The following is a 57,671-nucleotide window of genomic DNA, read 5'->3' on the forward strand; positions in this document are numbered from 1 at the left end:
GCTTCCGTCTATTAACTCCCATTGTAGTACGTGTGTAGCCCAGGTCATAAGGGGCATGATGATTTGACGTCATCCCCGCCTTCCTCCGCATTGTCTGCGGCAGTCTCTCATGAGTTCCCACCCGAAGTGCTGGCAACATAAGATAGGGGTTGCGCTCGTTGCGGGACTTAACCCAACATCTCACGACACGAGCTGACGACAACCGTGCACCACCTGTTTTCTGGCTTCCGAAGAAGAGGAACTATCTCTAGTTCTGTCCATCAATGTCAAGACCTGGTAAGGTTCTTCGCGTTGCGTCGAATTAAACCACATACTCCACCGCTTGTGCGGGCCCCCGTCAATTCCTTTGAGTTTCAACCTTGCGGTCGTACTCCCCAGGCGGGGTACTTATTGCGTTAACTCCGGCACAGAAGGGGTCGATACCTCCTACACCTAGTACCCATCGTTTACGGCCAGGACTACCGGGGTATCTAATCCCGTTCGCTCCCCTGGCTTTCGCGCCTCAGCGTCAGTTTTCGTCCAGAAAGTCGCCTTCGCCACTGGTGTTCTTCCTAATATCTACGCATTTCACCGCTACACTAGGAATTCCACTTTCCTCTCCGATACTCTAGATTGGCAGTTTCCATCCCATCACGGGGTTAAGCCCCGAACTTTTAAGACAGACTGACCTATCCGCCTGCGCGCGCTTTACGCCCAATAATTCCGGACAACGCTTGCCACCTACGTATTACCGCGGCTGCTGGCACGTAGTTAGCCGTGGCTTTCTATTCCGGTACCGTCAATCCTTCTCACTATTCGCAAGAAGGCCTTTCGTCCCGATTAACAGAGCTTTACAACCCGAAGGCCGTCATCACTCACGCGGCGTTGCTCCGTCAGACTTTCGTCCATTGCGGAAGATTCCCCACTGCTGCCTCCCGTAGGAGTCTGGGCCGTGTCTCAGTCCCAATGTGGCCGTTCATCCTCTCAGACCGGCTACTGATCATCGCCTTGGTGGGCCGTTACCCCTCCAACTAGCTAATCAGACGCAATCCCCTCCTTCAGTGATAGCTTAGATTACGCGTTACTCACCCGTTCGCCACTAAGATTGATAGAAGCAAGCTTCCATCAATCTTCGTTCGACTTGCATGTGTTAAGCACGCCGCCAGCGTTCGTCCTGAGCCAGGATCAAACTCTCCAAGATATCTTGAAGCTATTTGAATAGCTCATTTGTTTTGTTGTCGCTACCATTAAGTAGCTTTGAATTATGGTTGGTTTTGACTTTGTCAAAACCCGCACTCTGGCATATGTTCAATCATTTCGATTGATTACCTATCATTGTTCAGTTTTCAAAGATCTGTTATCAATTCGGATCACTTCATCTAAAGTTCAGCCTCAATTGACGACTTGATTATAATAACATTTGACTACTTTCATGTCAACACATTTTATAATCTTTTTTGAAGTTAATTCTAAACTTCTAAGTGTATTGCTACACTCATTAAGAAACAGTCGCTCAAACGACTGTATGCATATTATAGTACAATGAAAATATAAGCGCAACCCCCAATTCTCAACTTTACAAATCTTCATCTTATTTTCATTTTGATGCATAAAGTCAGTATTTGATTTTACACAACCAATCATGTAAAATATAGCTGTAACAAAGAACTTTTAACACAAATCAGTTCTAAAATATTTATATTCATGAATATAAATATTACATTAGTCTAAGGAGATTGAGTATGAAATTATCAAAATCTTTATTATTGAAAACTATAGCTATAACTACTATATGTACTTCTATGGCAACTGCTGTATTTGCTGTACCACAAGGTACATTTGACACTTCAGAAATTAATATTACCGGTCAAGCATCTCGTTCTGTAGCGCCTAACTATGCGATTTTAACACTTGGTATTACAAGCCAAAACACCAATATTAACGCTGCAAAATCTAATAATGATCGTATTATGAGTGATTTAATTAGTCGATTAGCTAACTTAGGTGTAGCAAAAAAAGATATCTATACATCTAGCATTTCTATCAATCCAACGAGCGACTATCAAGACGGCAAACGCATCAACACAGGTTACAATGTATCAAATCATGTAACAGTTAAGATCAATAACCTTGATAACGTAGGAAAGGTTGTTGATGCCGCTGTTAGCGCTGGTGCTAACGACATCAACAACCTTTCATTCCAAAATGATGTGTCTCAACAATTATCTGATTCTTTAACTACAGAAGCGATTCAAAACGGTCGCCACAAAGCAGAAGTTATAGCAGCTGCCTTCGGTCGTACATTGGGACCAGTAAAAACTGTTTCCATTAGCACAACTGAAACCAGCACAATGGACTCTGGTTACTATCGTAACCCAGTGATGCTAAAAGCAGCTCTCGAAACTGCTACGCCTGTAGAAAAAGGATCTCTAATAGTTTCCCAAGACGCCAACATCACTTATTATCTACAATAGAATTTTCTGGTACCACACCTTCGTGTACAGCTACAATGCCGCCTGTCAATTCATGATAGGTGGCATTTTCATATCCAAGAGATTTCCAGATTTCTAAAATCTCACTTTGATGAGGATATCTACGTAAAGATTCTGGAAGCCACGCATAGGAGGAGTTATCCTTACTCAATTTCCCTATAATAGGTAATATATAGGAGAAATAGAAGTTATATAATTGTTTAAAACCAAACATGCTTGGTTTTGCTAGTTCTAGTACGACAACCTTCCCTCCCGGCTTTACAACACGTTGCATTTCAGATAATACTTGTTTAATATCCGGCACATTACGCATTGCAAAACCACTCATGGCTGCATTAAATGTATTATCCGCATATGGTAAGGCCATAGCATCACCTTGCACTAAATTGACTTGATCAATTAAACCGGCATTTTCTATACGAATACGACCTTGATCAAGCATTTCACTATTAAAGTCCAAGGCCTCCACCTTTAAAGTTGGCTCTTGACGTAATGCTTCCTTTGTAAAAACACAAGTACCACACGCTACATCAAGTACGCATTGATGAGGACCGATATTCATTGCTTTTACAGAAAATTTGCGCCAAAAATAATCTTGCCCAAAACTTAAGACTGTATTCATTAAGTCATAATTTTTTGCAATATTAGAAAAAACGCCTTGTACAAATTCTTCTTTATCAGCATATGTTTTAAATTCTTTACTATTCATTATGGTCCTTTCACTAATCAAGAACTATATTCAAGTACTATATATGGCATAGTATACCATACTATAGGAACGCTAAAAAGAATCCTATTATATATACTATATATAGTAACTATGTACTATACACATATAAGACCAAAACATACAAATATTTAATATATTTTATTGTAAAATATATAGCTTAATAAACATGTTTATCATTTACTTTATATATAACATAAATGCTTATAGCCATCTATGATATTATCTATTGCCACTATCTCGTGTTCGTTGTATAATGACATATGTCCATGATGAAAGGATATTTTGTTGTGGATTTTATTTGTTTTTATTTAAGTATTGGAGTGTACTATGAATCGATTTGTAAAATCAATCAACAGAGTCAGTCTAATCCAACAAATTATCATAGGTTTGATTATTGGTATTTTGACTGCTCTTTATGTGCCAGATGTGGCCAATGAACTTGCTTTATTAGGTGTTCTTTTTGTTGGTGCTCTTAAAGGCATTGCCCCTATCCTTGTATTTTTCTTGGTAATTGCAGCGATCAGTAAACATCGTTCTGGCCAAAAAACTGGTATGGGTTCTGTTATCACCTTATACTTATTAGGTACATTCCTATCTGCAGCATTAGCAGTAATCGTAAGTTTCTTCTTCCCTACTTCATTACATCTAGCAGCAGGTGCCGCTGATGCAGCTCCTCCGCAAGGTATCGCAGAGGTTATGACAACATTGCTTAAAAATATAGTTGATAACCCTGTAAAAGCGTTAATGACTGCTAACTACATCGGTATTTTAGGTTGGGCCCTTATTATTGGTGGTGCATTACGCCATGCACCAATGAATACGAAGGAAGTTATGGAGTCCATTGCACAAGCTATTACTACTGTAGTAGGTTGGATCATCCGCTTCGCTCCTCTTGGTATTATGGGCCTTGTAGCAGAATCCATTGCTACTAACGGCATCGAAGCCTTGATTGGTTACTTCCAATTACTCGTATTATTACTTGGTTCTATGATTTTTGTAGCATTAGTGATTAACCCAATTTTATCCTTTATATACCTTCGCCGTAATCCATACCCATTGGTATTCAAATGCTTACGTGAATCTGCAATCTATGCGTTCTTCACACGTAGCTCTGCTGCAAACATTCCCGTAAACCTTGATTTGGCAAAACGTTTAAAACTCAATCCAGATATGTATTCCGTATCTATTCCATTAGGTGCCACAATCAATATGGGTGGTGCAGCAATCACGATTACAATCATGACATTAGCTGCAGCCCACACTTTGGGTATCGTTGTAGATATTCCTACTGCAATTCTCTTATCCATCATTGCCACTATTGGTGCATGTGGAGCTTCCGGTGTTGCAGGCGGTTCCTTACTACTCATTCCATTGGCTTGTTCTCTATTTGGTATCTCCAATGATGTAGCGATGCAAGTTGTAGGTGTAGGTTTTATTATTGGCGTATTACAAGACTCCACAGAAACTGCGCTTAACTCTAGCACAGATATCCTCTTCACGGCTACTGCTGATTATGCAAAACGCGGCTATCATCAAGATTGGAATTAAAACTTTCTTAGACGGTCCTATGAGACCGTCTTTTTTGTACACTAATTTTATATTCTTTCACTAGGACTTTGTGAAAGTTATATATATCCTCGTCACCTAATCGTGTAAAAATGATATTATATATTTGGATTAACTAAATATAAACTTTCACCAATCACTAACAAACTATATTGATTTTCTTCAATATAGTGGTATAATATAGTTAATGATAATAACTATTAGTAGATATATAGAAAGGAATCAACATGAAACAATACGATATTATTGTAGTTGGTACAGGCGGCGCAACCATCGTAGCTGACGCTGCTATAAAAGTAGGTAAAAAAGTAGCTATCATAGAAAAAGGTAAATTCGGTGGCACATGCCTAACTCGCGGTTGTATTCCTACGAAGGTTATGGTTACAGCAGCTAATGCCATTCAAGAGGTAGAAGAGTTCAAAAAAATAGGCGTCAATGTTGACGATGCAACTATGGATTGGGACACTGTAGCTAAACGTACATGGCATATGATTGACAAGTCTGCAGGCATCTATGATTACTATAACGCTTATGACAACGTAGATGTATATCGCGGTGCTGCAAGTTTTGTATCCGATAAAGTGATGAACATCCATCTTAACGATGGTTCTGGCATTGAAGAAATTACAGCGCCTACAATTATCCTTGGTACAGGTGGCTATAGTAATGTACCGAATGTACCTGGTCTAAAAGAGGCAGGCTTCCTTTCTAGTGAAAGTTTATTTGGCGATAAGTTCCCTAAACAACCATACAAATCTCTTGCCGTTCTTGGTGCCGGACCAATCGGTGTTGAGTTTGCTCACGTATTTGATTCTGCTGGTACAGCGGTAACAATTCTTCAACACAATGTACGTTTAGTACCTAAAGAAGATGCAGATATATCGGAACACTTACTTAACAACTACAGAGAACGTGGTATCAACGTACTTCTAAACCAAGACACTGTTGAAATCCGCCAAGAAGACGGCCTTAAAGTAGTAGTTACTAAAGATCGTACTACTGGCGAAATTACAGAAACTAAAGTTGAAGAAATCCTTGTAGCTGCAGGTATCCGTCCAGCTGTAGAAGAACTTCACCTAGAAAACACTGGTATTGAAACTTGGCCTAAAGGCTGGATTAAAACAAACGAGTTCCTTGAAACATCCGTTGATGGTATCTACGCTTTAGGTGATGTAAATGGTGAACCTGCCTTTCGTCATCGTGCGAACTACGAAGCTGATATTATCGCCCACAACCTATACTTTGCTAAAAACGAAGAAGATTTCCGTTGGGCACGCTATGATACATTGCCAAAGGTTACCTTCTCCTTCCCTGAAATCGGTAGCGTAGGTCTTACTGAAGCAGAAGCTATTAAAGCAGGCTATAATGTAGGTGTTGGTAAAAATTACTACTCCTCTACTGTTAAAGGCTATGCTATGGGTATTAATCCTGGCGATGTAAATGACGGTTTCGTTAAAATCGTAGTGGACAAAGACACTAACCACATTCTTGGTATGCACGTAACAGGTCCTCAAGCGTCTATCCTCTTCCAACCATATGTAAATCTTATGAATAGTGGTGTAACTCCGTTGACAGCAATTAATGAAGAAATCGCTTCTGAACGCACTAAACGTTTACGTGAAAAAAGTATTACTCGTGAAATGGACCCTAGATCCGTTATCACTGTAGGCGAAACTATGAGTCCCCATCCATCCCTCGTCGAAGTTATCATGTGGACACAAGTGTACTACGAAAATCGTTGGTAATACAACTATAGTTATAAATAATAAAAGGACTAAACCTAGGGTGCAGTCCTTTTGTTGTAAACATATCTACTGTAAAAAATAATATTCTAACACAAGAGCACTATCAATCGATATTTTATAGTATCGGAATCGCAAAAAAGAGCCAAAGGCATTGCCTTCGGCTCTTTTATTATTAATCATCAATAGATAGGTTAGCGCCCCATATCTATATCAGAACCCCAAACGAGATTTGTTTTACGACCATCGAAGCCTTGATCTGGCTCAGGTGGTAATTTATAGGATTTAGATTGTTCTACATAAGCACCTGTCTCAGCATCTACTGTAACAACTACTTTTTTACCATCCTGATGCATAGTCACATAGTATAAAACCTTACCATTATGAGCTTCAATCTTCCAGCCCTTCATAACAGCATCAGTTCCAAGTTGTTGTTTTGCAACACGTTCTGCTTGAGTTGATTCAATAACTTTATCTTTATTGAAAATCTCCCCAATAACTTTCTTAAGTTTGCCCCCCTCTTCCATATCAGAAGCATTACCAGTGATTACGTCAATTTTCATCTTGTACTGATGATACTTACTATAACCAACTACTTTATAACCATAGTTCAAGTCATTAGAGTTGAGCTCTACAGAATGAAGCGCCGCATTTGGATAGCGATTTTGGAAAATAGTACCAATTTGGCTCATAGTCATAACCATGGACTCGCCAGGTGCACGTTTTACAGAGATATCCGTACTTGTTTCAGGCTTTGTTTTGCGTGCATCTGCCACACTTGGTGTAGCAACGGATAACATACCTACCGCTAATACACCCGTCAATGCCATAGAAATTAACTTTTTATTCATTATAATCCTCCTACTAGATACTATGCTTCTATTAATCAAACTATTAGTACACTAGAATTTCTATAAGTTCATGCTATATTCAACAGCACTAAAATATGTAAATAGTCATATCATTTAGACAATATACTATAAACCTTCATTAGATGCAAGTCGCCCATCTACATCAGTCATAATCAATTTATAGCATGTAGCCACTAAAGGCACACCGATCAACATACCAGTAACCCCCATCAAACTACCGCCTACGATAACGGCAGCAAATACCCACAAACCTGGTAATCCAACAGAATTACCTACAATTTTCGGATAAATAAAGTTACTTTCAATTTGATGAAGTACCTCTAAAATAATTACATAGATGAGAGCATCCATAGGGCTAACAGTAAGTAGCATAACGGCTCCAATGATACCACCAACATAAATACCTAATAGTGGAATTAAACCAGTTAGGCCAATTACACAAGCAATCGTTGTAGCATATTCAATATTAAATAGCCATAAAGTAATACCTACCATCACACCTAGAACCAAGGCATCTATAAACTGACCTACAAAAAAATTACTAAATGTTTGAACTGCTACGCGAGTTACATAACTAACTCGATTTACCCACTCATCTGATGCATAAGCCTTTAATATACGTTTACCTTGTAACATAAGGCGTTCCTTATCAAGCAACATATAAACAGCAAAAATTAAGCCAAGACCAATGTTCAAAGTCCACGACAATACGGTGCCCATTGCATTTACAATATATGTGCCACCTTTTGTCCCCCATTCACGAGTATATTTAGCAAGATTCTCTCCACTTAGGGCATCTATAATCGTTTGATTCGACGCCATTGGAATTGTTTCTGTAATATGTTGCATCCATGTTTGGAAGTCCGTATACAATTGCGGTGATGCAGCTACAATAATCGACATAGAATGAATCAATTGAGGTAAAGCCAACCGAGCAATAAAATACACAATAACGCTAATTGTTACAAAGGATAGCAAAAGACTTAGTGGGCGACGTATTTTATACTTCCATCCAGAGTCACACTTAGGCCATAGCCATCGCTCATAACGAACGACTAGAATATCCAATACGAAAGCAATACAAGCACCCACAATGAGCGGAACAAAGGCCGTAAAGATAGCGTCAAGACCACTAGCAATATCACTTATACGTAGTGCCATCATAATCATAATGCCCGCTAGTATAATAGCCCCTATGAGCTGTTTGTAATATTTAAATTCTTTCATAATAACCTACTTCACATAACACTATTAATAAGCTACACCTATATAACTATACGATTCTCACATCGCATACATTACCAAAGCATAATGAACATTGTATGACCTAGTATTGTATGCAAGCTTAGTATAACACAAAAGTCCACCTTGTCGCATGCTCGAATTCCCGATGAACAAGAGAGCATGATTGAAGGTGGACTTATTGTAGGGCTAATCTAGATAAGTCTAGAAATTAGCGATGAATATAAACGTCTACACGACGGTTTTCAGCTTTACCTGCTGCTGTAGAGTTAGTTGCAACTGGTTTAACATCACCATTAGCAATACCGATAAGACGATCGGCAGATACACCGTGGTTAACTAAATATTGAGCCACATGTTGTACGCGGCGTTCAGACAAAGCAATGTTGTATTGAGGATTTGCATCAGTATCAGCGTTACCCATCAATTTAACTTGGTCTTGAGAATATTGGTTAGCAGCATTTACAGCAGCCGTTAAGTTTGGATATTGGTCTGCACGAGCAACATCTTGATCAGAGTCAAAGTAGATAGATTGTACATAGTAGTCCAATTTAGGAGTTTTATATGCAGGCGCTTCTACAGTAGGAGCTGGAGCCGGAGTGTATACAGGAGCTGGTGCTGGAGTGTATACAGGAGCTACGGATTTGTGACCACCGAAACGGTAAGATAATCCTACTACAGGACCTTGGAAGGAAATATTAGACTTATCATCACGTTTAGTATTGATATAACGATACCCTGCATTAATATCCCAGTCTTGGTTAACTTTATAACCAAAACCTGCTTCCCAAGTGGTAGTTCTCTTAGTCCCTACACCCGCTTTACCATAAACGTCTACTTTGGAGCCAAGATTAGCTTTACCAATTACACCCAATTGAGCAATATTATTTGCTTTAGGGAATGTATCACCAGAAATATGAGCATAACCGCCATATACTGCGAAATTTTTATTCAAAGATTGAACCAAGTTAACTTCTTGCATTCTGTCACTATAGCTAGTGCCGAACATTTTATCATTCAAACCATGGTATTGGTATTGTAACGCGGTTTTATCTGTGAAAGCGTATGTTACACCACCATCAAAGTTCCATTTTGCATCAGAAGTCCAAGCTTTAGTTTTTGCTTTAGAATCAGACGCGCCAAGATCAACTTGAAACTCACCTTTATTGAATTGAGTTTGAGGAGTTGCACCTGCTACGGACACGCCTACAGCAGCAACTGCCAATAAAGCTAATAATTTTTTATTCATTATAATTCCCTCCAAAAACAGCCCTTATAATACTTAGGCTTTGGTAATAATATGCTTATATTTTACACAATTTTTCAATATAATTCAATATCCTTCATGAATATCAGATGAATTTTTAGTTATATCTATCTATTAATGTTATAAATATAAATATTTAAATCCTCTTAATTACCTAATCACTGCGATTTTCTGCACATATTACAGTCCCGTAATTATAATACTATTTATCTTTTTTAAGATTCTCTAACAATAATAAGATCACTGGTCCTGTAAGTTCATCAAAATCATTATTATATACACTGATAGATCTAACTATAATTGAACAAATAAAAGCCCCCTTATACACTAAGGAGGCTTTTATCATTTCATATGTATATCCCTTACATATATACGTGAAATCAGAAGTTTCTGGTCAGATAACACATTCCCCAATGTGTCATTTTTTTCACATTAAGTATTGTACATCAAAAATTTTTAATAGACAAGAGTTTATTCACTATTTTTTCATGAATTCTTCTAAAAATTTCAATGTGAAAAAGAATAATCAACAAAATATATAATTATTATTTACCGTTTAAAATTATATCGAGTATTAGTATTTTAAATTTTAACATTTACATGAAGCCTATTTTTAATATAAAGCGAAAGTTAAATTAAAACTATATTTACATCTCATTAAACAACCTTATGTTGCCATGCTCCTCGAATAAATCTAAAATAAGAACAACATAATCTTAGAGACTGATCAAAGCACAAAGATAACCATGCCCCAAAAAGTCCTAAACCTAATGTAATGCACAATAGATACGTAATAATAGGACGAATGATTGCTACGCTTACAAGAGAATATTTCATAATGTAATATGTATCTCCTGCCCCTTTCAACACACCGGAGTATACTTGTTGTAATGCTTGAGGGAATGCAGCGATAGCCATAATACCCATCAAAGTGGCTGAAAGTGTAACAACATCACTTTCACGAGTATATAAGTGTACTAAAAAATCACCAGGGCCAATAAAGATTAATGCACTCACAAGACCCACGACTAAACCGATACGAGCACCAATTTTACCATAAGTACGTGCAATATCCGGCCTTTTATGCCCAAGATTTTGACCCGTATGTGACGCGCCTGCAAAGCCAAGTCCCATCGCAAAATAATAAAATATATCCATTAGATTCATACATACGTAATGCGCGGCCAAAGGTACTGCACCTAAGGAAGCCACAATCATAGTGTATGTATACATACCGAACCTTTCAAAGAACTGTTCCCCCAAAGAACTGCCACCTACATGAAACATCGTATGAAGTACAGGTCTTTCAAAAATCCACTTCGACGGATGGCGCAATGTTAATCCAGTAGCAGTATGTTGTGAAATCGTACGCAACAACAATAATGCAATAATCGCACTACTGATCATAGTGGAAACACCTGCCCCCATAACACCAAGTTCAGGGAAGAAACCGATACCATAAATCAAGAAGAAATTCATTATCGTATTCAAAATATTCCCTACTACATTAGATTTAAAAATAACCTTGGTGTTACCATATCCAATGAGTGCAGCCCCTACGATTTGACTAAAAGACTGAAAGATTAAACTAATAACTATGAAACGACCATACCAAACAGCTGTTTCAATATAGCTCTCTTCAGCACCTGTAAAACGTAGAATATGCTCTAAATTTAAGAAACATATCAATAATAACGGTACATAAATCAAAAAATTCAATAAAATAGACTGCTTGAGCACGGCATTCATACCATCTACATCACCTTCACCATGACGACGAGCTATGATTGCTGTCACAGCAATGGATAAGGCGCGGCAGAAGATGAGCATTACCATCTCAGGTTGTCCCATAATACCTACCGAAGCAAGAGCTGATGCACCTAAGGCACCAACCATCGCCAAATCGATGGCCGTCATAAATTGTAACATCAAGCCTTGTAATGTAGCTGGCCAAGCTATTTTTAGATAATTACCATATAGCTGCTTTGTCGTGCCTACAGGTCCTAATCGTTCTGCAACAGGCAACATGGTATCTATTGAAAGCCATCGTTGTATACGGTCTAACATTCTATCTCCTATTCATGCAAGATCATACATAGTAGAGGCATCACTTCGCCTCTTAGTTCCACTGTATTATATCACATAACATATGAGAAGTCATTCATATGTTATGCATTTTAAATAAGAATATATATCAAAATAGCAAAAGAACCTCTTATACAAAATGTATGTACCCTATCAGGTATAACAGTGTATAAGAGGTTCTTTAGGTCTACAGGAAAATAATTATCTTAAACTATTATCAAAACTAGCTCTCAACTTTTAACCTTTAGATGCTAATAGTTGATTTACTACTGCACGCAAGTCATCTAAGCCTTGTTTAGTCTCAGCCAATTCTTGACGTTGACGTTCATTTTCAGCTTCTAATGTATTTAGACGTGCTGCTTGATTAGCAATAACAGTTTTTTGATTACTATTCTCTTTTTTGAGGCTAGATACTTCGTCTTGCATTACATAAACAGAGCTAATTGGACCTGCTTTATAACGTTCTGGAATAGCATCTTTTCTTTCACGACTACCACCAAATTTATGCGTAACACCTGCATTTACCATGTTGTGGCTAGTACCAAGTGAAACACCTACGTTGAACATAGTATCCTCAGTTCGGTAGTGAGCAATACCGATAGCCCCCGCAGTTTCACCACGGTAGTTGCCAATACCAGCCATAATTTGAGTTGGTTCCAATGGATCGTATTGAATTGGTTTCAACGCTGCCATAGCTGCCGCATGAGCACCAACACGTTGTGTTTCAGTGCCTACACGATTAACAGCTTCTTGTAAACCAGCATTAGATGCTTTCAATTGGCTAACATTTACTGCATCAGTATCATCTGCGCCAGGAGCCACACCATGAATTTGATTACCACCATTATTTAAACCGTCTACAGTAAGGGATACAGGGCTAGTTGTTGCATTTGCCGGAGTAATAGTCATACCACCACCCTTAATTACAGTAGAATTGCCAGCTGCATCTTTTACAGTTGTACCTGCAGGAGTAATCTTAGTGGATACACCGTTTTCATCACCTACGATAACACTGTTTAGACCTTTCAAGTCTTTAGCCAAGCCATATGTGAAAGTAGTTCTATCTTGGTTAACTACAAGATTATCACCAGCTTGGAATTTTACGGTATCCCCACCTTGTACTTTTTCAACAGTACCTCCTGCAGCTGTTACCTTCCATGCAGATATATCTTTAACTTGTTGTTTACCAGCATCTGTTAAGTTGCTCAAGTCTTGATTTGCTGCATTATCGATTTTACCTTTAGTTGCATCATCGAGTTTAACAGTGACATCGTCGCCATTAGCAACCGTAGTAAGACCATTTTCACCTTTCACATTGAATTTCACATCACCTGTGCTCAACGATTTTTCATCGGTAAAACCAGAGTTACCACCTAAAGAAATCTTACGGGCAATAGCTGTCGTGTTTTTGTCGATATTAGCTTTATTGGTTGCGATGTTATCCTTATTAGTTGCAATATCAGCAGCATTTCTATCAATTGCAGCTTTATTATTAGCTATTTTTTGCTTGTTATCCGCAATGGCATCAGCATTTTTACCAATCTTATCTGTATTATCAGCAATGTTGGCTTTGTTTTCTGCTACTTGATCATCAACATGTTTCAATTGATCTTCTGTGGCGGCACGTCCAGAGACAGGCTGTGTTTGACCCGGAGTCCATGCAGTGTTAGTCAAACCCGTTACTTGAGGTGTTTCTACCCCTTCTGTAGCTTTCACTTTTGGTGCTGTAATTGTTTGATTTGCTTTTACAGTATTGAAAGTTACGTCTTGTTTAGTAGCAATTGTGAAATCTTTACCATTTTGAGTAATGGAAATGTTATCACCATCGATAAACTTAACTGTGTTTCCACCTTCAACTTTTTCAGCAGTATTACCATTAGCTACTACATTCCATGCCGATAAATCTTTAACTTGTTGTTTACCAGCATCTGTTAAGTTGCTCAAATCCGTATTTGCTGCATTGTTGATTTTATTAGCCGTAGCATCATCTAATTTGACAGTTACATCTTCTCCATTAGCTTCAGTAACAATACCATTTTGCCCTTTAATATTGAATTTCACATCGCCTGTACTTAAGGATTTCTCATCGGTTGAACCAGTATTACCACCTAAGGAAATCTTACGACCGATAGCTTCTGTATTTTTATCAATATTAGCTTTATTGGCTGCGATATCGCCAGCATTTTTAGTGATGGCCGCTTTGTTATCTGCAATATTTTGTTTATTCGTCGCAATATTATTTTTATTAGTTGCTATATCGGCTTTATTAGTTGCGATATTATCTTTGTTAGTAGCAATATCTACTGCATTTTTACCAATTGCAGCTTTATTGTCAGCTATTTTTTGCTTATTATCTGCAATGGCATCAGCATTTTTGACAATCTTATCTGTATTATCAGCAATATTGGCTTTGTTTTCTGCTACTTGATCATCAACATGTTTCAATTGGTCTTCTGTCGCTGCACGACCAGATACAGGTTGTGTCTGACCCGGAACCCAAGCAGTATTAGTCAAACCTGTTACTTGAGGTGTTTCAACCCCAGTTGTCGCTTTCACTTTTGGCGCTGTAATGGTTTGAGTAGCCGTTACCGTATCAAAAGTAGCATCTTTCTTAGTTGCGATTGTAAAGTCTTTACCATTTTGAGTAATGGAAATGTTATCGCCATCGATGAACTTAACAGTGTTACCACCTTCAACCTTTTCAGCCGTTTCATTATTAGCGACTACATTCCAAGCTGCTAAATCCTTAACTTGTTGCTTACCATCAGGGGTCAAATTGCTCAAGTCTTGGTCCGCTGCATTCTCGATTTTACCTTTAGTTACATCATCGAGTTTAACAGTCACATCGTCGCCATTTGCAACCGTAGTAAGACCATTTTCACCTTTCACATTGAATTTTACATCACCTGTACTCAAGGATTTTTCATTAGTAGAACCAGAGTTACCACCTAAAGAAATCTTACGACCGATGGCTGTTGTGTTTTTGTCGATGTTATCCTTATTAGTTGCAATATCACTAGCATTTTTAGTGATAGCAGCTTTGTTATCAGCAATATTTTGTTTATTCGCAGCAATATTGTCCTTATTAGTAACAATATCACCTGCATTCTTATCAATTGCAGCTTTATTATCAGCTATTTTTTGCTTATTATCTGCAATATTATCTTTATTAGTAGCAATGTCGCCAGTATTTTTATTAATTGTAGCTTTATTATCAGCTATTTTTTGCTTGTTATCCGCAATGGTATCAGTATTTTTGCCAATCTTAGCTGTATTATCAGCGATATTGGCTTTGTTTTCTGCTACTTGATCATCAACGTGTTTCAATTGGTCTTCTGTAGCTGCACGACCAGATACAGGTTGTGTTTGTCCCGGAGTCCATGCAGTGTTGGTCAAACCTGTTACTTGAGGAGTTTCAACCCCAGTTGTCGCTTTAACCTTTGGCGCTGTAATCGTTTGAGTAGCTGTTACCGTATCAAAGGTTACATCTTTCTTAGTAGAAATGGTGAAGTCCTTACCATTTTGAGTAATAGAAATGTTATCACCATCGATAAACTTAACTGTATTGCCACCTTCAACTTTTTCGGCAGTATTACCATTAGCTACTACGTTCCATGCGGATAAATCCTTAACTTGTTGCTTACCATCAGGAGTCAAATTGCTCAAGTCTCGATCAGCTGCATTGTCGACCTTACCTTTAGTTGCATCATCAAGTTTAACGGTTACATCGTCACCATTAGCAACCGTAGTAAGACCATTTTCACCCTTAACATTGAACTTCACATCACCTGTGCTCAAAGATTTTTCATCGGTAGAACCAGAGTTACCACCTAAAGAAATCTTACGAGCGATAGCCGCAGTATTTTGAGCAATATTAGCTTTATTAGAAGCAATATCCCCTTTGTTTGTAGCAATGTCACTTGTATTTCTATCAATTGCAGTTTTATTGTCGGCTATTTTTTGTTTATTATCTGCAATAGCATCAGCATTTTTACCAATTTTATCTGTATTGGCTCCGATATCAGCTTTATTCGCAGCAATATTGTCTTTGTTAGTAGCAATATCTACTGCATTTTTATCAATTGCCGTTTTATTATCAGCTATTTTTTGCTTGTTATCAGCAATAGCATCAGCGTTTTTGCCAATCTTATCTTTATTATCAGCAATATTAGCTTTATTCTCTGCTACTTGATCATCAACGTATTTCAATTGATCTTCTGTGGCAGCACGACCAGATACAGGTTGTGTTTGACCTGGAACCCATGTAGTGTTAGTCAATCCTGTTACTTGAGGTGTTTCGACCCCAGTTGTCGCTTTCACTTTTGGCGCTGTAATCGTTTGAGTAACGGTTACCGTATCAAAAGTTACATCTTTCTTAGTAGAAATGGTGAAGTCTTTACCATTTTGAGTAATGGAAATATTATCACCATCGATAAACTTAACAGTGTTGCCACCTTCAACCTTTTCAGCCGTTTCATTATTAGCTACAACATTCCAAGCTGCCAAATCCTTAACCTGTTGCTTACCGTCAGATGTCAAATTACTCAAATCTCGATCAGCTGCATTATCAATTTTACCTTTAGTCGTATCATCAAGTTTAACAGTCACATCGTCGCCATTAGCAACAGTAGTAAGACCGTTCTCGCCTTTAACATTGAATTTCACATCACCTGTACTCAAGGATTTTTCATCGGTAGAACCAGAGTTACCACCTAAGGAAATTTTACGTCCGATAGCTGTCGTGTTTTTATCGATATTAGCTTTATTGGTTGCGATATCAGCTTTGTTTGTAGCAATATTGTCCTTATTAGTAGCAATATCTGTTTTGTTTGTCACAATATCGCCTGCATTCTTATCAATTGCAGTTTTATTGTCAGCAATTTTTTGTTTATTCGTCGCAATATTGTCTTTATTGGTTGCAATATCAGACTTATTTGTTACAATATCGCCTGCATTTTTAGTGATTGCAGTTTTATTTGTATCAATAGCAGTTTTGTTAGCTTCAGCTTTATCGTCAACTTTTTTCAATTGGGATACATTGACAGCATCTTTATCAGCAACACCATCTGCTACATTGGCAACTTTCAAATTGCCAGCATTAATACCTTTATCACCATCAATTTTTACAGTTTCATTACCGCTAGCATTATTGAAAGAAGCACTGTTTAATTTAGAAAGATCTTTTTTCAAAGCTACAGAGATTTTCTTATCATTTCTAGCAACCGCAACATTATCGTCACCAGAAAAATCTACTGTATTACCTTTTTCAACTGCTACTGGTGTAGCTTCACCATTAGCAGAAAGATTCCAACCATATTTATTTTGATCAATTGCTTGATTAATCGCATTAGCTACGTTAGCAGAATCCGCCATACCTGCCGAGGCTGTAGCGCTACCATTTGCTACAGTAATGTCTTGCTTTTTACCAGAAACTGTAATTTTCTTACCATTAGCTGTAGTGCTAATGTATGTATTATCACCATTTACAGCCAATTTACTATTAGCAAGGTTCACATCGCCTGTACCAGTATCACCTGTAAAAGCTAGATTAACACTCTTTAACTGTGCCACGTTTACTGCATCTGTATCAGCAGTACCTGCAGCAACATAGTTAATTTGACGTGTTTGGTTTGTCGTACCAACAGCAACACCACCTAATTTAGACGTTAGGGCAGCACCACTTAAACCAGCATATATATCTGTACGACTAGTATTAACATTATAGCCCGCTACACCTGAAGCAATATCAGCTATAGATTTTGAGCCAACAGCTACACCATCTACTACTTTACCTCTGGCGCCATCACCAACAGCCACAGAACGACTTGCAGATGCGTCTGTTGCGGCATTTGGGCCAATAGCAATAGAATTATCGGCCGTAGCACCAGTATTATCTTTATTAGCAACATCAGAAGATTTTATAGATATATATTTATAAGCGATTTGGTCTACAATAGCGCTAAGTTGAGAGCCATTAATTGCATCTGTGGAAGTAGCACTTACTTCACCAGGAGCCACATGTTTCAACTGACGTTCATACCCTTTAGAACCAAAAGATACAACGTCACCTGGCAATGTTTTATCACCACCAGCCCAGGAAGCAACAACGTTATTTGGCAAAGTATAGCTAGATTGTTTTGTACCGCCTACATCAGTGTTAGAACCACCACCGATGGCAATAGCATTATCACGATTTGCCCTAGCCCCTGTGCCAATAGCAATAGCATTTGTTACATCATTATTGGCTTGACCAGAAGCCCCACTAGAAGTTCCTGATAAACGATCCTTCGCATTTGCACCTGTACCAATGGCAATGCCCACATTGCCTGACTGACCTTTCATGCCTAATGTGATACCAGATTCACCAGCCGTTGCCGATGTATATAGTGGGTTTCTCATATCAAATCCTGTTAAGCTTTGAACCGCACTACGCAAATCCCCAGTTTTATTCTCACCATTATTCGTAGTGTAAATAACTTTTACACCATCGGCTTTAACTACATCATCGCCACCAATAACAATAGAAGAGTTACCTTGAGCTATTGTATTTCCCCCAATGGCAATTGCTTGCTCCCCAATTACTCTTGCACCTTCATTAGCAGTATTACCACCACCAATAGCGATTCCTTGTGGACTGTTAACACTGGTACTAGAATTAGCCCCTATTGCAATAGAATATCCACCTGCAGCTGCTACATTTTGACCGAAACCTACAGCTTTATCACCAGTAACAGAAGCACCAGCCCCCAAGCCTACTGCTGTTGCATGCATATTTGTAGGCAAAGTATTTGCCGCCATAGAGATGCTAGCATTAGTCATTGCTAATGCAGCCAAAATTGCTGCTACAACAATTTTCTTTTTGCCACTATTATTCTTAGCGAACTCAGATACTACTACGTAACAGTTTTTTGATTTGCTCCAAACCACTTTAAAAATCTTATTCATACTTTCTCCTATAAACTATAGTAATATTAATGCTCCCTCGATGTTTTATCATATGTAAGTCATACGAGAATTCCAAAATTTTCAATATTATAAGTATATCAAAACCTTTAATACACTATCAAGCTTTTTCATTTTTTATTCATAATTCTACATAGCGCACAAATGCAGCATTAATGCATTTTATAGTGATTCATATCACAAATTTATATAAAATACGGGCTTATTTTATACCATAAAGAAGAGATAAAATGAATATAAATTCATAATCATTATTTTAAACTTGTTTTATAAGATTATATTTTCCCTCCACCTCATCAATTCATCTTACATTACATAACAAAAAGCTATCTCATAGAAATAACAATCTACAAGATAGCTTTATTGCTAGTTTATATAATTAAATAGGGAAAACCAATTAAGTTACATTAAAGGCATATACACTTTGTTCGTGTGCTAATTGTATGCGCTTATGTAAGCGTTTCATATATGTACGATATATCGCTTGTGCTTCTTCGACAGATATGATATCAAAATGAATTCCATCCCCCACTGGTAATTGGCTTAACCTAGGTAAATCTGCCGTAATCACAGTACCAATCTTTGTATAGCCACCTGTTGTTTGCCGATCTGCCATGAGTACTATAGGGTTTCCATCAGAAGGAACTTGGATAGAACCAAATACAGCGCCATCGGAGATAATATCCGCACCATCTATATGCTCTATAACAGGGCCATCCAAGCGAAAGCCCATACGATCACATTGTACAGTCAATGTATATATTTTACTACCAAAGGTCTTGATTCCTTTCTCTGTAAAATACTTTGCTTGCTCCCCTAGTACTACACGCAAAGGTTCGTGACACTCACGGCCGCCGCGGTTATATAAGGCGATATTGAATAAGTTATGACCATCATAGAAGTCGCACACATTCACTTCGTCTCTAGTAAATGCATTAATGCCAAACTGATCACCTGTTTGTAACGGTCTCCCCTCAAGGCCACCTATCTTAGCCTTTGTATGAGTGGATACGCTACCATTAATAGCAGGAACATCAATACCGCCTGAGAAAGCAATATACATACGCACGCCACATTGGCTAAAGCTACCAGAAATAATATCTCCTTCGTGACATATAAAAGGTATGTATCGAGGCACGACTATATTATTAATAGTGGGATGCATATCAGCCCCTGTAAAAGCAACAATACATGTACCTTGAACCGTTAGTGTAGGCGGTAGCACGGTGCATTCTAAAGCACCTAAAGGCTCCTTGTTTCCTACTAAAGCCTGCCCCAATAGATAGCTTTCACTATCCATAGGCCCCGCTACAGGCATACCATATTGTTGAAAGCCAATACGCCCTATATCTTGAATCGTTGTATACATACCCGGAGCATCTACGCGGATTAAAGCGCGTTGAAACTCATTTATATCCACGTAAATCACCACTTTCTATTTCATATATAGATGGAATATATTCCATACCCAAGGATTTAACCCTATGGAATTCGTTTTCATCGATAGACACATAACGAACGTAGTCTCCGGCTTGCAATAGTGCAGCTTGCTCCTTAGACATGTCATACATAGTCACAGGTGTGCGTCCAATAATCTGCCAGCCTCCAGGAGAATCTGATGGATATGTGCCAGTCTGTTCTCCTGCAATACCTACAGAGCCGGCAGGAATCAAAGTCCTTGGAGAGGATAGTCGAGGCGTCGCAATGCGTGGATCCATGCCACCTAAATAGGTAAATCCAGGAATAAAGCCTAACATATAAACTAAATAATCTGTACCACTATGAATGGATACAACCTCAGCTTCACTTAAATGATTATAAGAGGCTACAAAGCCTAAATCTGGGCCAAACTCGCCACCATATACGGTGGGTATTTCAACAATCGTAACGAGTTCATTTGCGCTATCCGTTACCGATTCTTGCAATGTGGGTTCAAGAATTCTACAAATATCTGAATAAGAATATACCATTGCATCATATTGAACAAGCAATGCGCAGTATGTAGGAACTAGTTCAATAATTCCATCTAGCTGTAAATCTTTAATCTGCTCTATAATTTGTCGGATGTGTCGATTAATCTTTGGATCGATTACTTGACCAAAATCAATAGAGATAGCGCAATCCCCTACAGGTGAAATTGTAGGTTTCATATGTACCTCCTGCTATAACTAGAAAGGACCATCACATTCAAGCCGAACGTAATGGTGCTTTCACAGATAATTAATTAACCTAGTAACTTAGCAATGCCTTTTAAAGATGTAACACCAATATAAGATGTTACAAGCACTACAATCCAACCGGTATAATATAAAAGTTTATTGTGTTTGTATGTTCCTACGATTTCAGATTTATGAGTTGCGACAAGCATAACTGCCAATGTAACAGGTAATATTAACCCATTTACAGAACCAGCTAAAATCAATAGAGATACTGGTTTACCAATAAAGATTAAGATACATGTAGAAATAAAAATAAACGCCATAATAGTCAATTTTTCATTTCGTTCTACAATCTTAAACAATGTTTTTAAGAAGGATACTGATGTGTAGGCAGCCCCTACTACAGAGGTCAATGCAGCACAGAAGAACACTATACCGAATAATTTATGTCCAATTTCACCAGCGCCGAGAAGAAACGCAGAGCCTGCTGGGTCTTTAGAATCTAGTACAAAGTCCATGGATACTACACCTAAAACGGCTAAGAACAATAACACTCGAACTAATGCATCTACAGACATTCCCATAATTGCTGCACGACGTACATCTTTTAAATGCTCTTGACCTGTAATACCTGCATCAATGAGGCGGTGACCACCAGAAAATGTAATGTAACCACCTACAGTGCCTCCAATAAGTGTAATCGTTGCTAACCACGGCACATGCTCTGGAATCACAGAATGAGACAAGGCTTCTCCTACTGGTGGATTCGTAGAGAATGCTACGTAGGCGATAAGAACAAGCATAACAGTACCGAGTACTTTAGCCGTATTATCTAAAACACCACCCATCTTCTTAGATGTAAATAATAAGATACCCAAGATACCGCTAATAGCGGCCGCTGTTGTTGTGTCGATACCAAATATAATATTGAGGCCCATAGAAGCACCACCAATATTACCGATATTAAAGGCCAATCCACCAAGGGAAATTAAAAATGCCACTATATAACCAAGGCCTGGCAATACCTTATTCGCAATATCTTGACCACGCATTTGGGATACACCAATAATCGTCCACACATTAAGCTGTGCAATAATTGAGAAAATAACGGATACAACGATAGCAAATGCAAAGTCTGCTTTCAACTCATTTGTAAATGCTGCCGTTTGTAACATAAAGCCAGGTCCAATGGAAGACGTGGCCATTAAGAAAGCTGCCCCTAATAGGACAGAGAAACTCGCTTTACCTGTAATTGGTTTCATAGGAACCTCCACATATAATAATTAATCTATGCCATACTTATTTCTTAAAGCTCATACTTACATGTAATACTTACTTTTAATACTTATATTTGCATTTTTGTTGGTATTAATTAAGCATTTATTTTAATGTATTTAATAGTGTTATCGGTGTTGAAAATTCGCCACCGTTACACCAGCTTTTATGAGCCCTTCCCGAATATATCTTGTGAAAGCTATCGCTTCTGGGTTATCACCATGAACACATACGGAATCGGCCACAATATCAATGGTCTTCCCCGTATTAGTAACAACCTTACCCTTTGTAACCATCATAAGAACTCGGTCTAAAGCCTCTTGCGGGTCTTTAATGAAAGCACCTACTTCTGTACGAGGGACCAATGTTCCCTCCTCTGTATAGCCACGATCGGCAAACACTTCCTGTATAACAGGAATACCTCTTCGCTGTGCCTCTTGAGCAATATAACTACCACTTAAAACCATGGCCGCGATATTAGGATTTACCGCTTGCAAACCATCTAAAATTGCATCAGCTAGTACAGGTGTAACACAGGCTGTATTGTAAAAAGCACCATGTAATTTCATATGCTGTAAAGTAATGTCATAACTATCACAAAAAGCTTGAAGTGCACCTAGTTGGTACATCATATATGCTTTTGCCTCAGCAGGATTTACTGCCATCGCACGACGACCAAATCCCATCAAATCTGGATAACCAGGATGTGCCCCTATGGCAACTCCTTTTTCTTTACATATGCGGACAGTCGCATCCATGATAAGAGGATCTCCAGCGTGCCAACCACAAGCAATATTAGCACTTGTTACGTGATTTAATACTTCACTATCCATGCCTAATGTATAGTTACCAAAACTTTCGCCTAAATCACTATTTAAATCTACATAATGAGACATATACTATTACCTCTCCATCTTCATCTATTTTATAAATTCTATAGAATATCGAGTTTAATGATACGATTATACTAAATAAATCGATGTGTTAGCAATGATTTTTATCATGTATACAAAATTCTTTTATAACCAAAAAACCACAAGATTTTAATCTTGTGGTTTGTATGTAAACTCAATTTTTTATCTGACTCTACTATATCCAGTCATAAGCTCATAAACCGTATTTTGTATATTGTCCGACTCTGTTATTTCAGAAACGGCACAAATAAAATCGGGATGCGCTTGCCAAACGATATCAGCATTTGTCGTTTTAATTCCTCCAATGGCGACAATGGGAACCTTACTAAATTGCTTTGCCCAATATACATAAGAAATTCCTACAGGATTAGCATTGGGTTTTGTCTGTGTAGAAAAAATAGGCCCTACTCCAATGTAATCTATAACACTCGTATATCTGTTTGCCGCTTTTAAATCGGATATACTATGGGTTGACCACCCAATCAACATATTAGGCCCTACAATCCGTCTTACCGTATTAGGCGGCAAATCATCTTGTCCAATATGAACACCATCAGCATGTATAGCTAACGCAAGATCAACATAATCATCAATAATTAATAGAGCATGATAATCATAGGTCAACCGCCTCAAAATCATAGCCTCTTGATATCGCAGAATCGGCGTTTTTCCCTTTTCACGATATTGAATAATTCGTATCCCTGCACTTAGCATATCTTTCACAAGCGTAACCACATCTCGAGTACCGCCCGTAATTCCATATATAGGACAAGCATTTATTACCTCTGTTAGTTTATCTTTTCTGTTCACCTATTACACCTCATTAGACATGGTCTTTTCTAGTAAAAGTGATAACGCTAGATCCGCCTGTTTTGCAGCAGCAATAGCCACACGTGGTGCATAAGGATAGGCATTGTCTACACCAGAATGCTCGTCACCAACAATATATAAATTTTGACCTAGCTTTTTAGTTCGTAATGCATCGGAATTACCTATTCCAGCCAATCCGGATACCATGATTTTAGGTACATCTACTGAGGTTGCAGCCTCTAAAAACATAGACTTAGCTTCTACCGCATCAAAAGCTTCTATCAAAATATCGGCTTTTTTATAGATTTCAGGTATATTCTCGGTTGTCAATTTATCCTTATAAATCTTAACAATAACATTTGAATTAAGGGCAGTTAATACATCTTGTAAAGCCTCTACCTTATACTGCCCCACATGACACGAAAAATAGTGTTGTCGATTTAGATTACTTAGCTCTACAATGTCATAATCTGCAACAATTAGATTTCGAATACCACTACGTACAAGATTAACAGCACAATTGGATCCCAATCCGCCAGCACCTATAATACCTACTACTGAATTCTGCAATTTACGAAACTCCTCAGGACTATAGAAGTGAGATATAGCCGTTTCAAATTCGTTATTCATATGAGCCATACACATATCTCCTCATAGCGTCTGCCAATCTTTATAAATGGGTTGATACCCATTATTTTCGAGCATTACAGCCATTTCACTTACACTGCGATTATCCACTGATTGTAAATTGGCTAGAATCATCTTGTTTTGTATGTCCCCCTACAGAGGTCGTTACGCCAGCTGAAAGTTTTGTAATCCCCAGTCTCACCAGATTATCACGCATGTACTTGCTTTCACGAGAGGAAAGCGTAATTCCCACACGGGGGAACAAAAGACGCAAAGCCAAAATATATTGAACTAATGCCGTATCATCTACAGGATATTTTGGTGAATAACCTACTGCACAAGGTCGAATTCTTGGAACGGAAACAGATAATTCTACATCTGGATAATGTTGCACAAGATAATTAAGATGTAACATCGTCTTGTATGCCTCTCTACGCCATTCATCAAGCCCCATTAAAGCACCAATATTGACCACTCTAAATCCAGCCTGACAAGCCAACTCAGGCGTATCAATGCGCTTTGCAAAACCACTCTTAGGCCCAAATGGATGTAATTGCGCATACAAAGTCGGATTATATGTCTCTTGGAACATCGTCATTCCATCCGCACCAACTGCGACTAATCCTTTATATTCCTCCAGCGTAAGCGAATACACTTCTATACTAACGCTGCTAAAAATAGGAACCAATGTTTCTACGGCGGCCTGTATATATGCTGGTGGACTGCAAGATTTAGACTCGCCAGTTAATACCAAGACTTGCTCTAATCCCGTTTCAGCGATTGCTTTCGCTTCAAGTTCAATATCGTTTAAGCTTAGTTTTTCACGGGCAATTCCACTATGATGACTATATCCACAATAAACACAACCATTGTCGCAATAGTTTGAAATGTACATAGGCGTAAACAGCTGTATGGTATAACCAAATTGCTGTACCGTCTGCTCATGAGCTAACTGCGCCATATCTTCTAAATATGGTAGGGCTTGAGGTGATAACAGAATAAGTGCATCATCAATAGCTAACGCAGGTTTAGAGAGTGTTGAAAGTATTTCATCACCAGTTATCGCCTCTAATGTTTCAGCTATATCTTCGTCAGAAACTCTTGAAAGCACATCTAAAAATGACATATTCTCACCTTACTTTCGCAAGAAACCAGTTAACGGTGAAGATGCACTGCCTACAGACTTCTTAGGTGCACATTTTGCAAGATATGCCTTGCGGCCAGCCTCTACAGCATAATAAAAAGCCTCTGCCATACCTACTGGATTTGAGCTCGTAGCAATAGCCGTGTTAACAAGAACAGCGCTAGCCCCCATTTCCATAGCTATTGTTGCATCGGAAGGTCTCCCTATTCCCGCATCAACAATAATTGGCACATCAATAGAGTTGATTAAAATTTCTATCAATCCTTTTGCTTCAAGTCCACGATTGCTACCAATAGGCGAAGCGAGGGGCATAATACAACTAGCACCAGCATCTACTAGTCGCTTTGCATCCATCAAATTAGGACTCATATAAGGAAAGACGATAAACCCTTCCTTTGCCAACACTTCAGCAGCCCTAATAGTCTCTAGATTATCGGGCATCAAATACATCTGATCTTGAATGACTTCAATCTTAATCAAATCACCACAGCCTAATTCTCTTGCCATGCGTGCAATACGTATTGCTTCGTCTGCATTTCGAGCGCCCGATGTATTCGGTAATAAATGCATTCTATCAGGGATATAATTTAATATATCCTCTTCACTTTGTGTTGTACCTGCTCGTCTAAGAGCAACCGTCACAATGTCTGATTTCGATGCTACCAGTGCATCTCGCATCAAATTATAGGATGCATATTTCCCTGTTCCTACTAATAAGCGACTAGAAAATGTTGTATTACCTACAGTAAATGAATCCAACATATCAACCACCTCCTACAAAGCTAACAATTTCTAATCTGTCAGCAGCCGTTAATTTAGTGGTTGTATATGCTTCCTTACTAAGAATCTCTCCATTAAGCTCAACTACAAAGTGTTTACCAGAATAGCCTAATTCATCAAGAATCAAATGAAGTTGCTCACCTACAACATACTTTGGCTCTCCATTAACAATCAAATCCATAATGACCTCCCATATGAAAAAGCTTATAAAATATCAATATATTCTTCTTGTAAAGCTTTATTCATACTGCGCACAGCACAGAACTTGCCGCACATCGAACAGGTTTCACCATGATCTTCCTCCGGTGCTCTACTTTCACGAATAGAACGAGCCCGTTCAGGATCAAGGGCACAAGCATATTGTGCCTCCCAATCGAGAACTTGACGTGCCTTAGCCATAGTGTCATCTATATCTCTTGCATTAGGAATACCACGAGCAATATCTGCAGCATGCGCCGCTATTTTGAAAGCCATAATTCCGTCTTTTACATCATCTGCATTTGGTAAGGCTAAATGTTCCGCTGGTGTAACGTAGCATAAGAAGGATGCACCATACATACCCGCTACAGCGCCACCAATAGCAGCCGTAATATGGTCATAGCCTGGAGCAATATCTGTGACGAGCGGTCCCAACACATAGAATGGCGCTCCATCACACAAGGACTCTTGTATCTCCATATTCATTTGTATTTGATGTAAAGGTACATGCCCAGGTCCTTCAATCATAGCTTGTACACCATATTGTTTCGCTCGTTTTGCCAATTCACCAAGCCTTACAAGCTCTTCAATTTGGCACACATCAGTGGCATCCGCCAAGCAACCTGGACGACAAGCATCACCTAAAGACAACGTAACATCATATTCTTTGCAAATCTTTAAGATTTCATCAAAGTATTCGTAGAATGGATTTTCATGGCCTGTCATGCTCATCCATGCAAATACCAAACTCCCTCCGCGGCTAACAATATTAAGCAACCGTTTATGATTCTTGATTTGATCTATTGTTTTTCTCGTAATACCACTGTGGATAGTAATAAAATCTACACCATCTTGAGCGTGTAATCGAATAGTGTCCAAGAAATCTTGAGCTGTTAATTCACCTAAATCTTTTTGATGATGAATGACACTATCATAAATAGGCACCGTACCAATCATTACTGGCGATGTCTCAATTAATTTACGTCTAAAAATACGAGTGTCACCATGAGTGGAAAGATCCATGATCGACTCTGCGCCAAGTCTAATAGCTCGATTAACTTTTTCAATTTCACTATCATAATCAGTGACGTCTTTCGATGTACCTAAATTAACATTGACTTTCGTTCTAAGGCGTTTGCCAATCCCCTCAGGCGAAATACTAGTATGTTGCTTGTTACAAGGAATAACAACCTTTCCTGCTGCCACTAGTGAACGTAATACCTCTTCATCCATACGTTCTTTTTCCGCAACTACTTTCATTTCCTTCGTAACTACACCAGCCACAGCAGATTCCAATTGAGTCATAAACATTTTACATCCTCCTATATAAAAGACATATATAGTTAGGTATGCAAAAATGGGTATCGAACAAAATGATCGATACCCATATTAAGTATTAGCGTGCTTCCTACGCGGGCATGATCCCGATCAGGTATAAAGGTCAGGTGCTCGCAGCCCTTTCTCAGCCTATATAATAGGCTCCCTTGCATACTCACTATATAATTATGCTATTAATATTACTACTTTATTCAGATTTGTCAAATGAATATTCCGACACTTTTACGTCTATTATTTATTTCTCAGCCTTATCTTGGTCTTTGCTATCATCGGAATCTGCTTTTTCAGAGATTACAATATGACCATCCTTAACATCGGCAAGCAAGTGTTTAGCATCGATGTGATCCAAATAGAAATCAGTTACATTATCGCGGATTTCAGATTCGATAACACGACGTAATGGACGAGCGCCCATAGTTTTGTCATACCCTTGTTCCATCAACAATTCTTTAGCTGCATCTGTTACATCAAGAGTGATATCTTTTTTAGCTAAAGTTTTATTCACTTGATCAAGCATCAAATCTACAATTTTTTTCAAATCTTCTTTGCTCAATTGATTGAACTCGATAACTGCGTTGAAACGGTTCAAGAACTCTGGACGGAAGAATGGCGCGATGCGTTCCATTACATCTACTTTATTTTCATCATCATTGTCATTACCATAACCGAAACCTGCATTGGATGTAGCGATGATAACAGTATTTTTAAAGTTTACTGTGTTACCTTGACCATCTGTTAAGCGACCATCGTCCAATACTTGCAAAAGTAATGTAATAACTTGAGGGTCTGCTTTTTCGATTTCATCGAATAATACAATAGAATAAGGATTGCGACGTACGCGTTCAGTCAATGTGTTAGAGTTATCTTCATAACCAACATAACCAGCTGTAGCGCCGATTAATTTAGATACGGCTGTGCGATCACTATATTCGGACATATCCAAGCGAATGATTGCATCTTTGTTACCAAACATATCTAGAGCTAATTGTTTAGCTAATTCTGTTTTACCAACACCTGTAGGACCTACGAATAAGAAGCTACCGATTGGACGGTTACCTTCGTCAAAGCCTGCACGGTTACGACGAATTGCTTTAGATACAGCTTCTACTGCTTTATCTTGACCAATTACATGAGCTTCTAAACGAGATTTCATGTCTTTCAAGCGCTCGATATCGGATGCACCCATTTGAGATACAGGGATACCTGTCATTCTTTCAACGGCTTCTGCTACATCGTTAACCTTAGCCACTACCTTTTGATTTTCTGTATGGTTATCAAGCTCTGCTTGTAACTTTTGAATACGCATTTTTTCATTAATCGCAGATTCATAGTCTTCTTTTTGAGCATATTCCTCTTGTTTTGCTTTAGCATCAGCAATATCTGCTTCCAATGTTTTAATATCTGTTACAGGATGTTGAGACGCCAAGTGAGCTGCTGTTACATCGATTAAATCAATAGCTTTATCAGGCAAGCTACGTTGTGGAATATACTGTACGGAATAATCTACAGCTGCTTTCAACACCGCGTCTGGCAATTCAATATTATGATGCGCTTCGTACAATGGACGAATGCCTTGTAAGATTTTGAAAGTATCCTCTGCAGATGGCGCATTTACCTTTACCTCATTAAAACGACGAGCGAGAGCCGCGTTTTTCATGATTGTATTACGGTATTCATCTTGTGTTGTAGCCCCAATAACAGTCATTTCACCACGAGACAAAGCTGGTTTCAAGATATCTGCCAAGCCTTTGGAGCCTTGACCATCACCGGTAGAACCAGCGCCCAAAATTTGGTGAATTTCATCGAAGAACAAAATAATATTGCCAGCGGCTTTTACCTCTTTAATAAGGTTTTGAATATTTTCTTCGAAAGAACCACGGTATTGAGTACCAGCTTCCAATCCGGAAATATCGATGGAAATGATTTCTTTATTTTTAATAGCTGCTGGAACATCACCATTTACAATAGCTTGTGCCAAGCCTTCTACTACTGCAGTTTTACCAACACCAGCATCACCTACAAGTACAGGATTATTTTTAGTACGACGTGCTAAGATTTCTGCTGTTTCTTGGATTTCTTTGTTACGGCCAATTACAGGATCAAGTTTACCATCACGAGCTTGTTGAGTTAAGTTTGTCCCCAAACGAGCAAGGATGCCATCTTGTTTAATTTTACCTTGTTGCGCAGCTTGAGCAGCTTGCATTTCTTCATTAGATGGTAAGCGACCAGTTTGACGATAAAACGCAAATTCTTCTGGAGTTACTTCGCGACCATTAATCTTATAACTACGTCGTTCCGTGGAATAACCACCCATATTACCCATCAATTGATTAAACAAATCATTCATACTAGAAAATTCATTACCAAAGTTGTTAAAGTTGTTGTTCATATAAATTACCTCACTTTTTTACTACAAGTATATCTATTTGACTTTTTAAGTCTGTTTAATTTCTTGCTTTATTTCTAGGTTTTTTTAACCTTATGTCATTATAATAAACATATTAAGTCAAAAAGTCAATAGGTCAAATTAATAATTTTTGACTTTTTTTGACTTTTTTTTTATTTGACCAATTCGATTTATAGGTCAAAAGACAGATAAACACTGGGTTTATTCACCTAAAAGTCTCCTTAGTTATTACAAATTATAGTAATAACTTACTAGATGCTTAATAAAAGTAGTTACACAAAAAAATCCATCAATAAATAGATAACTCTAAGTCATAAACGATCTATATAAAACTCCTTCTTTTCATTTTTAAAGTTATATGCAATAATAAACATGAGCATAATATGAATTTTTTTTGCTTGTATGGGGGATATTATGAAGAAATTTTATGCAATTGCACTATTAACGCTATCACTTTTTGGGTTCAATGTACAATTAAATACAGTGGATGCACAAATGATTTTTATTTCACAGTATATGGATGGTAAATACTATGCTGATACTAGTAGTGCTACATTCGTAAAAGACGATAATTTTGCAACCGTATGGGCAATAAATGTAATCGGAAATCTTAATAGTGGCAAACAAACTATAACTACTTACTATTTTCAGTACAATAAGTATAAACAACGGTATTATTGGACTTCGGGTTCTCAATACGATACACCTAAGGCGATAGACTTTAATAACAAAACACATTCAAACGCAATGATTCTAGGTGCTTATTGGGCCTCTCATGATGTACTTTTTTAAAAAATATTAAGAAAAAATCCGTAAGGTGATATGAACTGCACCCCGAAAATTGGACACAATTTTTGGAGGTGCAGTTTTTTATGTCTTGAATTACAATACAAAACGCATTAAGCTCAAATCATAACCACCCGTAGAACGGGTGTTTATGATTTGACCCTATAAGGGTCTTTCTCTAGTGGTGGCCCTCTAAAGAGGGCATTGAATGATCTGACAACCACTCTATTACCACTGGCCGCCCCCTACTCGGAGGCTTTTATTTTGTCTATTTTACCAGCTCACCTGTAAACGAGTCGGTATATTCTTTAAAGTTTAGTGTATCTTGTGCTATATCTTCTTGTAGTTGATTGCGAATATACTCTTTTATCGCTCCTTCATATCATCCCACCGTATCCATATAATATCCTCTACACCAGAAATGTCTATTTCCATACTTATATTTTAAATTTGCGTGTTTATCGAATATCATGAGGCTACTTTTGCTTTTTAAATATCCAATAAAACTCGATATGCTTAAATGTAGTAAAATCGTTACTAGCATATGTATATGATCTGGACAGCATTCTGCCTCGATAATTTCTACATTTTTTCTCTTACATAAATCTCTTAGGATTTTACCTACATCAGCTTTTATCCGACCATAAATTATTTGCCTTCTATACTTTAGAGCAAAAACAATATGATATTTACATCTCCATTTACTATGTGATAAGCTTTTTACGTCATTCATTGACATTGAACCTCCTATGTTGAAATGTTGTGGTTGCCAGACCATCTCCATTTTAGCACTAGGAGGTTCTTTCCTTTTCTCTAAGAAATTTTACTGACCCCCAGTTTAACTGGGGGATTAGTCATACCTATTCGGCGTACAAATTAAAAGGAATGAGTCCGGTAGAATACCGAACTCATTCCCCAAGAGTAGCTTAATTATATCTATCCAAGAAAATGGGTGCAGATCAATATCTATTTCCACATTCTTATATTTTAAATTGGCATGTTTATGGAATATCTTGAGGCTATTCTTTAAACCTCCCATAAAACTCAATATACTTAAATTAAGTGGAATTTTTACTAGCTTGTGAATATGATCTGGACAACATTCTACCTCCTATGATGAAATATTGTGATTTCTAGTCCAGCTTCATTTTATCATTAGGCGGCTCTTTACCTTTCTTCGCGAATAATTACTATCTTCTATTTTAAACGAGAATAGTAATTCCTATTCGGCATCCAATAAAAGGGATGCTCCCCCTATAAAATACAAGGAAACATCCATGTATTTTGTCTAGTAAATAATATATCTAGAAAAATGAGTCCATATCAATATAATTTTGATATAATAAAAATATCTTTATAGAAAGGAGGAATATTATGGCTAAAAACTCTCAAAATCCTATCAACGAAGGATACGAACGCAGAGACGGAGCACAAAAAACTACTAGTGGCAAGCCTGTTCGTCCTGCTCCGCCACCCCCATCACCTACTCCGAAGAAGTAATTTTATCTGCTGAGAATCCCTCTTCAAAGAAACCATTTGGATAGTCATATTCTCTAACTTCGATATCATTTTTAATATCAAATATAGAATGTAGGTATCCAAAAGACTCACTATATCTTTCATCAGATAGCCAGCTAGCATACACTGGATGGCTATCTATTTTTATTTCAGTAGTATCTTCATTCGAAAATGTTGCTCCTAGAAATTTCCCTGTTGCTATCACATTCCCTGACTTAATTATTTGAATTAAATGATCTTTGCCATCTAACATACAATTATTGAGCATGCTATCTTCTTGAAAATACATATAACCATTATTCGCACTTGTATACTTATCGATTATACGCTTAACATTTTTTTTTACTATTGACTGCCAAGCATATCCGACACTAACCCCACTTAATATGGCCAAGAATACAAGTTGAAAATATTGCAGGCTATCAATACCAAGCAACTTATTGATAATTGTATATATAAGTAGCGTTGTAAAAAAACAAAAAATACTATATACAAAATAATTTAATATTTGGTCTATCGAACTACTTCTTGATTTCACATTTCCTAATGCTCTAGCAACTTCCTTAGCAATAAATCCAGGTGCTAGCATAACAATAATTTCAATGTAATGTTCCATTATTCTCACCTCTTTAAATTTACTATAACATGAATTCTCTCTTAATGCACTTAAGACTCTATACTATTAGATACTAGCACTGTAGCTGTAAATTTTTGTTTCATCAAATAACTCAATTTACTTATCGAAGAAAACTATATTCCAACATTCTCGGACAAATACGCTCCGATCGTAGAAAGGAGATTATATGTTTCCACTTCCTATAAGTAAAGGAAGTATTTCTAATATCCTACAAAAGAGTGGGATTCGCTATTACTGCCTCCGTAATCTACCTTTATATATAGATGAAAACGGAAAAATTATAATTCTAAAAGTTTTACCAGTAAAAAAGCTACGAAAACATCGACAAAAGATAATTATGAAGCGTGATGAAGTTGTTTATAAACTAAATTATATCAATGAATTAGCAGCAAGAAAGTTAAAACTAAAATCATCAAATACTGCAGCGGATAAAAACTATTACTCTTTTTGTCTCCATTGCTTTACAAAACGAGATAAAGCCACTGCTACAAAAAAGTTCTAACTTCATCTTATTGAATCACGATTTAAACCTTACTTTAGTAAAATTGCCATAAAAAAACTTAATAAAGGATTAATACAAAGGTTTATTGATCAGCATACAACGGCTATCAAAAAAACTTTGTTATATTACGGCAGACGTTGCGAAAACTATATAGTTTAGACTTAATCCCTCAGTACTTTTATGATGGGATAATCAAACCAAATACTACTGCCCCACTCCATCCTAAACAAGCGTTAACACATGAAGAGGTCAATTTATTCTTAGACTACTTTAAAGGGCACAATCTGGAATATACAATATTATTATTGTTTCAAACAGGTATTCGAATTGGAGGATTACAGGCGCTATACTGGAATAAAGTAGAGATATTAGACGATAAACATGGAGAACTTCATATCAACGCTTCATGGGGTAAAACAGAATTAGGACTAGCACGTAAAGCAACTAAGACAAAAAGCAGTAACCGAGTAGTTCCTTTCACTAGCTCTAAGTTAGTTAAATTACTACTAGAAGCAAAAGAGAACTCTAAGAGTAAATGGGTTTTAGCTAATCAAGTTGGAACAGGCCCTATTGAAAAAAAAGAACTTTACTAATCGCTATTTTAAAGCAGTTGGAACACAACTCAATATTAATAAACCTCTTATTTCTCATGCAGCCCGTCATACCTATATTAGTAATCTTATAAATGCAAACGCACCATATACCACTATTGCAAAATTAGTAGGCCATGATACAACAGAAATGATTATAAAGGTCTATGCTCATCCAATCAATGATAAAAAAGAAGAATTCCAATTAGTAGAAAATATCTATCTATAATTTGATTCTTAACTCAAAATCGATAGCATAGTTAATTGCGCAAACGATTGCGTAAATTTATATTATCGCACTGTTTCAGGATAATAAAAAAGTCACTGCAAAGGCTGTAAACCCTTGCAGTGACTGCATTCTTAGTGGTGATCCAGGAGGGATTCGAACCCCCGACCCACGGCTTAGAAGGCCGTTGCTCTATCCAACTGAGCTACTGAACCATGTGGATTCCCTATATAATTATCTATTATAGTATAAATTATGTACTATGTATCGTCAACTACACCCTATCTTAGTATACCCTAAAAAAGGCAAAAAAAAATGGAGCGGGTGAAGGGAATCGAACCCTCGCGACCAGCTTGGAAGGCTGGGGCTCTACCATTGAGCTACACCCGCAAATAAAAAATGGTCGGAGCAGCAGGATTCGAACCTGCGACCCCCTGGTCCCAAGCCAGGTGCGCTACCAAACTGCGCTATGCCCCGTCATTAATTACTTTGCTATTATAGCAAACCCGGTAGTTGATGTCAACCACTACTCTTGCTGAGTTCTTACTCTCTCGAGTATCGCTCTGCAACGAAAATTATTATATCATTGATAGAAACTAGTGACAAGTACTTTTTTACAACTTCATTAATTTTTTTACTTATACATTAATACATTCTTTAATATATATCTATCCTTACTTCTATTATCCTATACGCCTACGCCTCTATATCATTTTAATCTATAGATTATTCGCCCTAATAGTATAAAGCCAATCATATACTTAATCGAGCATATAAAAACATGCACCCCTTTCGAGGTGCATGTTGTATTGTTCTATAGTTATATAAGATTTTAAAATGCTAGTAAAGCAAATAAACTAACCTTCGTAGCTACCATCTTCTACTGCTTGAGGATTTTTTGCGATACCTTGTTTTACAGCAACTTCAGCAACTGCTTTAGCAACAGCTGGAGCAACACGAGGATCGAATACGGATGGCATTACGTTTTCTTCGTTCAATTCGCTATCAGGAATCAAATGAGCCAAAGCGTCAGCAGCAGCTAATTTCATTTCGTCAGTGATTTGAGCCGCACGAACATCGATAGCACCGCGGAATACGCCCGGGAATACTGCTACGTTGTTGATTTGGTTAGGAGCGTCGGAACGACCTGTACCAGCAACACGGATACCAGCAGCTTTCATATCAGCATATGTTGCTTCTGGGTTAGGGTTAGCCATTGCAAATACGATTGCATCGTCAGCCAAGTTTTCCAAAATTTCTTTTGTGAAAGCACCTGCTGCAGATACACCAAGAAGAATATCAGCACCTTTAGCATTTTCAGCCAAATCGCCATGTTTTTCTTCAAGTTTAAGTAAATCGATTAATTCAGCTTGTAAAGAGTCAAGACGTTTGTAGTCTTTATGCAATACGCCAGAGGATACCAACAATGTGATATCACGAGCACCTGCAAGGTACAATAAGCGAGCAATATTAGCACCCGCCGCACCAGCACCGTTTACAACAATTTTAGCAGTAGCTAAATCTTTTTTAACTAAACGAAGAGCGCCTTTTACACCAGCTAAACATGCAATTGCAGTACCGTGTTGGTCATCATGGAATACAGGAATTTCCAATTCTTCTTTCAAACGGTTTTCAACTTCATAGCATTTAGGAGAGGAAATATCTTCTAAATTAATACCAGCAAAGTTTTTTTGCAATAATTTTACTGTATTGATCAATGTATCAGCATCTTTTGTATCTACAACCAATGGAATGCAGTCTACATCACCGAATTTTTTGAACAATAAGGATTTACCTTCCATTACTGGCAATGCTGCTGCAGCGCCAATATCACCAAGACCAAGTACACGAGTACCGTCAGATACAACGGCAACCATGTTGGAACGGCAAGTTAATTCGAAGGATTCTGCTTCATTATCTTTAATACGCAAACATGGTTCTGCTACACCTGGTGTGTAAGCTACAGATAAATCATGAGCGTCTTTTAATTCATATTTTGTTCCTACAGTAAGGAAACCTTTTAATTCACGTTTTTTTTGTACAGCTAATTCACGTACGTCCATAACAATTCTCCTTTGTGGATACACTCGGACTCTTTAGAGTCGGTAATTTATACCTTTAACTAATTGTATTATACAAAATGCTAAATCATAATTCAAGTTTTTTCGATATAGTTTTTCGATTTTTTTAAAAACAACTATCATTAAGCTCCCGTAGTAATAAAGATTAAGCTCCAGTAGTAATAAAGTAAATTATAAAAAAGTAGATAAACCATATAAGGCTTATCTACTTCAAGTCTATATTTGTATTATACGATTAAAGCTATAACAACAATGTCATAAAAGCTGTCTTTAAGCTTTTACAGATGGCAAATTGCGTCCATAGAAGATTTCCATCATTTCTTGTTTTAATTGATGTTTAATTTGCTTGATTTCACGATCGCTCAACTCTGACTCAGTAATGCCAAAAAGATAATTATCTAAATCAAATTCTTTTAACATCATCTTAGTATGGAAAATATTTTCTTGATATACATTTACATCAATCATGTTGTACATATTGCGAGTTTTTGCACTGATGTAATTTTGAATAGAATTGATACGATGATCAATATAAATTTTCTTACCAGACACGTCCCGAGTAAAGCCACGTACATGATAATCCAAGGTAAGAATATCAGAGTCAAAACTTTGAATTAAGTAATTAAGTGCATTTAACGGAGAGATTTGTCCACATGTAGACACTTCAATGTCGGCACGGAATGTACTAATCCCTTTGTGCGGATGGCTTTCAGGATACGTATGTACAGTAAGATGCGATTTATCTAAATGCATAACTACATCTTCTTTTTCAATTTCCTCTTCAGAAATTAAAATTGTAACAGAAGCACCTTGTGGATCATAATCTTGTTTCGCTACATTAAGGATATTGGCGCCGATGATATGGCTAACTTCCGTCAAAATAGCCGTTAAACGATCCGCATTGTATACTTCATCAATGTACTGAATGTATTGTTTTTTCTCTTCTTCCGTACGAGTATAACAAATATCATAAATATTAAAACTCAATGTTTTCGTGAGATTGTTAAAACCATATAACTTCATTTTAGGCTTTGCTTTAACTGGTGTATCCATGATATGTCATAACCCTTTCCATGCATAGACTTACTATTCCTTTTGAAAGTTTCAAAACCGAAGCTTTCACCATATAACTAAACAATATCTTGTTTATACACAAACTCTACATCAAACTGTCCATTATCGTAGGTAACGATGGCAAAGGTACCACCGGAGCGATCACGAGCCAAAGAAATACTACCAGGATTTACAAATACCGCATCACGGGCACGAACCTCCCCATGATGATGGCTATGACCGGACACGATGAGTCGCGCACCCATGTCAGTTCCTAACTCAATCAGTTTTTGTATTCGATTATAATATGATACCTCATGACCATGTGTCATGTAAATATAGGTGTCTTCAAGAGGAATTAATTGCTCTCGTGGTTCAAGCGGTTGCACACGGTCGTTGTTCCCACGCACAGCATATACAGGAATATCCGTATGTTCCTGCATATAACGTGCGTCATCTCCAAAATCGCCAGCGTGAAGCCACATATCAATGTCTTGATCAGCGGTAGCAGCCAAGACGAGGTCGATATCCTCTAGATACCCATGAGTATCACTTAAAATGCCAATTCGTTTCATTGTATTTAATCTCTAATGCCACTATATTATATATTTATATGAACTATACCATATAGTTCAGAAATATCAAAGCTTACTAATTAATTCGCGTAATGCTCGACCACGATGGCTAATCGTTTCTTTTACGTCGATACTAAGCTCTGCCATCGTCTTTTCAAATTCAGGTACATAGAAGTATGGATCATATCCAAAACCATTCTCCCCTTTTGGCTCATCTTGAACGAGTCCATCACAATAGCCTTCCGCAGTAACTTCTCGACCATCAGGATATACAAGCGCTAAAGCGCATACATAATGGCCTGTACGGTCACGTTTACCCTGTAGTTCACGAATTAATTTCTCATTATTTGCATTATCATCACCATGATGACCTGCATAACGCGCAGAATATACACCTGGAGCCCCATCAAGAATATCTACAGTAAGACCAGAATCATCAGCTAAACAAGGTCGATTCGTAGCCTTAGCGTAGTATCGAGCTTTTAACAGAGCGTTTTCCATGAAAGTGGTGCCAGTTTCCTCTGGTTCCTCAACGGAAATCACATCTTTCACAGGTACGCAATCGATAGACAAATGAGAGAATGCCTCTGAAAACTCACGAATTTTTCCTTTATTGCCTGTAGCAAGCACAATTTGTTCCATTTTATACCTCCGGAGCTGTAGGATACTCTTTACCTACTTTATCTGCTGTCGCACCAAGTACTTCACGTTGTTTAGCCATGAGCTCATCTGTAGCAGCCTCTGCTAAATCAAGTAAAGCGTTGAGCTCATCACGATTAAATGTACCGTGTTCACCTGTACCTTGTACTTCAACCATATTACCAGAACCGGTACGGACTACATTCATATCTACAATGGCGGCACTATCCTCTTCGTAACAAAGGTCCGTAATAGGACCATCTGGACCAATACCTACGGAGATGGCTGCACAGAAGTTAGTAATTGGAAATTTTCCAGCTCCTCCAAAAGTGAAGTCCACCGCATCAACGAGAGCTACAAAGGCACCTGTAATCGAGGCTGTTCGTGTACCGCCATCCGCTTGAATCACATCGCAGTCGATAGTGATAGAACGCTCTCCTAATGCTTCAAGGTCCACAACAGCACGCAATGCACGACCGATAAGGCGTTGAATTTCTACAGTCCGTCCTGTTTGTTTTCCCTTTGCAGCCTCACGGCTCACGCGAGTTTGCGTAGAACGTGGCAATAATGAGTATTCCGCAGTTACCCATCCTTGCCCAGAACCTTTTAGCCAGCGTGGCACAGAATCTTCAACAGTAGCTGTACAGATAACCTTGGTCTTACCACACTCAATAAGTACAGAACCTTCTGCATACTCTGTAAAATTCCGTGTTATTTTAATAGGTCGCAATTGACCCGCTGTTCTATTATCACTGCGCATAGGAACCTCACCATTCTAAAACTAAATATTAGAACGCCCCTTACACAAAGGGGCGTTATTTCTTATATTATATCATAATTTTTCTATTTTTCAGCATTACGAATCATATTATAATTTACGATTCTAACATGATAACTGGCGTTATCATTTACGGAGATTAACATTATAGTTCATATTGGCCGTTGCCGAGTGGATCTACCACAACGTAACGGCTTGCTCCCCCTTCTGTTTTGGCTCGTTTTGCTTCTACAATAGCATCTTGACGCGTCCCTTCATCTGCTTGCCAAGGGATGAACATAGCATATACACTTTGCGACCCATACGGTCCGTATTGTCCTCGAGAGAGCACGCTATGCCAGCCTACCTTGTTTTTATACATGCGCACCTTTTCAAGGCGCTCCTCTTGTACGCCTGTTTCATCGTAGTACACGTTATAATGATTAGACCAAACATCCCCTGCACGTACGCGCTCGTCTTCGGCCATCTTATGACGGTTAGCCCATTGTATTTTCCACTTAACGATTAAATCATCTATGTAACTAGTTACATTTTGACTCTGTTTGTATTTAACAGGATCAAAGGCAGGTTCTACGACTTTGCTGTAATCAAGGCCTGCCATGGATAAAATGATACCCGTATTTACATATGGCAACGCTTCTTGTACGGAATAGCCTCCTTCAAGTACAGCTATATCTGCTTGTAGCAAATCGACTAATTCTGCATAACCCTTCGCAGTTACCTGCATATTAGCCAACGGATCACTAAAGTGATTATCTTGTCCTGCCGAGTTAATGACGATATCTGGATTAAACTCTTCAAGAATAGGCAATACAAGCTCACGCATGACCTTCATCAAACCTTCGTCACCGGTACCAGGAGGTAGTGGAATATCTATATTACTACCGATAGCCTGAGGTCCACCAAATTCATCCATAAAGCCTGTTCCTGGATAGAGGGTTCGTCCATCTTGGTGAAAGCTAATATACAATGTATCTGGATCGTGGTAAAACACATCTTGAGTGCCATCACCGTGATGTACATCAGTATCTACTACGGCAATGCGTTTGATTCCATAGGTTTGGCGCATGTGTTGAATCATAACGGCTTCAATATTAATCGTACAGAAGCCACGAATACCATGAACCATAGCCATTGCGTGGTGACCTGGTGGTCTTACTAACGCAAAAGCACGGTCTACTTCACCGCGCATGACTGCATCAGCTGCCGCAATAGCACCTCCAGCAGATACCCGATGAGCTTCAGTCACCCAAGACTCTAAATCTGGAGCACCAACGTGAACCCGCTCTATTGTATCCCAATCCGCTACTATTGGATTATATTCTCTAATATTCGGTATATCTAACAGACCTTCCTCTACGATTTGATCACGCGTATAAAGTAAACGCTCTTGTCGTTCAGGATGTGTTTCAGAAATTTTCCAGTCAAACGCAGGGAAGAATACTAGACCTAAACTGTTATTATATTCAGCTTTATCAATAGTAGAATTCACGTCGTCATTCAGTTTCGTATTCATATTCTTTTCTATAAGGCCATGACGCTCACGATAGGATAGTCCTTTATTCCACATAGTGTTTCACCCCCGCCGCCAGTTGTACTTTTACCGTAATTAAACGCTCCATAGATTGCCATCCCTCTACCACAGGGAAATCCTCAATGTTAATGACCTCGATTTCTTGCGCTGTATCTAAACCTAAACGTAAAGCCTCTTCACTAAGAACCTCTTTAGCTCGTTCTACAACTTGTTCCGCTCGTTTTAAAGTACAATTTTGCTGTTTAATCCCTAATTCAGGAATGACTAACAACCGACGTTTTGTATCTACATGAATAGTAAGTTCGATGGTAGATAAAGCTAGTGCAGCGCCTATAGCATTTGCTACGGCAGCATTCTCAGGAATCGTAACAGGTAACTCTAGATACTCACCGATACTTGGACCTAAATTTGGCGCTGTTCCCCCTACCACAACGATATGTTCTGGTACAAATACATCAGGATTTACGATATCTGCTACCACATAAATAGGTCGTTTATTTTCTACTTTTACGACCTCGTTAATACCATGTTGAATCGTTTGCAACGCTTTTTCTACGATTAGTCGTGCTACATCAGAGGCAGTCTTAATAAGAGTTAATTGATTATTTGAGGTATTTACATTTTTAGATTGTAATGTAGCCTGTATAGCATCCGCTAAATCTTGTAAAGCTCGTGATGCCAGATTAAAGTCACCATAGTTTGCGTGACCGAGCACGATAAGTGCATCCCCTAATGTAGGTTCTACACCACCAAGAGCCACCGATGGCCCCACTCGTTCAGGCCCTACGGTAAGATTACCATTTTTAAGGCGAATTACAGATTCCCCACCAATACCGACGGAAGTAACGGCAAAGGATCGCACTGCACTTGGATACTCACGGATAGATACACCATTTTTTGTCATCAATGGTTTACCATGCTTCCAAAGGGATATATCCGTTGTAGTACCCCCAATATCTAGAGCCACTGTATGCTTATTACCTATAACGCCGTGAGCCGATAGTCCAAGAACTGTTGCAGCAGGTCCCGTAAAGGCCGTTTCTACAGGTCGGCTCACCATATGCTCCATAGGTAGAGAACCACCATCGGCCTTTAAAATGTGAAGTGGAGCCAATATATTCCGTGCACTGAGAGCATCTTCAACATTTTTCTTAAACACCGTAAATACGGGTGTCACAGCGCTATTAAAATAAGCACTAATAGTACGACGAGGGAAATTTAAAGAACCACTTAATAAACTGCCATTAGAAATTGTATGATACGTATTTTTCAATTCCTCTGTAATAGATAGTTCTTCTTGAGGATTCCGCACCCCAAATTTAGCGGACACAGCAGCCAAATCGGTACCACTACGTGCTTGAACCATGTTGGCTATACCACGTACAGCATCAGCAGGGGTACACTCTACAACGATACCTCTATGATCTGTATAACCTTGAAGATATATAGGTTCCACGGGGAATATATCATCTACATTACGGCCTGGACCTGTAATCACATAGAGATCTACTACTTGCTCCTTCGCTTCTACGATGGTATTTGTCACCACGGTAGTAGATAAGGTTACTTGTTCAATATTTGATGTATCATAGCCCTCCAAAACCGCATCTAAGGCCTCACCTATACCATTCATTAGATTATCCTTTGTAGTCCGCCTCTTCGCAGTTGCCACTACACGATGGGCATCAATGATAACCGCATCGGTAAAAGTTCCACCTACGTCTAACCCTAGTAACATATAACCTCCTTTTAGTATTAATAAAGAATCCATACAAACTCAAAACGTAGTAAAGAAAACTCCATTTAAGCTACCATATACTCTCTATTTGATCTAATATGCAATCCCTATTCAAATCTGCGTATAGTCCATATTCAGGCTCATTATATAAAAAAGCTGTACCCATCTCTATGTGATGAGTACAGCCTTCTGTTATTTACCAGATACAGATGCGTAATTTTTGATGATAACAATCGGAGTCATTTGACTATCGTTACCAAATGGATTATCAATCAACAATTGTGCAATTTTTTTAGCATCAATGCCACGGCTTGTGCCTAAAATAGCGGACCGCTTCAAGTCATTAACGTCAGCTACAACGGCACCATAACAACCTGTGCGAGATACAATTTTCTCAGCCACTTTATCGGGATCCTTTGGACCAAATACAATGTGCTTATCAAATGGAGGCATAGTCCCCGTTACATCATCTGTTAAGGATGCAGCCCGAGCAATTGCATAGAATACCCCTGGTTTACGGAAAATTTTAGCAATAGCACCTAAAATAAAAGCACCTAATACCTTCCATTTACCATCCAAATTCATAGCCGATTGCATACCATAAATAGATGCCATGGAACCATCTGGATGGATAAAACGATTAATTAAACGAGCTTGCCAGCACACATTTAGTTCTTCAGGACGTGTAAAACGACCTTGCGTAATAGCTACTACAGATTCAGCAACGCATACGATATCTTCAGGTCCAATATTATGTCCCCCAAATTCAACGATAGCATCAACGATGTCATCATTATCTGTAAGGATACGTGTTGGCACACATACTAACTCTAATTCTGCCATTGTTATGCCTCCTTATTGAACCATTGCTGCTTGAACTTCTTCAGCAGTCAAACGAATACGCTGTTTATCGATATGATAGTCTGTCCGGCCTACGATTTGGTAGTAAATATCGATGTCCATATAAGGGAATCCCTTAATATCTTCTCGAATATTGCCAGTTTTACCTGTTAATGTAACATATACACGAATTGTGCCACCTTTGCGTGGTTTGATAATTATAGCTTCAAAGTATCCATCTTGACGCGGACGATTAATATCCATAGCCCAAGCATTTACTTTAACTGCATCAAAATGTTCTTCTGGTAATAATGGACGTGGAAATAAGTCCATTATTGTGCCCAATTGGCGCCCTTTATTTACAAATGGTATATCACAGAACAAAGTAATGGACTCAAAACTACGATCAGATACTTGGAAGTTCGTTGCCCGTTTCGCTAATAAGACAATATTTTCATTACCTTGTTTCAACACAAACAAACGGAATAATAAGTACAGAGCTGCAACAGCCACAATAATAGCTATTACTGCACTGAGGATGTTATAAAACCACATAGGGTATCTCCTTTATAATGTAATATGTTCAATGGTACGACGGCTTGTATCAAGGAAGGATGCACTCAACGTATCACCAAGTTCGACATCCTTTGTAAAATACAATGTCACGGTGCCTACAGTATCTTGATGATTGAAAAGATTTTTACTCTCTAGTCTGTGACGAACCAATTCACTTGTTTCAAAAGCAGGATCAATGAACTGAATGCGACACGATGTTAGTTCCTCTAGTAAAGGTTGTACAAATGGAAAATGAGTACACCCCAAAACAACAACCTCAATTTCTCGAGATAATAAAGGTTCTAAATAATCCTTGCATACTTCACGAACAAAGTAATCATCTAAATGACCTTGTTCAATAAGCCCCGCCAACTCTGGACAAGGTTGTTCCCAAACAAAAACCTCGTGATCAACTTCTAAAGCCACATGCTTATGAATATGACTATTTACAGTGGCCACGGTCGCCATAATACCGATAGTCTTGCTTTTACTTTTATTAATAGCTGTTTTTACACCTTGTGATACACCAATAACTGGCACAGATACAAGTTCACGTACCGCATCAAGAGCCACAACGGTGAAGGTGTTACAAGCAATCACCATCAACTTAACAGGCTGCTTTTCTAGCGTCTCCGCAATACGGCACGCTAAATAAGTGATTTCATCATCACTGCGATTACCTACAGGATTATTCGCATTATCACCGATATAGATAAAATCTTCGTTAGGAAATTGTTCTTGTAATACCTTTAACACAGATAGTCCGCCTACACCAGAGTCAAATACACCGATAGGCAATTGTTGTACATTACTCATGCGGCATCTCCTCAACAGCTGCTAACATAGGCAGATAGAAAGTATCGTCTAATCGCACAATTTTTCCTGTTAATTTTGACATAAAGGCGTTCTTAGTTTCCCCCGTAGCAAGTATTGCACCATCACTAGCACGGCGCATGCGATAGCGAAACACCATTTGAGCCCTCGTCATCTTAACCAAATACGTTTCGATGTGAAGTTCATCATCGAAATTCGCAGGTTCTTTATAATTGCAAGATACATTCATGATGGGAAATACAATATCCTCATTCATCATATCCCACAAAGTGACACCGATCTTACGAAGGAATTCAATGCGCGCCATTTCAAACCATCTAAAATGATTACTATGGTGAGCAATCCCCATCATATCAGTTTCATAAAATCGTACATTTACTGAAGCAATATGCATAAATTCTGTCCTTTTTAAATAGTATACAATTTTTATTCTATATCTATTACTTTAGGGTGTCAAATAAATAAAGGCAGTTCAATCACTGTGGATCAAACTGCCTAAAATGGTAAAAGTTAGCGACTGCTACCAAATGGAAAGAATTTTTTTGCCTCTTCTTGATGACTCGTTTTGATATAACGATTCGCAATCTTAAAGGCTAATCCGAGTACTGCCACATCATCTACCCAACCTAATACAGCAATCGTATCCGGTACAATATCAATAGGTAATACCAAATATCCTAAGGCACCTGCAATGACCGCTTTTACATATTTGGGAGTATCCTTGTCGCGAAAACAAAGGAACAAGGTTACTGCTTGTTGTACAAAGGCAAGTTTCTTACCATATCGACCAAGAAACCCTAAAAATCTTGATTCGCTAAAATACTTACCATATTTAATAATCTTAAATGGATTCATAGTAATAATAATCCTTCAGCGTTTATTTACGCAAACCGCCAATTTTATCTTTCGCTGTGTTAACAGTGTTTGTAGCAACATCTTTTGCTGTCTCTACAGCATCAGAAGCTTTAATTTTTGCAGTTTCTACTGCTACCTGTGCAGAAGCTTTTGCCACTTCTACACCACCTTTTGCGAATTCTTTAGCTACTTCAATACCTTCTTTAGCAGAATCAAGTTTTTCTTTCGCTGCATCAGAAACCTTTGCTACAACTTCTGCTGCGTTATCATGAATTTGGTATTTTGTTTCATTATTCCATTTATTGATGGCAGGTGTTACTTTTTCTTCGTAAACTTGCTTTAAAGATTCTTTAGCAAGACCTGTTTCATTAGCAATCCCAGCCCATACATCACGTTGACCTTGAGTGAAAGGAATACTAGCACTTGCATCACGAACGATTTCAGAAGCAATAGCTTTACCATTTTCAAGGAATTCAGCAACCATCGGTTTGTAACGTTCGATATCAGAAGGCATACCATCTTGAATCCAAATATTTGCAATTTTACCTATAGCATAAGTTAAACCGATAGCTACAGGAACGCGAACAGCTTTAATTGGAATTAGAAGGGATACTGCAGCTGTACCTACAGCTGTGCTAAGACCACCTACTAAACCAACTACAGCACCAGCTTGCAATTCTACGTCATAAAGATGAGCAATACGAGTTACCATGTACGTAGCATTGGCGCACAAAGCGACACTGCTGAATTTAGAGGATAATGCCAATGCTGCCGCACGACCTGCCCCCCAGAAAATAAATTGTTCAACTTGATAGTCACGATCTTGAGATCCATCCATAAGTGGCTCAAGTGTTACGCCATTATATTCTGCCATAAGTATTCTCCTTTGTTGTGAACCAACTATAGGTCTTATTATTAGTATTATTATACCATTCTATTGATAGAAGTGAAATGAATTTTTCTAATTATCCATATATAACAGCTTCTAATATTTTCTATATTACCAACTTGTGAGTCCACCATCGATTGTCCATGCTGCACCTGTCACAAAAGAAGCCTTATTACTCAACAAAAATACAATTACTTCGCCAATTTCATGGGGCTTAGCAATGCGACCTAATGGGTAATGTTGGCCCATTTCAGCCTTTGCAGCTGCCGCATCTTGATTGGCATTAGCAATCTGTTTGTCCACTAATGATGTATCTACATCACCAGGACACACACAGTTTACACGAACGCTGTGAGGTGCCATTTCAAGGGATAGAGATTTTGTAAAGCTCACTACAGCCCCCTTTGATGCACCATATACAGAACACGCTACATTACCTTGTAAACCTGCATCACTAGCGATTGTTACAATACTGCCCTTTGATGATCGTAAATAGGGAAGCGCCGCTTGACATAAGAATACAGTACCTTTTACATTAGTCCCAAACATTTCATCAAAAGCTGCCTCTGTAACATCAGCTAGCAACTCTTCTTCATAATAGCCTGCAGCTGTTACAAGAGCAGACACCCCACCAAATAAATCTACTGTTTCTTTTACAATTCGCTGACAGTCCTCAATTTTAGATACATCACCTTGAATATATTGTACCTTAGAGGAATAACGACGTAGCTTAGTTTTAGCCTTTTGACCAACTTTTTCATTTCGACCATTGATGACTACACACCAACCTTCTTTGAGTAAAAGCTTTGCCGTAGCAAATCCAATACCCGATGTACCACCACTAATCAAGGCCACTTGAACATCACTTTTATGAGGCATACCTTGCCCTCCTATAATGTTGAAATATAGTCATAGACTAATTTCAACAACATAACTGTCGTTACCGACAAGAATACAACTCGCACCAAAGATGAGCCCTTCGCAATTGCCAAATGCGAGCCTAAATAAGCACCTATAATTTGACCTGCCCCGGTGGCAAGACCATACTTAACATTGACGTGTCCTAAATATAAAAACACCAATAGAGACGCCAAATTACTAGTAAAATTCAATATCTTTGCGTTAGCAGAAGCATGCAAGAAATCAAAACCTGTAAAGATAAAGCCCATAATCAAAAATGTACCTGTACCAGGGCCTATAAAGCCATCATATACACCGATGCCAAGAGCAAAAGTCATACAAATATATAGCGCTTTTCCTGCTACCTGAGATGTACGATTGATTTCACCCCAGTCTTTTTTGAACACCACAAAGAGTGTTACGCAAACAAGTAATATGATGATAATAGGCTTTACATATAGCGGTGGTAAAGAAACAACCGCCAATGTACCAAGCATAGAACCCACAAAGGTAAAAGGCAATAATTTGCGAACTAGGGAAAAATCAACCATGTGATTTCTCAAAAATGTAATCGATGCACTGCCAGCACCAAAAATACTGGATAATTTATTGCTGCCCAGAGCCATACTAGGTGGAAGATTTGTTAATAACATGGCAGGTACAGAAATGAGGCCTCCGCCGCCCACAATGGAGTCTACAAAGCCAGCAAACGCACCAGCTACGGCGAGTAAAACGAGTATAAGGATATCAAATGGTAAACCTGTTACCGCAATGAGCCACTCCATAATAAACCTCCTACAGATAGCACATCAACGGTCGCCAAAGGCCACCGTTGTCATGCTAATTTATTTTATTTTGCACCTAGACGATCGAGGGCCAATGTATAACCATCCGCACCATATACTAAACAGCGCTTTACACGACTAATCGTAGCAGTACTCGCACCCGTTTCTTCTACGATTTTCTCATAGCTATCCCCTGCGCGAAGCATTTTTGCTACTTGTAAGCGTTGAGATAATGCTTTTAATTCGTTAATCGTACAGATATCTTCAAAAAATGCATAGCATTCCTCTGTATTTTCAAGCGTTAAAATGGCGGTGAACAATTCGTCATTTTGTTGACTTCTCAATTTTTCATTGATACTCATAGGATCCTCCTACTTCTTATTCATCGCTTTAGACCAAGCATCACCAATCATTTGTACAACTTGTACCAATACAATCAAGATGATGATTGTAGCGATCATAATATCGGCTTGGAAACGTTGGTAACCATATCGGATAGCAATATCCCCAAGACCACCACCACCAATAGCACCAGCCATCGCAGAGTAACCGATGAGGTTAACGATAAGCACCGTTACATTGTCAATAATTGTTGGCAATGCTTCTGGTAATAATACTTTCCAAATGATTTGTAATGGGCTTGCCCCCATGGATTGAGCCGCCTCGATAACGCCAAAATTGATGTCCTTAATAGACGTTTCTACTAGGCGTGCCAAAAATGGAATGGCCGCAATGGTCAACGGCACACATGCTGCAGTTGTACCAATGGAGGTACCTACCACCATACGAGTAAACGGAATGATGGCAACCATCAAGATGATGAAAGGTACAGAACGCGTGGCATTGACAATGGCACCCAATACTTTATTGAGTGTTACATTCTCCAAGATATGACCTTTAGAAGTAACGACCAGAACAACACCAAGAGGAATACCTAATAACATTGCCATTACGGTAGAAATTATCGTCATTTGCAATGTATCAAGGGTACCAGTTATGAGTAGATTAATGATTTGCTCTGACATAACCGATCACCTCGCTTTCAATTGGTAACGTTTTGATGTAGTCCAAACCTTCTTGCGCATTTTCTGGGTCACCATTCAAAATAACGATAAGGCGACCAACGCTCGTATTTTGGATGTAATCAATGCCCCCAAAAAGGATGCTTACATCTAAATTAAAGCGTCTTACAAGGCCTGCTACTACAGGCTCATCTGTTGCTTGTCCTGTAAATTTGAGGCGTACTAATGGTGCGGTCCCTGCAATCCATTGATCATGCAACTCTAGATGTTCCAATGCTTCTGGAGGTAAGTTATCACTCACTACAGAGCTAATAAACTCTTTTGTCGTATTTTCGCGAGGATGTGTGAATACTTCAATAGTACTACCTTCTTCGAGGATGACACCGCCTTCAATAACCGCCACGCGATCACAGATTTCACGGATAACGTGCATCTCATGTGTAATGAGTACAATAGTGAGCCCCATCTTCTCATTAATATTTTTCAACAATTTCAAAATAGAATCTGTTGTTTGAGGATCAAGGGCAGATGTAGCTTCGTCACAAAGGAGAACCTTTGGATTAGAGGCCAATGCACGAGCAATACCAACACGTTGTTTTTGACCACCAGACAATTGAGATGGATAGTTGTTCATCCGGTCTGTAAGGCCTACAATATCAAGAATTGGCGTAATGCGTTCCTTGATTTCAGATTTGCTCATTCCTTGTAATTCCAACGGAAATGCCACATTGTCATATACGGTACGAGAGGACAAGAGATTAAAATGTTGGAAAATCATGCCAATATCTTTGCGCGCTTTACGCAAATCAGATTTGCTAAGTGTTGTTAAATCTGTACCATTTACGATAACAGAGCCAGATGTAGGTGCTTCGAGCATATTGATGCAACGAATCAAGGTGGATTTACCGGCACCGGATTGGCCGATAATGCCAAAGATTTCGCCTTCTTTCACATTTAGGCTAATATCTTTCAACGCTTCCACACGAGTAGCACCTTCATAGACTTTACTAATGTGTTCTAATTGTATCAAAATAATTTCCTTTCTTAAGGTAAATGTGTATCATTTGATGAAAGCAACTTATCTATCAAGGTAGCCCTTCTTCCATCAATTTTTCTAGTGCTTCGCGTAGACGAAGTGTAATGGCACCTGGTTTACCACCAGATACTAAATTTCTGTCTAGCTTAGTAATTGGGATGACACCACCAATTGTATCGGTAAAGAATAATTCATCCGCATCATCTACAAAATTACGATTGAATTCTTTCTCAATAATGGTAATACCTAAAGATGGTGCTACACGCGTTAAGATCATTTGGCGCGTAATACCTTTTAAGATATGATTATCCGCTGGATGCGTGTACAAGATACCATCTTTAACAGCAAACACATTAGATGTTGCACCTTCTGTGCAAATACCATCGCGAAATAGCATTGCTGTATAGGCAAATTTCTTTTCTGCTTTTGTTTGTGCCAAGATATTCGGGATCAAGTTTGTAGTCTTAATATCTACATGCTCCCAACGTTCATCAGGTAAAGCTATCGCTTTTACACCTTCACCCAATTTATTAACTTCATCTAAATCCAAGGTACGGATAAACATAAGCATTTGTGGTTCTAATTTGGAGCGATCATAAGCATGGTGACGTGATGCTACACCACGAGAGATTTGTAAATAAATATAGCCCTCTTTGATTTCACTTTGCTCGATCAAAATTTCGTGCAATTCTGTCAAATCATCAGGGGTCATTTTTACAGGGATATCCATTTCACGCATAGAGCGATACAAACGATCTTGGTGGTAAGACAAAGCGAAGCAACGGCCTTTTACGACGCGAACAACTTCATATACAGAGTCACCAAACAAATAGCCACGGTCATCAATACTGATAACTTTGGCACCTGATTCGACGAATTCACCGTTAAAATATGTTAATTCTTGCATAGGAGCACCTCTTTTTCTATTTCGTTACTCTATCAAGTGGTAATCATCATGGACTTATTATAACACAATTACTTTTAAATTTTCACACTTTACTTTGTGAAAGATATTAATTCGATATACAAAAATCCGCTAGGATACCATAGTTAAAAACTATATCCTAGCGGATGTATAACAAATATTATTTTTATACTAAATCAGCACTACAAAACTAACTAAAACTACGTACACCATTAACGTACTAGCACCAATTAGGGCTCTCTATAAAATAGTTCTCATACTAAACTAATGCCCCAGTATAAATTTACGGATAGATTTAGGCACATAATTAAGAGCCACCGTAGACAAATAGGATAATCCCAACGCCATAACATACATAATTAGCACGTTGGTCACCGTATACAAGAGATTATATTTAGCCATCACACCAGAAATGATTAACAACCAAAATGGATGCGCTAAATAAATACCATACGATTTATCGCCTATCTCAGACCAAATGGACTCCATAGTCACATTCATAGGTAGCCTTTGGAATAGGAATAAACTAAACATCGTTCCCAATCCTGTATAAAGAACGCCCATAGGACTCATTTGATGTACCGTGTAAATTGCTTCTAACACAGTATAATGCCATACGTCCATGACATAGTAATAAGAGCCAAGCATCAATAATATAGAGCTTACCGCACTGACGCCTAAAAGGTAACGATAACGCCACATATATTCGCAGACGATTTCATATCGTTCAGCACATACGGCACCTAAAAGGAAAATCCACACATAATGAATAACCCAATAGTTGAGTCGCATATCAAAAAGATATTTAAGAACTGGCTGATTGCTTAGATTTTCTGTTACCCAACGGCCAAGCATGTAAGACGAAACATAATCGATACCAACTTGGATGACAAAAAGTAACACCAGCCAAAATACAGGCCGTTTTAAGATGACTTTCACCATGGCCCGCCATAATGGCATCATCACGTAGAACCATAGCAAAATAACCATAAAATATAGATGATACATAGAGGTACCAAAGAGTAGATTTATCGCCAACGGCCCTGGATGTAAATTGCCAAGGTTATGAGCTGTCATCCCTGTATATAGCAAGTAAAAGATGGACCACGTAATATATGGAAATAGCACCACCTGAATGCGGCGGTGCATAAATTCCTTATATGAGAATGGTCCCTCTACCGAGGTATGATAAAACAAGCCAAATGCAGAGAGGAAGAAAAACGCAGGCACTCCAAAGCGAGAGAGAATTTCTAACACGCTGATGAGTTCTAAATTTACAAAAGGATTTTGCAATGCGTAAGATCCTACATGAATGCCGATAACACCGAGCATACAGAGGCCTCGCATATAAGTAATTTCCGGTAAAAATGCTTTTTTCATAGCCATTGCCTATTCACTATTGACCAGGTGCCACTGCAGGTGTCGGTACCACACGTGGACCTTGAGACTCTGTAGCTGGTTGTTTAACTACAGGAGGGGTAGATGTAGGTGTTTGAGGCGTTGCAGCTTTTTCAGGTTGTGCGGCTTGTGCTGGTACAGCCTGACCATTTGCTTTAGCAGCCGCTTCTGCCTTAGCCTTAGCTTCTGCTTCAGCCTTAGCTTTTGCTTCAGCTTCTCGTTTCAAGCGTAATTCTTTTTCAAGTGGTACCACTGGTTTGTCATAAACAGTGATATCCGTTTCAAATAGACGTCCCCATGGGAATGTAGCTTTTACTGTACGAGGATTGATTTTAAGGTATTTTTCAGCGAAATCTTGAATGCGTTCACCTAAATAACTTTCAAGATGTTCATTTAATTCACCAGAGTAACGAACATTATCTGTTCTGATAGAATCTTGCATACGATAAATATCTTTACGAATATTTGCTTGATATGCCCAGTTATCCAAATATTGTTGCGTCAACATATCACGATGACCTTCTGGACTCATAGATTTAAGCAATAATCCTTGAGCAATAGCGTAACCTACTGTGTTACTTGCTGTATTCCAACCATTATACGCACCGATTTTGTACAACAAATCTCGTTTGTACATAGCGGATACCAATGTATTATCTGCACCATTATTGAAAGCAATATCTGCAACGCTTACGTTCACACCAGAGTCAACAGCTTGTTGAATGCGATCTACGAAAGCATTTGTAGAGTTGGAGATCATCGGGAAGTTTTCGAAGTTTTCAGACTCGCCTGTGCTCGTTGTAAGAGGTGTATTAACAGCCAATAATACAGTTGGTTTACCTTGTGTCACCATTGTGCCACCTACAGCCTCAACGTGTTGAGCAATTGTTTTATCAATCGTTTGATCTTCGTAACCTGGCAATGTTTTACCGCCACCACCGAGTGGATAAATTACGGAGAATGTAGGTTTTTCTGTGCTCACATCGGTACGGGAACGCGCCATCAACAAGAGACCAAGTTGGTCAGCACCAGGGAAGCTACCGTATTTTTCAACAGAAATATCCTTGGAATATTTGTTGAGGTAACGACCTTCTAGTGCGGATTGAGATAATTGAGATGTATCATCATGACCTAATGCAAAGTAGTCGAATACACCACTGCGAGTTTCATCAATCAACTCTTTGTTGATTTTCATATTTTTTTGACGGCGGTCAAACCAGTCTTGCAAGTATTCCACAGGAACAGAGGCTTGCAGACTCATCAATTTTTGAGTTTCTTCTTGCGTTAAGGAGCCAGAATCCAATTTATCTTGTAATGCAGCAATTTGGAAGATTGTTGGGCCATATTCCGCATAGTAGGCCGGTTCAGTACCACCACCGCTCGCACGTGGAGAACGCATTACGGTGCCAAAGCCATAGATGCGTACATTTTTATTACGCGCTTTTAAACCTTCAATACGTTTCAAGCGATTTTGCAACGTACTAAGCGGAATATTATGTTTACGAGAATCTACAAGACCTCCATAAATAAGAGTATCTGTACTTAATACCATAACATCAGCACGACCTGCATTTTGCTCTACCCAAGCCATAATTTGATCAGCTTGACCTTGGTACGTCTTACCAGAAATCAAGTGTTGAGGTGGTGTCAACACAGTCATACCCGCCTCACGAGCTGTATCGACTGTATATTGCAAACTTACAGGACGATCATCTTGAGGTACATATAATACGGTTTCTGCATCAATATTGATGGATGTACCTGTAGCAATGGCTGTAACCATTAATGCTACTTTCAACCATTTATTTGTCATAAAGCAAATCTCCTTCTGTGTACACGAGTACTCTCGACTCGAAAATTAACTCTTATATAATACTCTTTTTTTCTGACACTTTTATGAAATACTTAATAGTATAATTATATCATTTACCTGTTATTTCTCAAATGCAGTGCCTTTAGCTTTAGCGCACTTTGGGTAAGCTCCAATTATATTTAATAGCTAGTAAACGGATAACTAGTACAACGGTAAAAGCACCATATACAGCCTCTCCAACCCAGTTAGAAATAACCATTAAGTAATAAACGATGCCCCCAATAACACTAGGTAGAGCATACACATCTTCTTTTAAAACAGAGGGAATCCGTTGAGCCAGCATATCTCGGATAATACCACCTCCAACGGCAGTAATAGTTCCTAATAAAACAATGAAAATTGGCAGCTCAGGATATAGTTTAAACCCTGCAGATGCTCCAGTTACTGTAAACGATGCTAGCCCCACAGCGTCGGCTAATAAATAGCTTGCTCGGCTACGAGGGCCCATAGCATGCTTGCGATAACGGCTGTTATAGATAATAAATACGATAATTGTTACGGAAATAACCACAGTTACATATACAATATTGCGTAACGAATTCGGCGGAAAATACCCCAAGAGAACATCCCGTACAATTCCACCACCGATTGCCGTGGCCAGTGCCAATACAGCCATACCAAATATATCCATTCTCCGCGCCACCCCAACAAGTGCTCCAGAGATAGCAAAGGCAATAGTGCCAATCATATCAAATATATACCAAATAATATCCATAATACCCTCACACAATCTATTCGCATAACTGCGCACACTATGATAGACTTTATGTAAGATATTATACATTAAGAGGTATGAGAATGACAAAGAACATTACACCTATAGAGATTAAAAATATGGATGAGCGTAGCCGTGATGAATATTTTATGGGTTTTGCCCTAGAGGAGGCCCACAAAGCTTATGCTCTAGGAGAAATTCCTATCGGCGCCATTTTAGTTCAAAACAATACAATCATTTCACGCCACCATAATCGCCGCGAATTAGATAACGATGCAACGGCTCATGCAGAGGTGCTCGTCATCCGCGAAGCATGCGATGTACTCAAGCGTTGGCGGTTGACTGGTTGTACCCTGTATGTTACGATAGAGCCGTGTCCGATGTGCGCTGGAGCCATCATCAACAGTCGTATTGACCGTGTTGTATATGGTGCAAGTGATTACAAAGGAGGCGCTGTAGAGTCTCTTTTCAATGTACTCTCTCACCCTGGTTTAAATCATGAACCCGAATTAGCATCGGGGATCCTTGGTGATGAATGTAGTCAAATCATGAAAGACTTTTTTAAAGAGCGCCGTAAAACACGGAGGAGTACCCAAGAGGCTGAAGGGTCCGCACTCGAAATGCGGTAGGTCGGGCAACCGGCGCGGGGGTTCAAATCCCTCCTCCTCTGCCATATAAAATATATAAAGCGCTAACCATGGTTAGCGCTTTTTTGCGAAGGGACCACTACTATGAAAAAATATTACCCTTATCTCATTACGGTGAGTCATATGATTAACGACTCCTGTCAAAGTGTATTACCTGCCCTCTTGCCATTATTTATCTACACTTATGGACTTAGTTTAGAGCAAGCAGGCTTTCTCATATTAGCCAATACAGCATTATCTTCATTGTTACAGCCATTATTAGGTTATGTCTCTGACAAGATCAATCAGCCACGGCTCATCGCCTTAGGTGTTCTGCTCTCAGCTTGTAGCACAGGTGCCATGGGTTTTGTAACCTCTTATGAAAGCTTGCTTGTTTGTGCTACCTTAGCTGGTGTAGGCTCCTCTATCTTCCACCCTGAAGGAGCGAAAATCATGAATCGCCTCGGAGGTGGTAAAAAAGGTAAAGCCATGGGGACCTTTGCCATCGGTGGTAGCTCTGGTTTTGCCATCGGTCCACTCTTTGCGGGCTCTATTGCCTATACAGTAGGACCTCATGGACTGGCAGCTTTCACCATAGTGGGTCTTATTATCTCAACAGTTTTATTCGTCCTCATGCCGCGCATAGTAACTCAAGCACGCACTATCGACCAAGCGGTAGCTATGGAAAACCCTACACTAGTGGCTAAGCCGCTAAAGAATTACTGGAAATACTTTGGTATCTTGTTTATTATCATCCTAAGCCAATCAGTAAACTTCCGCGTTATCAATGCATTTATTCCTATCTTCTGGACTCGTGAACTCGGCACTAGCCCAGAGCAAGGGAGCTTTGCATTAACCATATTCTTTAGTATCGGTATCTTCATGACATATATTGGCGGTCTATTAGGCGACAAATATGGTCCCATCAAAATCATTAGACTATCCCTATTGATTTGGTTGCCAGCTATGTTCCTATTAACAGAAGTGCCAACCTTCTCCCCTGTTATCATGATGCCTGTAGCCTATATGTTACTACTCATGATTGGCGCTGCTAAAGCTCTTAGCTACAGCCCCGTTATTGTACTAGGCCAAACCTACCTTGCTAAAAGCATCGGCTTTGCGTCCGGTATTACCCTCGGGGTGAGCCAAACTATCGGCGGTATCATCGCAC

Annotated in this window: 49 protein-coding genes, 4 tRNA genes, 1 rRNA gene, 2 pseudogenes and 1 riboswitch (1 of these 57 running past the window's edge); of the genes and pseudogenes, 10 read left to right on the forward strand and 46 right to left on the reverse strand. The window is 38.6% G+C overall.

Features of this window, described 5'->3' with window-relative positions; all coding sequences use genetic code 11:
• Positions 1–1,180 (reverse strand): 16S ribosomal RNA (locus E7A03_RS02965); the annotation flags it as partial.
• Positions 1,181–1,721: 541 nt separating this feature from the next.
• Here E7A03_RS02965 and E7A03_RS02970 point away from each other — a divergent pair.
• Positions 1,722–2,453: an SIMPL domain-containing protein gene (locus tag E7A03_RS02970; RefSeq protein WP_287509749.1), complete on the forward strand. Its 732-nt coding sequence runs from the start codon at positions 1,722–1,724 to the stop codon at positions 2,451–2,453.
• Here the strand turns inward: E7A03_RS02970 and E7A03_RS02975 are convergent.
• The gene (locus tag E7A03_RS02975; RefSeq protein WP_012864017.1) at positions 2,434–3,180 is read right to left on the reverse strand and encodes a ubiquinone/menaquinone biosynthesis methyltransferase; all 747 of its coding nucleotides are present in this window, start codon (positions 3,178–3,180) and stop codon (positions 2,434–2,436) included. The two genes, E7A03_RS02970 and E7A03_RS02975, sit on opposite strands and share 20 nt — an antisense overlap.
• Before the next feature lie 348 nt (positions 3,181–3,528).
• On the opposite strand from E7A03_RS02975, the gene sstT reads away from it, so the two are divergent.
• Together sstT and E7A03_RS02985 are read left to right on the forward strand one after the other, a co-directional pair.
• Positions 3,529–4,749 carry a serine/threonine transporter SstT gene (gene sstT / locus E7A03_RS02980; RefSeq protein ID WP_287509751.1) on the forward strand — a complete coding sequence of 407 codons (1,221 nt, stop codon included), beginning with the start codon at positions 3,529–3,531 and terminating at the stop codon, positions 4,747–4,749.
• 245 nt (positions 4,750–4,994) lie between these two features.
• Positions 4,995–6,512: a dihydrolipoyl dehydrogenase family protein gene (locus E7A03_RS02985; RefSeq protein ID WP_278470551.1), complete on the forward strand. Its 1,518-nt coding sequence runs from the start codon at positions 4,995–4,997 to the stop codon at positions 6,510–6,512.
• Positions 6,513–6,703: 191 nt separating this feature from the next.
• Here the strand turns inward: E7A03_RS02985 and E7A03_RS02990 are convergent, their stop codons facing one another.
• From E7A03_RS02990 to E7A03_RS03065, 16 genes are all read right to left on the reverse strand, one after another.
• Positions 6,704–7,360, reverse strand: coding sequence for a PepSY domain-containing protein (locus E7A03_RS02990; protein ID WP_316073664.1), 657 nt, complete (start codon positions 7,358–7,360; stop codon positions 6,704–6,706).
• A gap of 126 nt (positions 7,361–7,486) precedes the next feature.
• Complete coding sequence (locus tag E7A03_RS02995; RefSeq protein WP_012864013.1) at positions 7,487–8,608, reverse strand: AI-2E family transporter; 1,122 nt, start codon at positions 8,606–8,608, stop codon at positions 7,487–7,489.
• 226 nt (positions 8,609–8,834) lie between these two features.
• Positions 8,835–9,872, reverse strand: coding sequence for an OmpA family protein (locus tag E7A03_RS03000; RefSeq protein ID WP_287509754.1), 1,038 nt, complete (start codon positions 9,870–9,872; stop codon positions 8,835–8,837).
• 675 nt (positions 9,873–10,547) lie between these two features.
• On the reverse strand, positions 10,548–11,957 hold the full coding sequence (locus tag E7A03_RS03005) for an MATE family efflux transporter (protein ID WP_287509756.1): 1,410 nt from the start codon (positions 11,955–11,957) through the stop codon (positions 10,548–10,550).
• 255 nt (positions 11,958–12,212) lie between these two features.
• Complete coding sequence (locus E7A03_RS03010; protein ID WP_316073666.1) at positions 12,213–18,920, reverse strand: ESPR-type extended signal peptide-containing protein; 6,708 nt, start codon at positions 18,918–18,920, stop codon at positions 12,213–12,215.
• A 415-nt stretch (positions 18,921–19,335) separates the two neighbouring features.
• Positions 19,336–20,307 (reverse strand): 5-oxoprolinase subunit C family protein, encoded by a 972-nt coding sequence (locus tag E7A03_RS03015; RefSeq protein WP_391595539.1) that lies wholly within the window; start codon positions 20,305–20,307, stop codon positions 19,336–19,338.
• 37 nt (positions 20,308–20,344) lie between these two features.
• Complete coding sequence (gene pxpB, locus E7A03_RS03020) at positions 20,345–21,088, reverse strand: 5-oxoprolinase subunit PxpB (protein ID WP_077708212.1); 744 nt, start codon at positions 21,086–21,088, stop codon at positions 20,345–20,347.
• Between the two features lie 74 nt (positions 21,089–21,162).
• Entirely contained in the window at positions 21,163–22,359 is a 1,197-nt protein-coding gene (locus E7A03_RS03025; RefSeq protein WP_077708211.1) for an NRAMP family divalent metal transporter, read from the reverse strand.
• Between the two features lie 141 nt (positions 22,360–22,500).
• Positions 22,501–23,268: a LamB/YcsF family protein gene (locus tag E7A03_RS03030; protein ID WP_021147838.1), complete on the reverse strand. Its 768-nt coding sequence runs from the start codon at positions 23,266–23,268 to the stop codon at positions 22,501–22,503.
• Positions 23,269–23,448: 180 nt separating this feature from the next.
• The gene (gene thiE / locus E7A03_RS03035; protein ID WP_021147837.1) at positions 23,449–24,096 is read right to left on the reverse strand and encodes a thiamine phosphate synthase; all 648 of its coding nucleotides are present in this window, start codon (positions 24,094–24,096) and stop codon (positions 23,449–23,451) included.
• A gap of 3 nt (positions 24,097–24,099) precedes the next feature.
• The gene (gene thiF / locus E7A03_RS03040) at positions 24,100–24,735 is read right to left on the reverse strand and encodes a sulfur carrier protein ThiS adenylyltransferase ThiF (RefSeq protein ID WP_021147836.1); all 636 of its coding nucleotides are present in this window, start codon (positions 24,733–24,735) and stop codon (positions 24,100–24,102) included.
• A gap of 91 nt (positions 24,736–24,826) precedes the next feature.
• Positions 24,827–25,849: a 2-iminoacetate synthase ThiH gene (gene thiH, locus E7A03_RS03045; protein ID WP_316073674.1), complete on the reverse strand. Its 1,023-nt coding sequence runs from the start codon at positions 25,847–25,849 to the stop codon at positions 24,827–24,829.
• A gap of 9 nt (positions 25,850–25,858) precedes the next feature.
• Positions 25,859–26,629 (reverse strand): thiazole synthase, encoded by a 771-nt coding sequence (locus E7A03_RS03050; protein WP_021147834.1) that lies wholly within the window; start codon positions 26,627–26,629, stop codon positions 25,859–25,861.
• Position 26,630: 1 nt separating this feature from the next.
• Positions 26,631–26,828 (reverse strand): sulfur carrier protein ThiS, encoded by a 198-nt coding sequence (gene thiS, locus E7A03_RS03055; protein ID WP_021147833.1) that lies wholly within the window; start codon positions 26,826–26,828, stop codon positions 26,631–26,633.
• A gap of 23 nt (positions 26,829–26,851) precedes the next feature.
• Entirely contained in the window at positions 26,852–28,156 is a 1,305-nt protein-coding gene (thiC, locus tag E7A03_RS03060) for a phosphomethylpyrimidine synthase ThiC (RefSeq protein ID WP_021147832.1), read from the reverse strand.
• 77 nt (positions 28,157–28,233) lie between these two features.
• Positions 28,234–28,341, reverse strand: a riboswitch (TPP riboswitch).
• Positions 28,342–28,418: 77 nt separating this feature from the next.
• Positions 28,419–30,572 carry an ATP-dependent Clp protease ATP-binding subunit gene (locus tag E7A03_RS03065; RefSeq protein ID WP_008602705.1) on the reverse strand — a complete coding sequence of 718 codons (2,154 nt, stop codon included), beginning with the start codon at positions 30,570–30,572 and terminating at the stop codon, positions 28,419–28,421.
• 432 nt (positions 30,573–31,004) lie between these two features.
• On the opposite strand from E7A03_RS03065, the gene E7A03_RS03070 reads away from it, so the two are divergent.
• Positions 31,005–31,382: a hypothetical protein gene (locus E7A03_RS03070; RefSeq protein WP_101928978.1), complete on the forward strand. Its 378-nt coding sequence runs from the start codon at positions 31,005–31,007 to the stop codon at positions 31,380–31,382.
• Between the two features lie 262 nt (positions 31,383–31,644).
• Here the strand turns inward: E7A03_RS03070 and tnpA are convergent.
• The 3 genes and pseudogenes from tnpA to E7A03_RS03085 all read right to left on the reverse strand — a co-directional run bounded on the left by tnpA (position 31,645) and on the right by E7A03_RS03085 (position 33,510).
• A pseudogene (gene tnpA / locus E7A03_RS03075) lies at positions 31,645–32,109 on the reverse strand (IS200/IS605 family transposase).
• 117 nt (positions 32,110–32,226) lie between these two features.
• Positions 32,227–32,475, reverse strand: a pseudogene (locus E7A03_RS09925) (hypothetical protein); the annotation flags it as partial.
• 384 nt (positions 32,476–32,859) lie between these two features.
• Positions 32,860–33,510: a hypothetical protein gene (locus tag E7A03_RS03085; protein WP_077708208.1), complete on the reverse strand. Its 651-nt coding sequence runs from the start codon at positions 33,508–33,510 to the stop codon at positions 32,860–32,862.
• Between the two features lie 187 nt (positions 33,511–33,697).
• Between E7A03_RS03085 and E7A03_RS03090 the strand changes: the two genes are divergently transcribed.
• From E7A03_RS03090 to E7A03_RS03100, 3 genes are all read left to right on the forward strand, one after another.
• Positions 33,698–34,033, forward strand: coding sequence for a hypothetical protein (locus E7A03_RS03090; protein WP_077708207.1), 336 nt, complete (start codon positions 33,698–33,700; stop codon positions 34,031–34,033).
• Between the two features lie 137 nt (positions 34,034–34,170).
• Positions 34,171–34,626, forward strand: a complete 456-nt coding sequence (locus E7A03_RS03095) for a site-specific integrase (RefSeq protein WP_187658817.1) — start codon at positions 34,171–34,173, stop codon at positions 34,624–34,626.
• On the forward strand, positions 34,604–34,852 hold the full coding sequence (locus tag E7A03_RS03100; protein ID WP_180773335.1) for a tyrosine-type recombinase/integrase: 249 nt from the start codon (positions 34,604–34,606) through the stop codon (positions 34,850–34,852). Before E7A03_RS03095 ends, E7A03_RS03100 begins: the two co-directional genes overlap by 23 nt.
• Positions 34,853–34,987: 135 nt before the next feature.
• Here E7A03_RS03100 and E7A03_RS03105 read toward each other — a convergent pair.
• The 25 genes from E7A03_RS03105 to E7A03_RS03225 form a co-directional block, all read right to left on the reverse strand.
• Positions 34,988–35,064 (reverse strand) — tRNA-Arg (locus E7A03_RS03105).
• A 101-nt stretch (positions 35,065–35,165) separates the two neighbouring features.
• Positions 35,166–35,239 (reverse strand) — tRNA-Gly (locus E7A03_RS03110).
• Positions 35,240–35,249: 10 nt separating this feature from the next.
• Positions 35,250–35,326: transfer RNA gene (locus E7A03_RS03115), tRNA-Pro, on the reverse strand.
• A gap of 380 nt (positions 35,327–35,706) precedes the next feature.
• Positions 35,707–36,912, reverse strand: a complete 1,206-nt coding sequence (locus E7A03_RS03120; RefSeq protein ID WP_101928976.1) for an NAD(P)-dependent malic enzyme — start codon at positions 36,910–36,912, stop codon at positions 35,707–35,709.
• 288 nt (positions 36,913–37,200) lie between these two features.
• Positions 37,201–37,983 carry an adenosylmethionine decarboxylase gene (gene speD, locus E7A03_RS03125; RefSeq protein ID WP_008715652.1) on the reverse strand — a complete coding sequence of 261 codons (783 nt, stop codon included), beginning with the start codon at positions 37,981–37,983 and terminating at the stop codon, positions 37,201–37,203.
• Positions 37,984–38,060: 77 nt separating this feature from the next.
• Positions 38,061–38,558, reverse strand: coding sequence for a metallophosphoesterase family protein (locus tag E7A03_RS03130; RefSeq protein WP_004693585.1), 498 nt, complete (start codon positions 38,556–38,558; stop codon positions 38,061–38,063).
• A 66-nt stretch (positions 38,559–38,624) separates the two neighbouring features.
• Positions 38,625–39,200: an XTP/dITP diphosphatase gene (locus E7A03_RS03135; protein WP_012863989.1), complete on the reverse strand. Its 576-nt coding sequence runs from the start codon at positions 39,198–39,200 to the stop codon at positions 38,625–38,627.
• A 1-nt stretch (position 39,201) separates the two neighbouring features.
• A complete protein-coding gene (rph, locus tag E7A03_RS03140) occupies positions 39,202–39,957 on the reverse strand; it encodes a ribonuclease PH (RefSeq protein WP_004693589.1) in 756 nt (251 codons plus the stop codon).
• 163 nt (positions 39,958–40,120) lie between these two features.
• The gene (locus E7A03_RS03145; RefSeq protein WP_101928975.1) at positions 40,121–41,545 is read right to left on the reverse strand and encodes a histone deacetylase family protein; all 1,425 of its coding nucleotides are present in this window, start codon (positions 41,543–41,545) and stop codon (positions 40,121–40,123) included.
• Complete coding sequence (locus E7A03_RS03150; RefSeq protein WP_101928974.1) at positions 41,535–43,247, reverse strand: hydantoinase/oxoprolinase family protein; 1,713 nt, start codon at positions 43,245–43,247, stop codon at positions 41,535–41,537. The genes E7A03_RS03145 and E7A03_RS03150 overlap by 11 nt, the downstream gene beginning before the upstream one ends.
• A gap of 192 nt (positions 43,248–43,439) precedes the next feature.
• Positions 43,440–44,090: a coenzyme F420-0:L-glutamate ligase gene (locus E7A03_RS03155; protein WP_004693597.1), complete on the reverse strand. Its 651-nt coding sequence runs from the start codon at positions 44,088–44,090 to the stop codon at positions 43,440–43,442.
• Positions 44,091–44,102: 12 nt separating this feature from the next.
• Complete coding sequence (locus E7A03_RS03160; RefSeq protein WP_004693598.1) at positions 44,103–44,642, reverse strand: hypothetical protein; 540 nt, start codon at positions 44,640–44,642, stop codon at positions 44,103–44,105.
• A gap of 12 nt (positions 44,643–44,654) precedes the next feature.
• Positions 44,655–45,458: a glutamate racemase gene (murI, locus tag E7A03_RS03165; RefSeq protein ID WP_012863984.1), complete on the reverse strand. Its 804-nt coding sequence runs from the start codon at positions 45,456–45,458 to the stop codon at positions 44,655–44,657.
• Positions 45,451–45,870, reverse strand: a complete 420-nt coding sequence (locus tag E7A03_RS03170; protein ID WP_012863983.1) for an acyl-CoA thioesterase — start codon at positions 45,868–45,870, stop codon at positions 45,451–45,453. The genes murI and E7A03_RS03170 overlap by 8 nt, the downstream gene beginning before the upstream one ends.
• 116 nt (positions 45,871–45,986) lie before the next feature.
• Positions 45,987–46,331, reverse strand: coding sequence for a YkvA family protein (locus E7A03_RS03175; protein WP_012863982.1), 345 nt, complete (start codon positions 46,329–46,331; stop codon positions 45,987–45,989).
• A gap of 22 nt (positions 46,332–46,353) precedes the next feature.
• Complete coding sequence (locus E7A03_RS03180) at positions 46,354–47,205, reverse strand: hypothetical protein (protein WP_021147818.1); 852 nt, start codon at positions 47,203–47,205, stop codon at positions 46,354–46,356.
• A gap of 126 nt (positions 47,206–47,331) precedes the next feature.
• The gene (locus tag E7A03_RS03185) at positions 47,332–48,099 is read right to left on the reverse strand and encodes an SDR family NAD(P)-dependent oxidoreductase (protein ID WP_021147817.1); all 768 of its coding nucleotides are present in this window, start codon (positions 48,097–48,099) and stop codon (positions 47,332–47,334) included.
• 11 nt (positions 48,100–48,110) lie between these two features.
• Positions 48,111–48,905, reverse strand: a complete 795-nt coding sequence (locus E7A03_RS03190) for a TSUP family transporter (protein ID WP_021147816.1) — start codon at positions 48,903–48,905, stop codon at positions 48,111–48,113.
• A gap of 65 nt (positions 48,906–48,970) precedes the next feature.
• Positions 48,971–49,267, reverse strand: coding sequence for a YerC/YecD family TrpR-related protein (locus E7A03_RS03195; protein WP_004693609.1), 297 nt, complete (start codon positions 49,265–49,267; stop codon positions 48,971–48,973).
• A gap of 9 nt (positions 49,268–49,276) precedes the next feature.
• Positions 49,277–49,930 carry a methionine ABC transporter permease gene (locus E7A03_RS03200; RefSeq protein WP_008715638.1) on the reverse strand — a complete coding sequence of 218 codons (654 nt, stop codon included), beginning with the start codon at positions 49,928–49,930 and terminating at the stop codon, positions 49,277–49,279.
• Entirely contained in the window at positions 49,911–50,957 is a 1,047-nt protein-coding gene (locus E7A03_RS03205) for a methionine ABC transporter ATP-binding protein (protein WP_021147815.1), read from the reverse strand. Before E7A03_RS03205 ends, E7A03_RS03200 begins: the two co-directional genes overlap by 20 nt.
• Before the next feature lie 55 nt (positions 50,958–51,012).
• Positions 51,013–51,870 (reverse strand): aminotransferase class IV, encoded by an 858-nt coding sequence (locus E7A03_RS03210; protein ID WP_021147814.1) that lies wholly within the window; start codon positions 51,868–51,870, stop codon positions 51,013–51,015.
• A 282-nt stretch (positions 51,871–52,152) separates the two neighbouring features.
• Positions 52,153–53,274 carry an acyltransferase gene (locus tag E7A03_RS03215; protein WP_021147813.1) on the reverse strand — a complete coding sequence of 374 codons (1,122 nt, stop codon included), beginning with the start codon at positions 53,272–53,274 and terminating at the stop codon, positions 52,153–52,155.
• A 10-nt stretch (positions 53,275–53,284) separates the two neighbouring features.
• Positions 53,285–55,099, reverse strand: a complete 1,815-nt coding sequence (locus tag E7A03_RS03220) for a DUF4127 family protein (protein WP_287509452.1) — start codon at positions 55,097–55,099, stop codon at positions 53,285–53,287.
• A gap of 148 nt (positions 55,100–55,247) precedes the next feature.
• Positions 55,248–55,874, reverse strand: coding sequence for a trimeric intracellular cation channel family protein (locus E7A03_RS03225; RefSeq protein ID WP_004693621.1), 627 nt, complete (start codon positions 55,872–55,874; stop codon positions 55,248–55,250).
• A gap of 83 nt (positions 55,875–55,957) precedes the next feature.
• Here E7A03_RS03225 and tadA point away from each other — a divergent pair, with 83 nt between their 5' ends.
• The 3 genes from tadA to E7A03_RS03240 form a co-directional block, all read left to right on the forward strand.
• A complete protein-coding gene (gene tadA, locus E7A03_RS03230) occupies positions 55,958–56,503 on the forward strand; it encodes a tRNA adenosine(34) deaminase TadA (RefSeq protein ID WP_024061301.1) in 546 nt (181 codons plus the stop codon).
• Positions 56,457–56,547, forward strand: a tRNA-Ser gene (locus E7A03_RS03235). Before tadA ends, E7A03_RS03235 begins: the two co-directional genes overlap by 47 nt.
• A 58-nt stretch (positions 56,548–56,605) precedes the next feature.
• Positions 56,606–57,671, forward strand: the 5' portion of a protein-coding gene (locus E7A03_RS03240; protein WP_101928969.1) for an MFS transporter. It continues 122 nt past the right edge of the window; the window shows 1,066 of its 1,188 coding nt (coding positions 1–1,066); its start codon is at positions 56,606–56,608; its stop codon lies beyond the right edge, outside the window.

Origin of the sequence: Veillonella parvula, assembly GCF_032472435.1 — a bacterium.
Classification (GTDB): domain Bacteria; phylum Bacillota; class Negativicutes; order Veillonellales; family Veillonellaceae; genus Veillonella; species Veillonella parvula_N.

Bases quoted from the DNA above. Each gene is read 5' to 3' on its own strand.
- pxpB (WP_077708212.1), bottom strand. From the start codon at position 21,088: ATGAAACCTACAATTTCACCTGTAGGGGATTGCGCTATCTCTATTGAT.
- E7A03_RS02990 (WP_316073664.1), bottom strand. From the start codon at position 7,360: ATGAATAAAAAGTTAATTTCTATGGCATTGACGGGTGTATTAGCGGTA.
- E7A03_RS03010 (WP_316073666.1), bottom strand. From the start codon at position 18,920: ATGAATAAGATTTTTAAAGTGGTTTGGAGCAAATCAAAAAACTGTTAC.
- E7A03_RS03180 (WP_021147818.1), bottom strand. From the start codon at position 47,205: ATGGCAGAATATAATGGCGTAACACTTGAGCCACTTATGGATGGATCT.
- thiF (WP_021147836.1), bottom strand. From the start codon at position 24,735: ATGGCTCATATGAATAACGAATTTGAAACGGCTATATCTCACTTCTAT.
- E7A03_RS03025 (WP_077708211.1), bottom strand. From the start codon at position 22,359: ATGAAACCAATTACAGGTAAAGCGAGTTTCTCTGTCCTATTAGGGGCA.
- E7A03_RS03200 (WP_008715638.1), bottom strand. From the start codon at position 49,930: ATGTCAGAGCAAATCATTAATCTACTCATAACTGGTACCCTTGATACA.
- E7A03_RS03090 (WP_077708207.1), top strand. From the start codon at position 33,698: ATGTTTCCACTTCCTATAAGTAAAGGAAGTATTTCTAATATCCTACAA.
- murI (WP_012863984.1), bottom strand. From the start codon at position 45,458: ATGAGTAATGTACAACAATTGCCTATCGGTGTATTTGACTCTGGTGTA.
- E7A03_RS03030 (WP_021147838.1), bottom strand. From the start codon at position 23,268: ATGTCTCATTATGTAGATTTAAATAGTGATTTAGGCGAAAGTTTTGGT.
- E7A03_RS03000 (WP_287509754.1), bottom strand. From the start codon at position 9,872: ATGAATAAAAAATTATTAGCTTTATTGGCAGTTGCTGCTGTAGGCGTG.
- E7A03_RS03185 (WP_021147817.1), bottom strand. From the start codon at position 48,099: ATGCCTCATAAAAGTGATGTTCAAGTGGCCTTGATTAGTGGTGGTACA.
- E7A03_RS03050 (WP_021147834.1), bottom strand. From the start codon at position 26,629: ATGTTGGATTCATTTACTGTAGGTAATACAACATTTTCTAGTCGCTTA.
- E7A03_RS03135 (WP_012863989.1), bottom strand. From the start codon at position 39,200: ATGGAACAAATTGTGCTTGCTACAGGCAATAAAGGAAAAATTCGTGAG.
- E7A03_RS02985 (WP_278470551.1), top strand. From the start codon at position 4,995: ATGAAACAATACGATATTATTGTAGTTGGTACAGGCGGCGCAACCATC.
- E7A03_RS03210 (WP_021147814.1), bottom strand. From the start codon at position 51,870: ATGCAAGAATTAACATATTTTAACGGTGAATTCGTCGAATCAGGTGCC.
- E7A03_RS03160 (WP_004693598.1), bottom strand. From the start codon at position 44,642: ATGTGGTTTTATAACATCCTCAGTGCAGTAATAGCTATTATTGTGGCT.
- thiC (WP_021147832.1), bottom strand. From the start codon at position 28,156: ATGTTTATGACTCAATTGGAATCTGCTGTGGCTGGTGTAGTTACGAAG.
- E7A03_RS02975 (WP_012864017.1), bottom strand. From the start codon at position 3,180: ATGAATAGTAAAGAATTTAAAACATATGCTGATAAAGAAGAATTTGTA.
- E7A03_RS03085 (WP_077708208.1), bottom strand. From the start codon at position 33,510: ATGGAACATTACATTGAAATTATTGTTATGCTAGCACCTGGATTTATT.
- E7A03_RS03005 (WP_287509756.1), bottom strand. From the start codon at position 11,957: ATGTTAGACCGTATACAACGATGGCTTTCAATAGATACCATGTTGCCT.
- E7A03_RS03155 (WP_004693597.1), bottom strand. From the start codon at position 44,090: ATGGCAGAATTAGAGTTAGTATGTGTGCCAACACGTATCCTTACAGAT.
- E7A03_RS03130 (WP_004693585.1), bottom strand. From the start codon at position 38,558: ATGAAACGAATTGGCATTTTAAGTGATACTCATGGGTATCTAGAGGAT.
- E7A03_RS03145 (WP_101928975.1), bottom strand. From the start codon at position 41,545: ATGTGGAATAAAGGACTATCCTATCGTGAGCGTCATGGCCTTATAGAA.
- E7A03_RS03170 (WP_012863983.1), bottom strand. From the start codon at position 45,870: ATGCATATTGCTTCAGTAAATGTACGATTTTATGAAACTGATATGATG.
- E7A03_RS03220 (WP_287509452.1), bottom strand. From the start codon at position 55,099: ATGACAAATAAATGGTTGAAAGTAGCATTAATGGTTACAGCCATTGCT.
- tadA (WP_024061301.1), top strand. From the start codon at position 55,958: ATGACAAAGAACATTACACCTATAGAGATTAAAAATATGGATGAGCGT.
- E7A03_RS03015 (WP_391595539.1), bottom strand. From the start codon at position 20,307: ATGTATACAACGATTCAAGATATAGGGCGTATTGGCTTTCAACAATAT.
- E7A03_RS02995 (WP_012864013.1), bottom strand. From the start codon at position 8,608: ATGAAAGAATTTAAATATTACAAACAGCTCATAGGGGCTATTATACTA.
- E7A03_RS03120 (WP_101928976.1), bottom strand. From the start codon at position 36,912: ATGGACGTACGTGAATTAGCTGTACAAAAAAAACGTGAATTAAAAGGT.
- E7A03_RS03065 (WP_008602705.1), bottom strand. From the start codon at position 30,572: ATGAACAACAACTTTAACAACTTTGGTAATGAATTTTCTAGTATGAAT.
- thiH (WP_316073674.1), bottom strand. From the start codon at position 25,849: ATGTCATTTTTAGATGTGCTTTCAAGAGTTTCTGACGAAGATATAGCT.
- E7A03_RS03225 (WP_004693621.1), bottom strand. From the start codon at position 55,874: ATGGATATTATTTGGTATATATTTGATATGATTGGCACTATTGCCTTT.
- thiS (WP_021147833.1), bottom strand. From the start codon at position 26,828: ATGGATTTGATTGTTAATGGAGAGCCAAAGTATGTTGTAGGTGAGCAA.
- speD (WP_008715652.1), bottom strand. From the start codon at position 37,983: ATGGATACACCAGTTAAAGCAAAGCCTAAAATGAAGTTATATGGTTTT.
- rph (WP_004693589.1), bottom strand. From the start codon at position 39,957: ATGCGCAGTGATAATAGAACAGCGGGTCAATTGCGACCTATTAAAATA.
- E7A03_RS03190 (WP_021147816.1), bottom strand. From the start codon at position 48,905: ATGGAGTGGCTCATTGCGGTAACAGGTTTACCATTTGATATCCTTATA.
- E7A03_RS03150 (WP_101928974.1), bottom strand. From the start codon at position 43,247: ATGTTACTAGGGTTAGACGTAGGTGGAACTTTTACCGATGCGGTTATC.
- E7A03_RS03195 (WP_004693609.1), bottom strand. From the start codon at position 49,267: ATGAGTATCAATGAAAAATTGAGAAGTCAACAAAATGACGAATTGTTC.
- E7A03_RS03175 (WP_012863982.1), bottom strand. From the start codon at position 46,331: ATGAATCCATTTAAGATTATTAAATATGGTAAGTATTTTAGCGAATCA.
- E7A03_RS03070 (WP_101928978.1), top strand. From the start codon at position 31,005: ATGAAGAAATTTTATGCAATTGCACTATTAACGCTATCACTTTTTGGG.
- sstT (WP_287509751.1), top strand. From the start codon at position 3,529: ATGAATCGATTTGTAAAATCAATCAACAGAGTCAGTCTAATCCAACAA.
- E7A03_RS02970 (WP_287509749.1), top strand. From the start codon at position 1,722: ATGAAATTATCAAAATCTTTATTATTGAAAACTATAGCTATAACTACT.
- E7A03_RS03215 (WP_021147813.1), bottom strand. From the start codon at position 53,274: ATGGCTATGAAAAAAGCATTTTTACCGGAAATTACTTATATGCGAGGC.